Annotated in this window: 54 protein-coding genes and 3 pseudogenes (1 of these 57 running past the window's edge); 33 read left to right on the forward strand and 24 right to left on the reverse strand. The window is 65.1% G+C overall.

Annotated features, from left to right (window positions below; translation table 11 throughout):
* Both HPC46_RS09510 and HPC46_RS09515 read right to left on the reverse strand, forming a co-directional pair.
* Positions 1-274 carry the 5' end (the start) of an aromatic ring-hydroxylating oxygenase subunit alpha gene (locus HPC46_RS09510; RefSeq protein ID WP_179469112.1) on the reverse strand. The gene continues 1,082 nt to the left of window position 1, outside the view, so 274 of the gene's 1,356 nt are visible here — the first part of the coding sequence; the start codon lies at positions 272-274; the stop codon falls past the left edge of the window.
* Positions 275-286: 12 nt separating this feature from the next.
* Positions 287-1,132 carry an SDR family NAD(P)-dependent oxidoreductase gene (locus HPC46_RS09515; protein WP_179469114.1) on the reverse strand — a complete coding sequence of 282 codons (846 nt, stop codon included), beginning with the start codon at positions 1,130-1,132 and terminating at the stop codon, positions 287-289.
* A gap of 153 nt (positions 1,133-1,285) precedes the next feature.
* On the opposite strand from HPC46_RS09515, the gene HPC46_RS09520 reads away from it, so the two are divergent.
* The 7 genes from HPC46_RS09520 to HPC46_RS09550 all read left to right on the forward strand — a co-directional run bounded on the left by HPC46_RS09520 (position 1,286) and on the right by HPC46_RS09550 (position 9,255).
* Complete coding sequence (locus HPC46_RS09520) at positions 1,286-2,908, forward strand: SMP-30/gluconolactonase/LRE family protein (protein ID WP_179469116.1); 1,623 nt, start codon at positions 1,286-1,288, stop codon at positions 2,906-2,908.
* Complete coding sequence (locus HPC46_RS09525; protein WP_005148339.1) at positions 2,905-3,645, forward strand: GntR family transcriptional regulator; 741 nt, start codon at positions 2,905-2,907, stop codon at positions 3,643-3,645. Before HPC46_RS09520 ends, HPC46_RS09525 begins: the two co-directional genes overlap by 4 nt.
* 5 nt (positions 3,646-3,650) lie before the next feature.
* Entirely contained in the window at positions 3,651-5,216 is a 1,566-nt protein-coding gene (locus HPC46_RS09530; protein ID WP_179469118.1) for an AMP-binding protein, read from the forward strand.
* Complete coding sequence (locus HPC46_RS09535; protein ID WP_179469120.1) at positions 5,209-5,991, forward strand: SDR family NAD(P)-dependent oxidoreductase; 783 nt, start codon at positions 5,209-5,211, stop codon at positions 5,989-5,991. The genes HPC46_RS09530 and HPC46_RS09535 overlap by 8 nt, the downstream gene beginning before the upstream one ends.
* Positions 5,988-7,457, forward strand: coding sequence for an AMP-binding protein (locus tag HPC46_RS09540; RefSeq protein ID WP_407665487.1), 1,470 nt, complete (start codon positions 5,988-5,990; stop codon positions 7,455-7,457). The genes HPC46_RS09535 and HPC46_RS09540 overlap by 4 nt, the downstream gene beginning before the upstream one ends.
* Positions 7,458-7,486: 29 nt before the next feature.
* Positions 7,487-8,398 (forward strand): enoyl-CoA hydratase, encoded by a 912-nt coding sequence (locus tag HPC46_RS09545; protein ID WP_179469124.1) that lies wholly within the window; start codon positions 7,487-7,489, stop codon positions 8,396-8,398.
* A 323-nt stretch (positions 8,399-8,721) separates the two neighbouring features.
* Positions 8,722-9,255: a peptidoglycan endopeptidase gene (locus HPC46_RS09550; RefSeq protein ID WP_179469126.1), complete on the forward strand. Its 534-nt coding sequence runs from the start codon at positions 8,722-8,724 to the stop codon at positions 9,253-9,255.
* A 34-nt stretch (positions 9,256-9,289) separates the two neighbouring features.
* Here HPC46_RS09550 and HPC46_RS09555 read toward each other — a convergent pair whose 3' ends face one another.
* From HPC46_RS09555 to HPC46_RS09565, 3 genes are all read right to left on the reverse strand, one after another.
* Entirely contained in the window at positions 9,290-9,487 is a 198-nt protein-coding gene (locus HPC46_RS09555; protein WP_179469128.1) for a ferredoxin FdxE, read from the reverse strand.
* A gap of 22 nt (positions 9,488-9,509) precedes the next feature.
* Positions 9,510-10,709, reverse strand: a complete 1,200-nt coding sequence (locus HPC46_RS09560) for an MCE family protein (RefSeq protein WP_179469130.1) — start codon at positions 10,707-10,709, stop codon at positions 9,510-9,512.
* Between the two features lie 162 nt (positions 10,710-10,871).
* Positions 10,872-11,051 (reverse strand): hypothetical protein, encoded by a 180-nt coding sequence (locus HPC46_RS09565; protein WP_179469132.1) that lies wholly within the window; start codon positions 11,049-11,051, stop codon positions 10,872-10,874.
* A gap of 111 nt (positions 11,052-11,162) precedes the next feature.
* On the opposite strand from HPC46_RS09565, the gene aceA reads away from it, so the two are divergent.
* Positions 11,163-13,466, forward strand: a complete 2,304-nt coding sequence (gene aceA, locus HPC46_RS09570; protein WP_179469134.1) for an isocitrate lyase ICL2 — start codon at positions 11,163-11,165, stop codon at positions 13,464-13,466.
* 7 nt (positions 13,467-13,473) lie between these two features.
* Here aceA and HPC46_RS09575 read toward each other — a convergent pair whose 3' ends face one another.
* Both HPC46_RS09575 and HPC46_RS09580 read right to left on the reverse strand, forming a co-directional pair.
* Positions 13,474-14,256 carry an SDR family NAD(P)-dependent oxidoreductase gene (locus tag HPC46_RS09575; RefSeq protein ID WP_179469136.1) on the reverse strand — a complete coding sequence of 261 codons (783 nt, stop codon included), beginning with the start codon at positions 14,254-14,256 and terminating at the stop codon, positions 13,474-13,476.
* A 106-nt stretch (positions 14,257-14,362) separates the two neighbouring features.
* On the reverse strand, positions 14,363-14,977 hold the full coding sequence (locus HPC46_RS09580) for a TetR/AcrR family transcriptional regulator (protein WP_179469138.1): 615 nt from the start codon (positions 14,975-14,977) through the stop codon (positions 14,363-14,365).
* 59 nt (positions 14,978-15,036) lie between these two features.
* Between HPC46_RS09580 and HPC46_RS09585 the strand changes: the two genes are divergently transcribed.
* The 6 genes from HPC46_RS09585 (at position 15,037) to HPC46_RS09610 (ending at position 20,845) form a co-directional block, all read left to right on the forward strand.
* On the forward strand, positions 15,037-16,047 hold the full coding sequence (locus HPC46_RS09585; protein ID WP_179469140.1) for an aromatic ring-hydroxylating dioxygenase subunit alpha: 1,011 nt from the start codon (positions 15,037-15,039) through the stop codon (positions 16,045-16,047).
* The gene (locus tag HPC46_RS09590) at positions 16,034-17,119 is read left to right on the forward strand and encodes an NAD(P)H-dependent amine dehydrogenase family protein (RefSeq protein ID WP_179469142.1); all 1,086 of its coding nucleotides are present in this window, start codon (positions 16,034-16,036) and stop codon (positions 17,117-17,119) included. The genes HPC46_RS09585 and HPC46_RS09590 overlap by 14 nt, the downstream gene beginning before the upstream one ends.
* 268 nt (positions 17,120-17,387) lie before the next feature.
* A complete protein-coding gene (locus HPC46_RS09595; protein ID WP_179469144.1) occupies positions 17,388-18,056 on the forward strand; it encodes a VldE C-terminal domain-containing protein in 669 nt (222 codons plus the stop codon).
* Positions 18,049-18,543, forward strand: coding sequence for an Rv2253 family sensor-like surface protein (locus HPC46_RS09600; protein ID WP_179469146.1), 495 nt, complete (start codon positions 18,049-18,051; stop codon positions 18,541-18,543). Before HPC46_RS09595 ends, HPC46_RS09600 begins: the two co-directional genes overlap by 8 nt.
* 18 nt (positions 18,544-18,561) lie before the next feature.
* Positions 18,562-19,974, forward strand: a complete 1,413-nt coding sequence (locus HPC46_RS09605; RefSeq protein WP_179469148.1) for an NCS2 family permease — start codon at positions 18,562-18,564, stop codon at positions 19,972-19,974.
* Entirely contained in the window at positions 19,943-20,845 is a 903-nt protein-coding gene (locus HPC46_RS09610; protein ID WP_325096607.1) for a PHP domain-containing protein, read from the forward strand. Before HPC46_RS09605 ends, HPC46_RS09610 begins: the two co-directional genes overlap by 32 nt.
* 1 nt (position 20,846) lies before the next feature.
* Here HPC46_RS09610 and HPC46_RS09615 read toward each other — a convergent pair whose 3' ends face one another.
* Together HPC46_RS09615 and HPC46_RS09620 are read right to left on the reverse strand one after the other, a co-directional pair.
* A complete protein-coding gene (locus HPC46_RS09615) occupies positions 20,847-21,542 on the reverse strand; it encodes a GntR family transcriptional regulator (RefSeq protein WP_179469150.1) in 696 nt (231 codons plus the stop codon).
* On the reverse strand, positions 21,539-22,084 hold the full coding sequence (locus tag HPC46_RS09620) for an HD family phosphohydrolase (RefSeq protein ID WP_325096608.1): 546 nt from the start codon (positions 22,082-22,084) through the stop codon (positions 21,539-21,541). Before HPC46_RS09620 ends, HPC46_RS09615 begins: the two co-directional genes overlap by 4 nt.
* A 109-nt stretch (positions 22,085-22,193) precedes the next feature.
* Between HPC46_RS09620 and HPC46_RS09625 the strand changes: the two genes are divergently transcribed.
* From HPC46_RS09625 to HPC46_RS09655, 7 genes are all read left to right on the forward strand, one after another.
* Positions 22,194-23,309: a TIGR03364 family FAD-dependent oxidoreductase gene (locus tag HPC46_RS09625; protein WP_179469152.1), complete on the forward strand. Its 1,116-nt coding sequence runs from the start codon at positions 22,194-22,196 to the stop codon at positions 23,307-23,309.
* A gap of 15 nt (positions 23,310-23,324) precedes the next feature.
* Complete coding sequence (locus HPC46_RS09630; RefSeq protein ID WP_179469154.1) at positions 23,325-24,014, forward strand: phosphonatase-like hydrolase; 690 nt, start codon at positions 23,325-23,327, stop codon at positions 24,012-24,014.
* A gap of 15 nt (positions 24,015-24,029) precedes the next feature.
* Positions 24,030-25,076, forward strand: coding sequence for a 2-aminoethylphosphonate ABC transporter substrate-binding protein (locus tag HPC46_RS09635; RefSeq protein ID WP_179469156.1), 1,047 nt, complete (start codon positions 24,030-24,032; stop codon positions 25,074-25,076).
* Between the two features lie 34 nt (positions 25,077-25,110).
* A complete protein-coding gene (locus tag HPC46_RS09640) occupies positions 25,111-26,250 on the forward strand; it encodes an ABC transporter ATP-binding protein (protein ID WP_233716335.1) in 1,140 nt (379 codons plus the stop codon).
* Complete coding sequence (locus HPC46_RS09645) at positions 26,247-27,146, forward strand: 2-aminoethylphosphonate ABC transporter permease subunit (RefSeq protein WP_179469160.1); 900 nt, start codon at positions 26,247-26,249, stop codon at positions 27,144-27,146. Before HPC46_RS09640 ends, HPC46_RS09645 begins: the two co-directional genes overlap by 4 nt.
* 3 nt (positions 27,147-27,149) lie before the next feature.
* Positions 27,150-27,947 carry an ABC transporter permease gene (locus tag HPC46_RS09650; protein ID WP_179469162.1) on the forward strand — a complete coding sequence of 266 codons (798 nt, stop codon included), beginning with the start codon at positions 27,150-27,152 and terminating at the stop codon, positions 27,945-27,947.
* Between the two features lie 65 nt (positions 27,948-28,012).
* A complete protein-coding gene (locus HPC46_RS09655) occupies positions 28,013-28,702 on the forward strand; it encodes an esterase (protein ID WP_179469164.1) in 690 nt (229 codons plus the stop codon).
* 10 nt (positions 28,703-28,712) lie between these two features.
* Here HPC46_RS09655 and HPC46_RS09660 read toward each other — a convergent pair whose 3' ends face one another.
* Entirely contained in the window at positions 28,713-28,901 is a 189-nt protein-coding gene (locus HPC46_RS09660) for a hypothetical protein (protein ID WP_179469166.1), read from the reverse strand.
* Between the two features lie 568 nt (positions 28,902-29,469).
* On the opposite strand from HPC46_RS09660, the gene HPC46_RS09665 reads away from it, so the two are divergent.
* The 3 genes from HPC46_RS09665 to HPC46_RS09675 all read left to right on the forward strand — a co-directional run bounded on the left by HPC46_RS09665 (position 29,470) and on the right by HPC46_RS09675 (position 33,619).
* Complete coding sequence (locus tag HPC46_RS09665) at positions 29,470-31,194, forward strand: pentapeptide repeat-containing protein (protein WP_179469168.1); 1,725 nt, start codon at positions 29,470-29,472, stop codon at positions 31,192-31,194.
* Between the two features lie 5 nt (positions 31,195-31,199).
* The gene (locus HPC46_RS09670) at positions 31,200-32,360 is read left to right on the forward strand and encodes an App1 family protein phosphatidate phosphatase (protein ID WP_179469170.1); all 1,161 of its coding nucleotides are present in this window, start codon (positions 31,200-31,202) and stop codon (positions 32,358-32,360) included.
* 302 nt (positions 32,361-32,662) lie between these two features.
* A complete protein-coding gene (locus HPC46_RS09675; protein ID WP_179469172.1) occupies positions 32,663-33,619 on the forward strand; it encodes a hypothetical protein in 957 nt (318 codons plus the stop codon).
* A 22-nt stretch (positions 33,620-33,641) separates the two neighbouring features.
* On the opposite strand, the gene HPC46_RS09680 is transcribed toward HPC46_RS09675, so the two are convergent.
* The 4 genes from HPC46_RS09680 to HPC46_RS09695 form a co-directional block, all read right to left on the reverse strand.
* On the reverse strand, positions 33,642-34,373 hold the full coding sequence (locus HPC46_RS09680; protein WP_179469174.1) for an anti-sigma factor family protein: 732 nt from the start codon (positions 34,371-34,373) through the stop codon (positions 33,642-33,644).
* A 4-nt stretch (positions 34,374-34,377) separates the two neighbouring features.
* Positions 34,378-35,025 (reverse strand): TetR/AcrR family transcriptional regulator, encoded by a 648-nt coding sequence (locus HPC46_RS09685; protein WP_325096611.1) that lies wholly within the window; start codon positions 35,023-35,025, stop codon positions 34,378-34,380.
* 88 nt (positions 35,026-35,113) lie between these two features.
* Positions 35,114-36,019: a cytochrome c biogenesis CcdA family protein gene (locus HPC46_RS09690; protein WP_179469178.1), complete on the reverse strand. Its 906-nt coding sequence runs from the start codon at positions 36,017-36,019 to the stop codon at positions 35,114-35,116.
* 186 nt (positions 36,020-36,205) lie between these two features.
* Entirely contained in the window at positions 36,206-36,496 is a 291-nt protein-coding gene (locus HPC46_RS09695; RefSeq protein WP_179469180.1) for a hypothetical protein, read from the reverse strand.
* A 234-nt stretch (positions 36,497-36,730) separates the two neighbouring features.
* Here HPC46_RS09695 and HPC46_RS09700 point away from each other — a divergent pair, with 234 nt between their 5' ends.
* Positions 36,731-38,215: an APC family permease gene (locus HPC46_RS09700; protein ID WP_179469182.1), complete on the forward strand. Its 1,485-nt coding sequence runs from the start codon at positions 36,731-36,733 to the stop codon at positions 38,213-38,215.
* Positions 38,212-39,549: an FAD-binding oxidoreductase gene (locus HPC46_RS09705; RefSeq protein WP_179469184.1), complete on the forward strand. Its 1,338-nt coding sequence runs from the start codon at positions 38,212-38,214 to the stop codon at positions 39,547-39,549. Before HPC46_RS09700 ends, HPC46_RS09705 begins: the two co-directional genes overlap by 4 nt.
* Here the strand turns inward: HPC46_RS09705 and HPC46_RS09710 are convergent.
* The 4 genes from HPC46_RS09710 to HPC46_RS09725 form a co-directional block, all read right to left on the reverse strand.
* Positions 39,536-40,021 (reverse strand): pyridoxamine 5'-phosphate oxidase family protein, encoded by a 486-nt coding sequence (locus tag HPC46_RS09710; RefSeq protein ID WP_179469186.1) that lies wholly within the window; start codon positions 40,019-40,021, stop codon positions 39,536-39,538. The genes HPC46_RS09705 and HPC46_RS09710 overlap by 14 nt on opposite strands.
* Positions 40,018-40,521 carry a DUF4232 domain-containing protein gene (locus HPC46_RS09715; RefSeq protein WP_179469188.1) on the reverse strand — a complete coding sequence of 168 codons (504 nt, stop codon included), beginning with the start codon at positions 40,519-40,521 and terminating at the stop codon, positions 40,018-40,020. The genes HPC46_RS09710 and HPC46_RS09715 overlap by 4 nt, the downstream gene beginning before the upstream one ends.
* A gap of 79 nt (positions 40,522-40,600) precedes the next feature.
* Positions 40,601-42,091 carry a glycosyltransferase family 39 protein gene (locus HPC46_RS09720; RefSeq protein WP_179469190.1) on the reverse strand — a complete coding sequence of 497 codons (1,491 nt, stop codon included), beginning with the start codon at positions 42,089-42,091 and terminating at the stop codon, positions 40,601-40,603.
* Positions 42,049-43,050, reverse strand: coding sequence for an AraC family transcriptional regulator (locus tag HPC46_RS09725; protein WP_325096609.1), 1,002 nt, complete (start codon positions 43,048-43,050; stop codon positions 42,049-42,051). Before HPC46_RS09725 ends, HPC46_RS09720 begins: the two co-directional genes overlap by 43 nt.
* 72 nt (positions 43,051-43,122) lie before the next feature.
* On the opposite strand from HPC46_RS09725, the gene HPC46_RS09730 reads away from it, so the two are divergent.
* Positions 43,123-44,907: an N-acyl-D-amino-acid deacylase family protein gene (locus tag HPC46_RS09730; protein WP_179469194.1), complete on the forward strand. Its 1,785-nt coding sequence runs from the start codon at positions 43,123-43,125 to the stop codon at positions 44,905-44,907.
* Between the two features lie 10 nt (positions 44,908-44,917).
* On the opposite strand, the gene HPC46_RS09735 is transcribed toward HPC46_RS09730, so the two are convergent.
* Positions 44,918-45,982, reverse strand: coding sequence for a cadherin-like domain-containing protein (locus HPC46_RS09735; RefSeq protein ID WP_179469196.1), 1,065 nt, complete (start codon positions 45,980-45,982; stop codon positions 44,918-44,920).
* A 383-nt stretch (positions 45,983-46,365) separates the two neighbouring features.
* Here HPC46_RS09735 and HPC46_RS09740 point away from each other — a divergent pair, with 383 nt between their 5' ends.
* Positions 46,366-47,004 carry a TetR/AcrR family transcriptional regulator gene (locus HPC46_RS09740; protein WP_179469198.1) on the forward strand — a complete coding sequence of 213 codons (639 nt, stop codon included), beginning with the start codon at positions 46,366-46,368 and terminating at the stop codon, positions 47,002-47,004.
* 98 nt (positions 47,005-47,102) lie between these two features.
* Positions 47,103-48,191, forward strand: a complete 1,089-nt coding sequence (locus tag HPC46_RS09745; protein WP_179469200.1) for a methyltransferase — start codon at positions 47,103-47,105, stop codon at positions 48,189-48,191.
* Here HPC46_RS09745 and HPC46_RS09750 read toward each other — a convergent pair.
* The 5 genes from HPC46_RS09750 to HPC46_RS09770 are packed head-to-tail and all read right to left on the reverse strand — an operon-like array spanning position 48,188 to position 51,638.
* Positions 48,188-49,270, reverse strand: a complete 1,083-nt coding sequence (locus tag HPC46_RS09750) for an NAD(P)H-dependent amine dehydrogenase family protein (RefSeq protein ID WP_179469202.1) — start codon at positions 49,268-49,270, stop codon at positions 48,188-48,190. The two genes, HPC46_RS09745 and HPC46_RS09750, sit on opposite strands and share 4 nt — an antisense overlap.
* Before the next feature lie 9 nt (positions 49,271-49,279).
* Positions 49,280-49,558, reverse strand: a complete 279-nt coding sequence (locus tag HPC46_RS09755; protein ID WP_179469204.1) for a cytochrome C oxidase subunit IV family protein — start codon at positions 49,556-49,558, stop codon at positions 49,280-49,282.
* 3 nt (positions 49,559-49,561) lie between these two features.
* Complete coding sequence (locus tag HPC46_RS09760) at positions 49,562-50,161, reverse strand: cytochrome c oxidase subunit 3 family protein (protein ID WP_179469206.1); 600 nt, start codon at positions 50,159-50,161, stop codon at positions 49,562-49,564.
* On the reverse strand, positions 50,158-50,937 hold the full coding sequence (locus HPC46_RS09765; RefSeq protein ID WP_179469208.1) for a hypothetical protein: 780 nt from the start codon (positions 50,935-50,937) through the stop codon (positions 50,158-50,160). Before HPC46_RS09765 ends, HPC46_RS09760 begins: the two co-directional genes overlap by 4 nt.
* Positions 50,934-51,638: a hypothetical protein gene (locus tag HPC46_RS09770; RefSeq protein ID WP_179469210.1), complete on the reverse strand. Its 705-nt coding sequence runs from the start codon at positions 51,636-51,638 to the stop codon at positions 50,934-50,936. The genes HPC46_RS09765 and HPC46_RS09770 overlap by 4 nt, the downstream gene beginning before the upstream one ends.
* A 135-nt stretch (positions 51,639-51,773) precedes the next feature.
* Between HPC46_RS09770 and HPC46_RS09775 the strand changes: the two genes are divergently transcribed.
* The 4 genes and pseudogenes from HPC46_RS09775 to HPC46_RS09790 all read left to right on the forward strand — a co-directional run bounded on the left by HPC46_RS09775 (position 51,774) and on the right by HPC46_RS09790 (position 55,211).
* Positions 51,774-52,397, forward strand: coding sequence for a TetR/AcrR family transcriptional regulator (locus tag HPC46_RS09775; RefSeq protein WP_325096610.1), 624 nt, complete (start codon positions 51,774-51,776; stop codon positions 52,395-52,397).
* A gap of 114 nt (positions 52,398-52,511) precedes the next feature.
* Positions 52,512-52,982: pseudogene (locus HPC46_RS09780) on the forward strand (DUF222 domain-containing protein); the annotation flags it as partial.
* A 203-nt stretch (positions 52,983-53,185) separates the two neighbouring features.
* Positions 53,186-53,894 (forward strand): annotated as a pseudogene (locus tag HPC46_RS09785) (IS3 family transposase).
* Between the two features lie 84 nt (positions 53,895-53,978).
* A pseudogene (locus HPC46_RS09790) lies at positions 53,979-55,211 on the forward strand (amidohydrolase family protein).
* Positions 55,212-55,459: the final 248 nt, after the last annotated feature.

The raw sequence follows: 55,459 nt of genomic DNA on the forward strand, positions 1-55,459 counted from the left end.
GGGTGTCGACGAGCCGCCGGCCGCGGTGCATGCAGACGTTGTGGTGAGCCGCAAAGGTGTCCGCGCCCGTTCGTACGACGATGATCGAGTCGTCGAGGATGTCGTAGGTCAGATAGCTGCCGACCTCGGGCAGTTCCTCGACCCGGCCCACCTGCTGCCAGACCTTGCGCCACAACTTGTCGCGTTCGGCGCGCGCGTACTCCGGTGAGATGTAGGCCTCCACACCGATGGTCATCGGTTCTGCCAGTTCTTCGGTACTGTCCAGCTCGCCCATCACCAACTCCTCTCAGGGCCTTTTGATTTCGTTGCGGAAGTCATCGTCGGCGAGGAACAACGACGTGTTGTCCGCACCGACATGACTCCACCGCAGGTCCAAACCCCCGTCGACGAGCAGGGTTTGGCCGGTGATGTAGCTCGACAGGTCCGAGAGCAGGAACAGAATCGTGCCGGCCTGTTCTTCTGGACGTCCGCGGCGCCCCATGGCGATCGCGGTGCGGTCCCGCTCGGGATCAGCCTGCACATACGCACGTGACGCGGCGGTCTCGGTGACCCCCGGTGCGACGGCGTTGACCCGGATGTCGTCGAGCGCGAGTTCGAGCGCCATCGTTCTGGTTGCCGCGACGATCGCCGCCTTGGCGGTGCCGTAGGCGATATGGAACGGGGCGGTGTTCATCCCACTGATCGAGGAGACCGACACGATCGAGCCCGGGCCGCCCGCTGACCGGATCTCGGCGGCCACCGCCTGGCTCATGAAGAACATCGTTTCCAGGTTTGCCGTGAACAGCTCGCGCCAGTCGGCGCGGCTGACCCGGGTGGCCGGCATCCACGTCGAGGGCGCGGCGCCGCCGGCGATGTTGACCAGTCCGTACAGCGCTCCCTCGGTGCGGCGCACCGTATCCATGACGGTGGCGATCCCGGCATCGGTGGCGGCGTCGGCGGCGACCGGCACGATCGGCAGGCCACTGTCGACCAGTGGCCCCACCTGCTCGTCCAGGTTCTCCCGCGAGCGGCTGACGGCGACGACGGTGGCACCGGCCCGTGCCGCCATCTCGGTCACGGTCGTCCCGATGCCGCCGCCTCCGGCGCCCGACACCACCACGATGCGGCCGTCGAGCCTGAGGAGATCGCTCATAACCCCTTTTCGTTCTCAGCATTGTCCGGACAAATAGATGGACTCTGCTGGCTGGAGAACATGATTCCGCAGCAGTTATAGCACCGTCAAGGGTGCTGCCGAGATCAGTCGACTCTATTGTCTGGACTAAATTCCCTTGGTACGGTCACGCCGATGATCCAGAAGTCGCTATCGCAGCAGGATGGGCGCTTCACCCTCGCCCATCCCCCGGTGCTCGCCGAGGGGTGGAGTGTGGAACGGCGCACCTCGCCGAGTCGGTTGTTCGGCGCGAACGGTCTGCGCACCGGCCCCGACGGCCGGGTGTACATCGCCCAGGTGACCGGCAGCCAGATCAGCGCACTGGACATCGGTACCGGGTTGGTCGACACCATCAGCGCCAAGGGCGGCGACATCATCGCCCCCGACGATGTCGCGTTCGACGCCGCCGGCAACCTCTACGCCACCGAGGTGATGGACGGCCGGGTCAGCGTCCGCACCGCCGGCGGGGCCACTCGCGTACTGCGCGACGACCTGCCGTGCGCCAACGGCATCACCGTGTACCGGGACCGACTGTTCATCGGCGAGTGCCGTGAGGGCGGCCGATTGATGGAACTGGACACGGTCGGCGGTGGGCCGCCGCGCATTCTGCTGGAGAACGTGCCGTCGCCCAACGCCATGGAGGTCGGGCCCGACGGGCTGCTGTACTTCCCGGTGATGGGCGCCAACGAGATCTGGCGTATCGATCCCGAAGGCAGGGACCCGGTGGTCCCCGAAGTCGTAGCCACCGGTCTCGGTGTGCCCGACGCCGTGAAGTTCGACTCAGACGGCTATCTGGTCTCCACACAGGTGCACAGCGGTCAGGTGCTTCGGATCAATCCGCGCAACGGTGAGCAGACGGTCTTGGCGAACCTCACTCCAGGACTGGACAACTTGACGTTCGTCGGAGGGCGCCTGTTCGTCTCGAATTTCACCGGCGAGATCACCGAGATCCTCGACGGCCAGCAGACCCGAGCGGTGCTGCCGGGCGGATTGAACTGGCCGCTGGATCTGACGATCGGGCCCGACGGCGAGTTGTACGTCGCCGACGGCACCTACTTCTATCTGCTGCGCGCCGACGGCAGCCTGCACACACTCGGAATGCTGTTCAGCCCCGGCTATCCCGGCTTCGTGCGCGGACTGACCGCAGACGGACCCGGCGAATTCGTGGTGACGACCTCCGGGGGGCAGGTCGCGCGATTCCGGCCCGCCGAGGGTGAAAGTGATTTCCTGGCAGACGGATTGGACCAGCTCTACGGCGTCGCTGTCGGCCCGCGCGGCATCGTGGCCGTCGAGCAGGGTACCGGCCGGCTGCTGTCGGTGGCGAACGGCCGCACCGAGGTGCTGGCCACCGGCCTGGACACCCCGGTGGGGGTCGCCATCGGTGGCGACGGTAACCCGCTGGTCAGCGAGCGTGGCAGAGTGATCAGGGTGAACGGCACCGACAAGGAAACCGTGGTGGACGGATTGGGTTGTCCGCAGGGCATTCTGGTGACCGGTGATCTACTCTTCATCGTCGATGCGGACACCAAGTCGCTGATCGAGGTCGATCTGGCATGCGGAAGCCGCACCACCGTCGCCTCGGGTCTTCCGGTCGGCGCCCCGCCCTGCGTCACCCCCAAGCCGCTGCGCGGTATGCCGCCGTTCTCGGGCCCGCAGGGGCCGTTTGCCGGGATCGCCGCCGGCCCAGATGGCACCCTGTACGTCTCGGCGGATGCCGACGGCAGTGTGCTCGCCTTCAGCCGGATCGGGCTGAGATGACACACGCCGAGTCCGCCGACCATCGCTACATTCAGGTGGCCCGCACACTGCGCAAGGAAATCGTGGACGGGGTGTATCCCGTCGGGTCGCAACTTCCCACCGAACACGAACTGTGCCAGCGTTTTTCGGTGAGCCGATACACCGTCCGAGAGGCGCTCCGCCGGCTGCGGGAGGACAACCTGGTCTCGTCACGACCACGTGCGGGCACCATGGTGGTGCCGCGACCGTCGTCACACGCCTACGTCCAGGATGTCGTCTCCATCAACGATCTGCTGGCCTTTGCCACAGGTGCCCGCTTCGCCATCGAGTCGATCGCCATGGTCACGATCGACGATGAGCTGGCCCGGCGCACCGGGCTGATGGTTGGCGAAGAGTGGCTGGCGGTGCGCGGGTTTCGTCGCGCCGAGGCCGCCGACGCGCCCGTCTGCCGCACCGAGTACTACATCAACCGCGCGTTCGCCGCGGTCGGCCGGATGCTGCAGAACCACACCGGACCGATCTTTCCCCTGATCGAGGACCTGTTCGGGCTCAGCATCGTCGAGGTGCGCCAGGAGATCTCGGCCGTCCAGGTCGGAGCCGAGCTGGCGGACGGGCTCAAGGTCGAGCCGGGCAGCCCCGCGCTGGAGATGCAGCGCACCTATACGACGTCCGACGGCGAGATCGCTCAGGTGACGGTGAACACTCACCCCGGCGGCCGGTTCCGCCACTCGATGACGATGCGACGAGTGAAGGGTTAGCGGGCATGCGAACCGCAGCACGCAACTCCGCGTTGGCCGCACAGGCCTACGCCAGCGGGTTGTGGGTGCGCGACACGCTGGCCGATGTCTTGGCCGCGGCCGCACGGGATACCCCGACCAGAGAGATACTCGTCGACGGGCCGGTCCGCCTGGACTGCGCGACGGTGTACGACCGGGCCACCCGGATGGCCGCTGCCATGCGGGCCGCCATGCCGACCGGCAGTGTGGTGTCGTTCATGCTGCCGAACTGGCATGAGGCGGCGATCGTCTATCACGCGGCGACCGTGGCGGGCATGGTGGTCAACCCGATCCTGCCGTCGCTGCGCGACCACGAGCTGGCCTTCATCCTGGCCGACGCCGACGTCCGAATGATCGTCATCCCCGCCGAATTCGCCGGCCATGACTACGCCGCGATGCTGCAGCGGGTCACCGCGACGCTACCGTCGCCGCCGGTCGTTGTCGTGGTGCGCGGCGACGCGCAGGCCGGTCAGATCCGATTCGACGCGCTCGACGCCGAGGCGCCCGCCACAATCCCGTCGGTCGACCCGGACGCGGTCCGGATGATCATGTACACCTCGGGCACCACCGGCCGACCCAAAGGAGTTCTGCACAGCCAGAATTCGATCCATGCGCTGATCCGCCAGCTCGGGGAGCACTGGTGGGTCGACCGGGGGTCGGTGTACCTGGTGCCGTCCCCGATCGCGCACATCGGCGGTTCGATCTACGCCTTCGAATTCCCGATTCTGCTCGGCGCCGCCGCGGTGCTGATGGAGCGCTGGGATCCCGACGTGGCCGTCGGGATCATGGTCGGCGAGCGGTGTACGCACATGTCCGGGGCTACGCCGTTTCTGCAGCATCTGCTGGCCGCCGCCCAGCGTGCCGGCACCCGGTTGCCGGACCTGAGGGTGTTCATCTGCGGCGGCGCCTCGGTGCCACCCGCGCTGATCCGCAGTGCCGCAGCCTATTTCGAGAACGCCGCCGTCACCCGGGTGTACGGCTCGACCGAGGTGCCGGTCATCTCCGTCGGCGCACCCGGCGACATCGACCATGCCGCCGAAACCGATGGCCGGCCCGGTATCGCCGACGTCGTAATCGCTGAGGGTGAGATCCGTGCCCGCGGGCCGCAGATGCTCCTGGGCTACCTGCATCCCGAGGACGAGGATGCCGCTTTCGACGAGCAGGGCTACTTCCGCACCGGCGACCTCGGCCGCTGGGTCGACGACCACTACCTCGTCGTCACCGGCCGCGCCAAGGACATCGTGATCCGCAACGGCGAGAACATCGCCCCCAAGGAGATCGAGGACCTTCTGCTCGGCCACCCGGAGATCCGCGAGGTCGCGGTCGTCGGGGTGCCCGATCAGCGCACCGGGGAGCGTGCGTGCGCGGTGATCGTCACCGAGCACCAGCCGGGACTGGAGGTCGCCGAGCTCCGGAATTTCCTGCAGGCCGCCGGTGTCGCGAAGTTCAAATGGCCCGAACAGGTCGTCGTCTGGGATGCGCTGCCAAAGAACGACGCCGGCAAGGTTCTCAAACACCAGATTCGAGCGAGGTTGGTCGAGGCGGATGGGTGACATGCAAGTAGCGGTGGTGACCGGGGCGAGCAGCGGAATCGGATTCGCCTGCGCCACACAGCTCGCCGAGATGGGAATGGCGGTCGTCGGCACCGGCCGGGACACCGGGCGGCTGGCCGGGCTGGCCGATGCCATCGGCGATCCCGAGCGGATCGCCACCCTGGCGGTTGATCTCACCGACGACGACGCTCCGCAGCGGATCGTCGAGGCCGCCGTCTCCCGCTGGGGCCACATCGACTTCCTGATCAACAACGCCGGCGTCGGCAGCCCCAAACCCTTGCACGAGACCGACGACGAGACCCTGGATTACTTTCTCGGCGTCATGCTGCGCGCCCCATTCCGGTTGGCGCGCGATGTGATCGGCCACATGCCTGCAGGGTCGGCGATCATCAATATCACCTCGACGTTCGCGGTCGTCGGTGGCCTGCGTGGTGGCGCCTATTCGGCCGCCAAGGGCGGTCTGACCGCGCTGACGACGCACATCGCCTGCCAATACGGCGCGCACGGGATCCGCTGTAACGCGGTGGCTCCCGGCGTGACGGTGACCCCGATGGTCGAAAAGCGGCTCGAGGACCCGGGATTCAAGAAGATGCAGACCGAAATGACCCCGCATACCCGGCTCGGCCGAGTCGAGGACATCGCCGGCACCGTGGCGTTCCTGTGTTCGCCAGCAGGCAGTTTCATCAACGGGCAGACCATCGTCGTCGACGGCGGGTGGAGCACCACGAAATACCTGTCCGAGTTCGCGCTATCCGCGGAGTGGGTTGCGCGGTGAACCTGTTCGCCACCCTCGATCAAGCCGCCGCCCGCTTCGGCGACCGCGGGGCAGTCTTCCGTGGCGAGGAACAGCTGCACACCTGGAGCCAGCTTCGCGAGCGCGCCTTACGCCTGGCCGCCTCGCTTCGCCACACGTATGCACCGGGGCAGCGGATCGCGATCGCCAGCGAGAACCGGGCCGAGATCGTCGAACTGTTCTATGCGGTGTGGGCCGCCGAGTGCGTCGTCGTCCCGGTGAACTTCAAACTCCATTCCCGCGAGATGGTGCAGATTCTCGAAGACTGCGGTGCGGCAACGGTATTCGCGTCCCCGAAGATCGCCGCCGAGCTGACTTCGGTATCACCCGTCATGGTGGAGCTGATCGGCGGAGGGGACTACGAGCAGCTCTTCACCGCACCACCGGCGGCAGTTCCCGCCACGGATCCGTCGGCGCTGGCCTGGCTGTTCTACACCAGCGGCACGACCGGGCGTTCCAAGGGCGCGATGTTGTCGCATCGCACCCTCACCGCGATGACGGTGGCACACCTGGCCGATATCGACTCCCCCGACGAGAATTGCAGTCTGCTGCATGCCGCGCCGATGTCGCACGGGTCAGGGCTCTACATCGCGCCCTACGTTCTTCGTGGCGCCCGCCAGGTGGTGTCCGCGTCCGGCTCGTTCGACCCCGACGAATTCCTTGACCTGTGCGGACTGCATCCGGGATCGTCAGCGTTCTTGGCGCCCACCATGATTGCGCGCCTCGTCGCGACCGGTCGCCCGGCGCCGGCGGCGCTGCGCGCGATCGTCTACGGCGGCGGACCGATGTACGTCGACGGCCTCAAGAAGGCGATGGCCGCGTTCGGGCCGATCTTCGCCCAGATCTACGGCCAGGGCGAAGCGCCGATGACGATCACCGGATTGCGCCGTGCCGACCATGACTCCGACGACGACGCCGTCCTCGGCTCGGTGGGCTACCCCCGGTCCGGGGTCGAGGTGGCCGTGCTCGGCGAGGACGGTGCGCCCGCCGCGCTGGGGCAGATCGGCGAGATCGTGTGCCGAGGCGATGTGGTGATGGGCGGGTATTGGAACAACGCCGACGCCACCCGCGACGCGCTGAAGGACGGTTGGCTCTACACCGGAGACATGGGCTCGTTCGACCCATGCGGCTACCTGACCCTGCGCGATCGCTCCAAGGACGTGGTGATCAGCGGTGGAAGCAACATCTACCCACGGGAGGTCGAAGAGGCGCTGCTGGAACATCCGGGCGTGGTCGAGGCCTGCGTGGTCGGGGCACCGGATCCCGAGTGGGGCGAGGTCGTCGTGGCCTTCGTCGTCGGCAGCGCAGCCGATGGGGCGCTCGATGCGCACCTGCTGGACCGGATCGCCCGGTTCAAGCGCCCGAAACGCTACGTGTTCGTCGACGACCTGCCCAAGAACAGCTACGGCAAGGTCCTCAAACGTGAGTTGCGCGCCCGGCTCGGGTAACGACATTCTCCTCTGCATAGAATGCGGCTATGTCCCAGGATTACACGTTCCTCACCTACGAAGAGCTCGATGACGGCCGCATCGCGCGGATCATGCTCAACCGGCCCGAGGCACGCAACGCTCAGAACCGTGGCCTGCTCGTCGAGCTGAACGAGGCGTTCCTGCGGGCCGAAGCCGACGACACGGTCCGGGTGGTGATCCTGGGCGGCCACGGGCCGATGTTCTCCTCCGGCCACGACCTCGGGTCGGCGGTGTCGCGTGCCGAGTACACCCCCGGGCCCGATCAGCACCCCAGTTTCCAGGGTCTGGGCGCCAACCGGGAGGGCGCCGAGAAGCTGATGCTGCAGGAGTGGCATCACTTCTTCGCCAATACTCGCCGCTGGCGCGACCTGCGCAAGATCACCGTCGCGCAGGTACACGGCGACGTCTATGCGGCGGCACTGATGCTGATGTGGGCGTGCGACCTGATCGTGGCCGCCGAGGGCACTCGCTTCGCCGACGTGGTCGGCACCCGGTTGGGTATGTGCGGTGTCGAGTACTTCGCACACCCGTGGGAGTTCGGGCCACGCAAGACCAAGGAGCTGATGCTCACCGGTGACGCCATGGAAGTCGACGAGGCCTACCAGCTGGGCATGATCTCGAAGGTCTTCCCGCAGGACGAGCTCGCCGACAAGACGCTGGAGTTCGCCCGCCGGATCGCCCAGGTCCCGACCATGGCGGCGCTGCTGGCCAAGGAAGCGGTCAATCAGACGCAAGACAACATGGGCTTCTACAACGCGCTGAACGCCTGCTTCACCCTGCACCAGCTCAACCACTCGCACTGGGCGCAGGTGCACGAGGAAGGCTGGCCGGTCGGCCTCGAGTCGGATGGCCTGCCGAACTGGAAGACCGCCCCGCCGATCGTGCCTGCGGTCAAGGACCAGGTCCGCGCCGAGGGCTGATCCCGGCGCCTTTTTCTGCGGATGGTCGCGATCACGGCAAAGCACCGTTTTCGGCTCACCTGAATCGTTCAAGTCATTACATACTCGTCACGACCGTGCTCGGCCGATTTCGGGGTCCACGCGACGACTGCGCCTTCGTCGGCATAGTCAGGTTGCCGAAACACCCAGGTATAGGCTTTAATTCGGGTAATGCGCAAAGCCGCAAAATCGGATTTGCTTCTGATTTCTCATCGAAATTGTTGTGTGCGCCACACACTTTCACGAAACGTGTTGGAAAACACAGACTTTGGTATGCGCGCAAATTAGTTGTTAGTTTCGGCCGCATGTTTGCAATCGCGACGTTGATGACTCTGATCAGTCAGGTGTCAGGCACGCCGTACATCCCCGGTGGGGACAGTCCGGCGGGCACCGACTGCTCGGGGCTGGCCTCCTGGGTGTCCAATGCGGCCACCGGCAGGCCCGTATACGGCAGCCGGTTCCACACCGGCAATGAGGAAGCCGCCCTCCTCGCCCGCGGATTCCACTACGGAACCGCTCCCAACTCACTGGTGATCGGCTGGAACCGCTCGCACACCGCTGTCACACTCCCCGACGGCACCCCGGTCTCCAGCGGCGAGGGCGGCGGTGTGCGGGTCGGCGGCGGCGGCGCGTATCAGCCGCAGTTCACCCACCACATGTACCTGCCGATGCCCGCCGAGGAGATGGCCGATCCGCTGGCTCCGCCGCCACCGGACGCTCCCCCGCTGGATGCTCCGCCGCCCGATGCGCCGCCACCAGCAGATCAGTTGCCACCGCCGCCCCTCGCCGATGCCCAAATGGTGCCACCGCCAGGCGATCTCATTCCCCAGCCGGCCTAAATCCCCGTCAAGAGATCCAAAAGCCCTGCGTCGCTTACGCTTCCTCGTCGAGGATCAGCGCCTCTTCCGGGCAGGCGGCCACGCCGTCCCGGGTGCGTTGTTCGTCCCCGGGCGCGACCTCATGGTCTTCCAGAGTCGAATAACCCATGTCGTCGATCGGGAACAGCTCCGGCTCGACCGCATAGCACTGCGCGTGACCGACACATCTGGACCTTTCGAGGCGAACCCGCATCGACTCAGATTAGGTGCGATCGTTACGGATTGATCGTGTTTTCCCCGACCTGACGACCCCACACGTACTCGGTGAGCAACGGCTGGCCGAGTTCGAAGTGGTTGTACGGCGCAATCGACGCGCCGTCGTCGACCACCAGGTACGGCGCCGGCCAGAAGTTGCGGTCGATCGACTGCCAGCATCCCGGCGCTCCACCCGGGCCGCCCTGGCCGTTGGTCCGTGGCAGGTTGTCGGGATAGACGTAGGGATTCGGCGCGCCGAGAATCTCGGTCACCGTATCCAGTGAGTATCCGTTGCCGCCGAAGGCGGCCAATGCCGCCGGTGACGCCTGGGCGATATTGCGCAGCCCGCAGAAGAGTTCGGGGCTGTACTTGTCGAGCAGGCGGGTGCTGGTCACCAGATCCGCCATCGCGCGGACGAAGTAGGGTTCGCCCCGTTCGAAGATGTCGGCGCCGGTGTTGCCGAAACCGATGGAGGCCAGCAATGCGGCGTCGATGTCCTTCTGCTGGCCGTTCAGCGAGTGCGCGGTGACCGTGAGGTTGTCGAGCGCGCTCCAGAGGTCCGGGCTCGCCTTGGTGTAGACGTCGGCGAGATCGGACAGCCGCTGGATGTTGCGCCGGATCTGCGGCATCTGCGGGTTGACGTCGTCGAGCACCGCGTTGCCGTTGACCAGCGACTGACCGAACCTGGATCCCAGCCCGTTCAGCGCCTCGGCGGTGGCCGACAGCGTCACGTTGAGCTTTACCGGGTCCACCTTCTCCGCGATCGAGGTGACCGTTTCGAAGAGCGTGTTGAACTCTGTGGTGACCGTCGACGCGTTGATGACGTCGGAACCGGACAGCCGGGTTGCGGCCGGGTTCTTCGGCGACGTCAGGGCGACGTACTTGTTGCCGAACACCGTGCTGGCCTTGATATCGGCGTTCACGTTGGACGGCATGCTGGCCAGAAAGCGGGGATCGACCTCCAGCGTCACCTTCGCGATCGTCTTTCCGTCACGCTCGGCCGAGACGACCTTCGTGACGCGGCCGATGATCACGCCGTTGTAAGTGACCTTTGAGCCCGAATCCATCACCAGCCCGGCGCGACTCGACTCCATGGTCAGCGCCGTCCGCGGCGACAGGTCTCCGCGGAATTGCAGATAGATCAGAGCGCAGACCGCAGCGATGACGACGAGGAACACCACGCCGGCGGTTTTCAGCGGGGGATGGTCGCGCCAACTCACCGCAGCGACTCCTTACCCCGACCCCGAGCGAAAGGGAGCCCGTCACACTGACCCCTGGTCGGTGCGGCGGACCACAGGAATGTACCCGATTTTGTATCCCACGCGAACGGCATCGGCGCAATTCGCCGCACGGAATATCCGCGGAATATTCTTTCACACCCGTCAATAGTTCACCACGCGAATACGAGAATGGAAAGTGCTGGTGCACAGCCAGTTACGTGGACGTCGGCGAATATCGTCGTCGGCCGCCGCAAAGGCGCCGCGGGTCGCTTTATCGAATTTGCTGAACTCCAGACACCCCGCGCTGGGGCCGCACGCCGGGGGCCGGTCGATCTCGATCACGGGGTGGGGTCGGTCAAACCCACTCCGGCCGGAGGAGGAGTCGGGATAATCGAACTCGCCGCCCGGGGGTTGCCGTCGGCGGGAACCGGCTCAGCGAGGAGCGTGAGATCCATGTCCATCATCGAAGCGGACGCTGCCACCCAGTCACCGTTCGAACGCGAGGTCGCCGAGACACAGCAGTACTTCGACAGTCCACGGTTCGAGGGAATCACTCGGCTCTACACCGCGCGGCAGGTCGTCGAACAGCGCGGCACGATCCCGGTCGACCAGACCGTCGCGCGCGAGGCGTCCACCGCGTTCTACAAGCGCCTGCGTGAACTCTTCGCCGCCAAGAAGAGCATCACCACCTTCGGCCCGTATTCGCCGGGCCAGGCGGTGACCATGAAGCGGATGGGTATCGAGGGCATTTATCTCGGCGGCTGGGCCACCTCGGCGAAGGGCTCGACCACCGAGGACCCCGGCCCGGACCTCGCCAGCTATCCGTTGAGCCAGGTGCCCGATGAGGCCGCCGGACTGGTGCGCGCACTGCTGACCGCCGACCGCAACCAGCAGTATCTGCGCCTGCAGATGACCCCCGAACAGCGCGCGGCACAGCCGGCCGTCGACTACCGCCCGTTCATCATCGCCGATGCCGACACCGGACACGGCGGAGATCCGCACGTGCGCAACCTGATTCGGCGTTTTGTCGAGGCAGGAGTGGCCGGCTACCACATCGAGGACCAGCGCCCCGGCACCAAGAAGTGCGGCCATCAGGGCGGCAAGGTGCTGGTGCCGTCCGATGAACAGCTCAAGCGGCTCAACACCGCTCGCTTCCAGCTCGACATCATGAATGTGCCCGGCATCATCGTCGCCCGCACCGACGCCGAGGCGGCCAACCTCATCGACAGCCGCGCCGACGAGCGCGACCAGCCGTTCCTGCTCGGTGCGACCAACCTCAAGGTGCCCCCGTACAAGTCGTGCTTCTTGGCCATGGTCCGCGGGTTCTACGAGGCCGGGGTCACCGAACTCAACGGGCACCTGCTCTACGCGCTGCCCGAGGGCGAGTACGCGGTGGCCGATGCATGGTTGCGACGCCAGGGCATCGTCGACCTCATCGCCGCGCAGGCCGCCGCCTGGCGCGACGGCCAGGAGCATTCGCTGGACGCGCTGTTCGACAAGGTCGAGTCGAAGTTCGTCGACGCCTGGCAGGACGACGCCGGACTGGACACCTACGGCGGCGCGGTGGCCGAACTCCTCAAGTTCCGCGAGGGCGAGGGCGAGCCGCATGAGATGAGCGCCGCGGACTGGCTCGCCTTCGCCAAGACCGCATCGCTGTACGTCGCCCGGGAGAAGGCCCGCGAGCTGGGCGTGGACGCACCCTGGGATCCCGAGCGGGCCAAGACGCCCGAGGGCTACTACCAGGTGCGCGGCGGTATCCCGTATGCGATCGCGAAATCCCTTGCCGCAGCGCCGTTTGCGGATCTGCTCTGGATGGAGACCAAGACCGCTGACCTGGCCGACGCCCGCGAGTTCGCCGACGCCGTGCACGCGGTGTATCCGGACAAGATGCTGGCCTACAACCTGTCCCCCTCGTTCAACTGGGATACCACCGGGATGAGCGACGAGGAGATGCGGGCATTCCCCGAAGATCTGGCGAAGATGGGCTTCGTCTTCAATTTCATGACCTACGGCGGTCATCAGATCGACGGTGTCGCCGCCGAGGAGTTCGCCACCGCCCTTCGCCAGGACGGCATGCTCGCGCTGGCCCGCCTGCAGCGCAAGATGCGCCTGGTCGAATCGCCCTACCGCACACCGCAAACCCTGGTCGGCGGTCCGCGCAGCGATGCCGCGCTGGCCGCGTCGTCGGGCCGGACCGCCACCACGAAGTCGATGGGCAAGGGCTCCACCCAGCACCAGCACCTGGTGCAGACCGAGGTGCCCAAGAAGCTCCTCGAAGAGTGGCTGGCCCTGTGGAGCGAGCACTACCAGCTCGGCGAGAAGCTGCGGGTGAGTCTGCGACCACGGCGGGCCGGCGGCGAGGTGCTCGAACTGGGCATCTACGGCGCCCGGGACGACGGAGGCGAGGAGGAGCTGCTGGCCAACGTGCTCGTCGACCCGATCAAGGACCGGCACGGCCGCAGCATCCTGACGGTGCGCGACCAGAACACCTTCGCCGAGAAGCTACGCCAGAAGCGCCTGATGACGCTGATCCACCTGTGGATGGTGCACCGGTTCAAGGCCGACGCGGTCTATTACGTGACGCCGACCGAGGACAACATCTATCAGGCCGACAAGATGAAGGCGCACGGCATCTTCAGCAATGTGCACAAGGATGTCGGCGAGATCATCGTGGCCGACGTGAACCATGACCGGATCGCCGAGCTGCTCGAGCCCGACCAGGCGGCGCTCAAGCGGCTGATCGCCAAAGAGGACTGAATCCGGCTTACTTGCGCATGCCGCCGCTGACGGTGAGATCGTCGCCGGTGACGAACGACGACGCCGCACTGGCGAGATACAGCGCCGGGCCGACGATCTCACTGACATCGGCTATCCGGTTCTGCGAATTGAGGCTGGCCAGCCATTCCAGGGACCCGGGCTGGAATTCTTCGGCCCGTTCCAGGATGTCGGTCATGAATGAGCCGGGACTGAGGATGTTCGCGCGAATTTTCCAGGGAGACCAGACTTTTGACATCATGACGGTCAGGTGCCGCAGCGCGGCCTTCGACGCTCCGTATGCGACGGCCTCCGGGCTGCCTTCGTAGCCCTGGGTGCTGCCGATATTGATGATGCTGCCACCGCCGCCGTCACGCATGACCGGTGCGACACACTGGCTCATCCTCAGGACACCGTCGAGGTTGACGCTGAACACCTTGCGCCACAACTCCAGCGACACGTCGTCGAGGAACTGCATCCCCGGGTTGATGCCGGCATTGTTGACGAGCACGTCGATCCGGCCGAAGTGATCGACCACCCGCTCGACGCAGGCGGTGATCGCGTCCCAGTCCCCCATATGGCAGCCGATGCCGATGACGTCGCGGCCGGTGGCGGCCCGAATCTCGTCGGCCGCAACGCTGGAACGCTCCTGATCGCGCCCGGTCACCACGACCGACGCGCCCGCACGGGCGAATCCTTGCGCCATCGCCCGCCCGAGGCCGCGCGTCGAACCCGTCACGATGGCGACCCGTCCGGTCAGCGAGAACAGTTCGCGCGGATCCTGATTGTCCATACCCTGCACCATACTGGAAGTATTACGGTAAGTCCCTACGGCGAAACCGACATTTGGCAGGGGAAGGTCGAGAGAACCCCGACATTTCGTCGATCTCGGCGTGGATCTACTGCAGGTAGGCCACGATCGCGTTCGTCAGCCCGCGGCGGGCCGCGTCGAGGTCGCCGTAGCTGCCGAGCTGCTTCTCCGAGGCGATACCGCGCATGGCGCCGGGAATCAGCCAGGCCATCTCGCGGACGCGCTGCGGGTCCACATGCAGATCAGCGAACGCCTTTTGGCAGGTCTCCTGCCACCCCTGGCCCCACGAGAACAATTCGGCGGCGGTCTGCGGATACTGCCGCTCGAGGTCGGCATGCTCCCGCGGCAGCGCGGCACGCAGGTTTTCGATCGCGCGGGAGTCCCGATTGGTCAGGCCGTCGTAGAGCGTGTCGATGATGCCCGCCACGCGGTCACGCAGAGTCGCCGACGTGTCCGGCGGAGTGAAGATATTGGCCCGGCGCTGCGCGGTGTAGCGCAGCACGGCCGCCCAAAACCCGTCGGTATCACCGAATTGGTATTGCACGGTGCCCCAGGTCGCGCCGGCCTCCTTGGCGATGCGGTTGGCCGACACCGCGCCGGGCTGACCGGACGCCAGCGCGGTCAAAGCGGCTTCGAGCAGGCTCTCACGCGTAGCCGAACCTCGCTTGTTCGGCCGTCGTCGCGCACTGTCCGCTTCCGCCACACTGGAATGCTATCTCAGATTCATTGACACTTCTATGATCTGTTTCTAGACTCGCCAGCGTGGCAAAACCGTCCCTGTCGATGAAACCCACCGGCTGGTTCCAGGTGGCGTGGTCCGACGAGATCGCGGTGGGCGACGTCAGGAGAATGAAGTACTTCGGCACCGACATGGTCGCCTGGCGCGCGCAGTCCGGCGCTCTCACCGTGATGGACGCCTACTGCGAACATCTGGGCGCCCATCTCGGCTACGGCGGCCAGGTGGTCGGTGAGGTCATCCAGTGCCCATTCCACGGCTGGCAGTGGAACCACGAGGGTCGCAACGTCTGTATTCCGTACCAGGACAGGCCAAATCGCGGTCGTCGCATTCCGACCTACCCTGTGGTCGAGCGCAATTCGTCGGTGTACATCTGGCACGACATCGGAGGTCGGCCGCCGTTCTTCGAGGCGCCGGACATCTTCGCCGATTTCGGTGACGACAGCACCGCCGCGGACTACTACCCCCAGGCTCGCCTGTACCGCCCCGAGCTGGAGCTGCATCCGCAGTACGTGCTCGAGAACGGGGTCGACTTCGCGCATTTCAAATTCGTGCACCAGACCCCGATCGTGCCGCTGTTCACTCGCCACGACTTCGACGAACCGGTGTCCTACGTCGACTTCACCATCACCTTCGAAGGTGACGAGGGCCAGATCATCGACGACATCAACAGCGGCGTCGAGGCGATCAACGGCGGACTCGGCGTCGCCGTCACCAAAAGCTGGGGCATGATCGACAACCGGACCATCTCCGCGGTCACCCCGGTCGACGAGAACACCTCCGATGTCCGGTTCATGGTCTACATCGGCCGAAAGCCCGGCGACGACAGCCCCAAGGCCGAAGCCAAGGCGCGCGCCTTCGCCCAGGACGTGATCGACCAGTTTGCCGCCGATATCGAGATCTGGCAGCACCAGCGCTACACGCACCGGCCCGCGTTGGCCGCAGACGAATTCGACGGCTTCACGGCAATTCGCAAGTGGGCCAGCCAGTTCTATGAATCCGACCATCAAGGAGAACCTGCTCATGTCAGCCAATAGACCGATCCGGGTTTTCCAGGTGGCGACGGGAAACGTCGGCACCGAGATGATCAAGAGAATCCGCGAGCACCGCGGCCTGGAACTCGTCGGCCTGCACTGCTACACGCCCGAGAAGGTCGGTCGCGACGCCGGCGAGATCGCCGGGCTGGCCCCGATCGGTGTCACCGCAACGGGTTCCATCGACGAGATCATCGCCGCCAAACCGGATGTGCTGACCTTCCACGGGGTGTTCCCCGACGAAGACCTCTACGTCAAAGTGCTCGAGGCGGGCATCAACATCGTCACCACCGCCGACTGGATCACCGGCTGGCACCGCGACACCAATCACCCGCACCACTCCGGCAAAAAGGTGTCCCAACTTCTCCAAGAGGCTTGCGAGAGAGGCGGTTCCACGTTCTATGGCACCGGCATGAACCCGGGGGTCAACCAGATTCTCGGCGTGGTCTGCTCAGCCGATGTCGCCGAGATCGAGAACATCACCACCATCGAGTCCGTCGACGTGTCCTGCCACCATTCGCAGGAGACCTGGAAAGAGGTCGGCTACGGCCTGCCCGTCGACGATCCGTCATTGCCGGGCAAGCTCGAGAAGTACACCCGGGTTTTCGCCGACAGCGTGCTCATGATGGCCGACTGTTTCGACCTCGAACTCGACGAGGTCAAGTTCAGCTACGAGCTCGGTGCCTGCACCAAGGACGTCGACCTCGGATGGATACAGATGCCCAAGGGCTCGCTGGGCGGCAACTATCTCAAGTATCAGGGCATGGTCGACGGCGTGCCGCGAGTGGAGACTCACCTCGAGTGGCAGATGACGCCGCACACCGATCCGAGCTGGAACATCCGGGGCTGCTACATCACCCAGATCACCGGCGACCCGCACATCTACAACAAGCACATGATCTTCCCGAAGCCCGGCGTCGACCTGTCCGACGTGGCGTCGTTCGCCTCCATCGGGATGACCGTCACGGGCTTGCCGGCCCTCAACGCGATCCCCGCCGTAGTTGCCGCTCCGCCGGGTTTGATCACGAGTGCGGACCTTCCCCTGCGCGGATTTGCGGGGCGATTCAAAAAATGAGGACCCGCCGAACGGCAGTTCGCTGACGCGTCCGGAGCGAACTGAAGACACGACGGTATCGCTCCGGATTCGTTTTGGTGAACAAAAGATGAACACGCTGTTCAGCTAGCGAATCTACAGCGGATTCCGGCCGGCGTGCCGGGTCGGAACACGAGTTCGACAGCAACATCCGATGCGATAAACGAAGGGCGTCTGGACCGCTCCGGCATCGGACGGAAGATAGCGAACGGTGTTCAACTGCCGGAATAGTCCAGGTAGAGTGCCGTCCGTGGGCAGACACCGGTTAGCCAGGCCGCGGCGGCGCTGGTCGGTCGCGGTGGTAGCGCTCGCCGCACTCCCGGTGGCCGGCATTCTCACCGCGAGCGCCGGCGGGATACCCACCAACGCGGTCTCGGGCACCCTCGAATGCTGCGCCGAACTCGTCGCCGCCGGACCCCAGGACCCCACCACCGCACCGGCCGGTACGCACTACATCGCCTTGACCCAGGCCGAACTGGTGGCCAGCCGAAGCGCCGTGAACCGCACGCCCCTGCGCGCGCTGCCCGCGGGTGTCGGGATCGAACGGGGCTTGCAGATCAAGACGATCCTGGCCGAGCGCCTCATCAGCGCCTACTTCCCCGAGATCCACAGCATCGGCGGCGTCCGGCCGGACTACTTGAAGTGGCATCCCAATGGGCAGGCCATCGACGTGATGATCCCGAATTATCAGAGCCCCGAAGGTAAGGAGCTGGGCGACCGCATCGCGGCCTTCGCTCTGGCCAACGCCGACCGGTTGTCGCTGAATCACGTGATCTGGCGGCGCATCATGTACGACAAGAACGGGAAGCCCTTCCTGATGGGCAATCTCGGATCCGATGACGCCAACCACTACACTCACGTACACATCGCTACCGACGGTGGCGGCTATCCCACCGGTGGCGAGAGTTATTTTGGCTGATTCCAAGAACTTCTGGGCGTTCGCCCTTCTGCTGAGCGGTGCGCTGGCGGCTGCGCCGGTCGCGCAGGCCGACGAAGCATTCTGGGGTGGTTGGTACAAGATCACCTTCCACACCGACCAGAAGTCCGGCACCAGTGTTGCGGCCACGCAGCAGGAGACGCCGTACACCGCCTCCTACAAGATCACCACGAACTGTGCGTCCGACATCTGCACCGCTTCTGTGCTGGACGGGCCGACGCCCAAGGAGAACGCAACGCAGTCAACCACTTTCGTGTGGTCTGATTCGCAATGGTCGCGCTCGAACAGCTGGCGATGGGATTGCACACTGCCGGACGGCACGATCACCTACGATCCGGCGCACTCGGTGACGACCTACAAGCCGCAGTCCGACGGCTCGTTGTCGGGAACGTTCCAGACCACGATCGAGAGCGGTGCCTGTCAGGGCACGGTCATCATCCCGGTAACGGCGGTTCCCACCTCGTCCTGACCCTCTAGGGTGCCAAGCATGAATCGTCTCGATCGCTTCTTCGAGATCAGCGCCCGCGGGTCGACGATCGGTGCCGAGGTTCGCGGCGGCCTGGTCACGTTCATCGCCATGGCCTACATCATTGTGTTAAACCCGATCATCTTGTCAGGGGCCGCCGACGTGACCGGCAACAGGCTGGGGTTCGCGCAGGTTTCGGCGACCACCTCGTTGGCGGCCGGCGTGATGACGATCCTGTTCGGCATCTTCGCCCGGATGCCGTTCGCGTTCGCCGCCGGTCTCGGCATCAACTCGTTTCTCGCGACAACGGTGGTCGGCACGGTCAGCTGGCCCGAGGCGATGGGCCTGGTGGTGATCAACGGGCTCATCATCGTCGCTCTGGCCGTCACCGGGCTGCGCAGGCTGGTCTTCGATGCCGTACCCATCCAGCTCAAACTCGCGATCACCGCGGGCATCGGGTTGTTCATCATGTTCATCGGCCTGGTCGACGCCGGTTTCATCTCGTCGACCGGATTACCTTCTCCCCCGGTCGGATTGGGCGGCGGCGGGCACGGTTCGATCAGCGCGGTGCCCACCGTGGTGTTCGTGTTCACCCTCTTGGTCACCGCCGTCCTCGTGGTGCGCAAGGTTCGAGGCGGCATTCTGATCGGGCTGGTGGCGGGCACCGTCGTCGCGGTCATCATCGAGGCGATCTGGCATCTGGGATCCGCGACGCAGAAGCCGGGCGGCTGGACGTTGTCGGTGCCGGCGCTGTCGGGGTCGCCCTTCGCGTTTCCCGACCTGTCGCTGGTGGGCGCCTTCAGTTTCGACAGTTTCGGACGGATCGGCGTCCTGGCCGCCACGATGCTGGTGTTCACGTTGGTGTTCGCCAACTTCTTCGACGCGATGGGAACGTTCACCGGGCTGTCGCGCGAGGCCGGCCTGGCCGACGAGAGCGGGAACTTTGCGCGCTTGCGCTCGGCGCTCGTCGTGGAGGGTGCCGGCGCGGTGGTCGGCGGCGCAGGCTCCGCGTCGTCGAACACCGTGTTCATCGAGTCCGGCGCCGGTATCGAGGAAGGTGCCCGCACCGGGCTGGCCAACCTCGTCACCGGCGCGCTGTTCCTGGCCGCCATGTTCATCGGGCCGCTGGCCCAGATCGTGCCGACCGAAGTCGCCGCGGCCGCGCTGGTGATCGTCGGAACCATGATGTTCTCTGCGCTTCGGCACGTGGACGTCTCGGAATTCTCGGTCGCCCTGCCCGTCGTGCTGACTGTCGCCGTGATGCCGTTCAGCTACTCGATCGCCAACGGCATCGGCGTCGGCTTCATCACCTGGGTCGTGGTGCGATCGGCGGCGGGCAAGGCGCGCGAGATCAGTCCCCTGCTGTGGATCGTCGCGGCAGGGTTCGTGCTGTACTTCACCCGTGCCGGGATCGAGTCACTGCTCGGGGCGTGAGCAGGGGCTCGACGAGATTCCCCAGGTGCATGGCACGATGGCGCTGATGCTGCCTACCGACAACCACGTGCACTCACGATGGTCCTGGGACACTGCGGGTTCGTCCTCGATGGAGCTGGCGTGCGCTCGGGCTGTCGAATTGGGCATCCCGGGTTTGGCGTTCACCGAGCACGTCGACTTCACGGCCTGGCATTCCGGCGACGTCGGCAGTCGCTGCGGCCACACCGTCGGGCCGCGGCCGCATGTCCAGCCGTTCGATGTCGAGGGCTACTCGGCCGATCTTGCGCGATGCCGAGAATCGTTCCCGCAGCTGCACATTCTGTCCGGAATCGAGGCCGGCGAGCCGCATCTGTTCTCCAGCGGCGTGGCCGCCGTCCTCGCTTCCGGCGACTTCGACCGGGTGCTTGGCAGCCTTCACGCGATCGAGTGCGAGGGCGAGTTGCAATTCGTCGACCATGCGCTGTTCGCCCGGCTCGATGCCGGCGCGCTCATGTGCCGGTATTTCGAGGAATTGCTCGTGCTTGTGGAGAGCTCGGCTGTGTTCGGTGTGCTCGCGCACTGCGACTACCCCCGCCGATACTGGCCTGCGTCGTCGGGTGGATACCACGAGGACGAATTCGAGGAGCGCTACCGGGCGGTGTTTCGTGCTCTGGCCGCCTCGGGTCGGGCCTTGGAGATCAACACCCGAAGTCCGCTGGCATCAGTGGACTTGGTGAGTTGGTGGTGGCAGTCCGGCGGGGATGCGGTGTCCTTCGGCAGCGACGCGCACGCTCCCTATTCGGTGGGCAACCACTTCGCGGTTGCCGTCGACATTGTGGAGGCTGCCGGATTCCGGCCCGGCCGTGACCGTTTCGACTTCTGGCGTCGCTGACTCACGCGTCGTCGACGAGTGTGGTCTGGAACGCGACACGGTCGCCGCGGTACAGCGCACGCACCATCTCGATCGGCCTGCCGCGCGAATCCAGCGAGCGCCTGCGCAGATGCAGCATCGGCATCGCGGTCGTGGTCAGCAGCAGACCGGCCTCACGGGGAGTCGGCAGGATCGTCTCGATGAGCTCCTCGGCCGAGGCGAAGTGCACGCCCGTCGTCCGGATCGCGGCGTAGAGCGAGGTTTCCGGATCGAAGCTGTCGTAGAGTCCGCCGAACCGAGCGGTCGGCAGATAAGTGCTCTCGAGTCCGATGCGCTCGTTGTCGGCCAGCAAAACACGCTCCAGATGCATCACCGGTTCGCCCACTTGGACGTCGAGTCCGCCCGACAGATCCGGGGTGGCCTCGATATCCGCCCAGGTCACCAGGATGCGGCCCGGCTTTCGGCCCATCCGCTCGGCGCCCTCGGTGTACGACCGAAGCGAAAGCGGTTGTGTCAGTTTCGGTTTGGCCACCACCGTGCCGCGGCCACGGCGTTGGATGCGGCCCTCCAGCAACAACTCGTGCAATGCTTGCCGAACCGTGTCGCGAGCGACACCGAAGCGCACGGCCAAGTCCCGCTCGGCGGGTACCGGATCTCCCTCCGTCAGGCCGGCCAAGAGTTCGTCGAGTCCGTTGCGAACGAGGTGCACCTTGCTCATGCCGCGCCGCGCCGTCCGAGCACCCGCCGGGCGACGCGGAGTACGTCCTCGATGGTGGCCGCGGACGCGCCGGGGACTTTCGCGGCATCATCGTAGGACCGGAGCCGCAGCGCATCGGACCACCATGGGTGACAGATCATTTCGCCATCCACCGCCGCACCGCCCTGCGCCTGCAGGGACAGCACCGAAGTGGCCGACAGGGTTGCGAAGTAGCCGGGATCGGTCGCTGCCAGATAGCGCTTGGCCGCGACATGCGCTCCGGCAAGCCATCCCACGCGGGCACCGTATCGGGGTGTGAGCCAGTCTCGTGCGGCCGCATCGTGACAACGCCGGTTCGGCAAATCGCACAGCGGACTGTGCGCAAGGTCGTGCAGCGCGGCAGCAAGCACCAGCTCGTCGTCCGCGCCGTCGTCAACGGCTCGGGCGGCCGCCTGCAGCGCGTGGTCGAGGTCATCGACCGCGTCTTCGTCCCACACTCCGCGCAGGGAACCCAATAACGCGGCAGTCTCGGCCAACACGATCGATTCCTCGGTCTGAGTCACCGCCACAGATTACCTCGAATTGGTCTATACCAATCGTTAATGTTCTGTTCAGGCGGGCAGAACCGCACCGTAGGTCCACCGACGCTCGGGGTGTAGAACCTCGATACCCATGCGGGTGACGATTGTCGGTGGCGGCGTGCTCGGCACGGCGCATGCCTGGGAAGCCGTCGAGCGCGGACACAGCGTCCTCCATCTCGAACGGGAGATCGAGGCCCGCGGCGCCACGGTTCGCAACTTCGGACTGGTGTGGGTGTCCGGGCGAGCAGATCACGAACTCGGTGCCGCGCTCCGAGCCCGCGAGTTATGGGAGAAGATCGGTGAGCGTGTTGCCGGCGTCGGCTTTCGGCCCGTCGGATCGGTGACCGTGCTTCGCACCGACCGTGAGCTGGCCGTCGCAGACGAAGTCTCCCGGCGCCCGGACGCAGCCCGGCGCGGCTTCCGCGTGCTGGGCGCGAACGAGGTTCGCGCCCTCAATCCCGCTCTGCGCGGTACGTTCACCGCCGGACTTCACTGCTCACGCGATGCCGCGGTGGAGTCCCGTCACGCGCTGCCGGCCATCCGGGCCCACCTGGAGAGCACCGGTCGCTACACCTTCCTGGCCGGCACCGAAGCCCGCTCCGTCGACGGCGGCATCGTGCGCGACGATCGGGGTGGCAGGCACGAGAGCGATGTGGTGCTGCTGTGCCCGGGCGCGGCACATGGCGGGCTGACTCGGGAAGTCGCCGGCGACCTCCCGGTGCGACGTGTCCGGCTGCAGATGATGCAGACGGAGCCGCTGGGTGAACGCCTCACCACCGCCATCGCCGACGGCGACAGCTTCCGGTACTACCCCGGTTACGCCGGATCGGCGCTGAACGAACTGCGGGACAACGAACCTCAACACACAGTTGCCGATACGAACCAGATGCAGCTTCTGTGTGTCCAGCGCCTACACGGCGGGCTCACCATCGGCGACACCCACGAGTACACCGAACCGTTCGGGTTCGACGTCCACGAGCCACCGTACGAGTACCTGACCGACCTGGTCTCCGAACTCCTCGGCCGGCCGCTGCCCCCCGTTCGGCAGCGCTGGGCAGGCGTCTACAGCCAGTGCACCGACCCCGGCGAACTGGTGTGCCGACGGGCGATCGGGCACGACCTGTGGGTGATCACCGGACCCGGCGGTCGTGGAATGACACTGGCTCCGGCGATCGCGGAACACACCGCCGAACTCATCGGCATCTGAGCACAACGAAGGAATATGGTGGCGGACAACACTATTCAGCTGACGGTAATCGACATGGCCGGTACCACGGTGGCCGATGACGGTTTGGTGGTCGAGGCGTTCGAGGCAGCGGCAACCGCCGCGGGTCTGCCATCAAGCGGCGCCGAACGCGACCACGCCCGCCAGTTCGTGCTCGACACCATGGGGCAGTCGAAGATCTCCGTGTTCCGGTCCTTGTTTGTGCGCGAAGAGCTTGCGCAGCAAGCTAATCGGGCATTCGAGGCCGCCTATGAAGGGCTCATCCACGAGGGCAGGGCCCGCCCACTCCCCGGTGCTGCCGAGGCCCTCACCACGCTACGTGGCGCCGGGGTGAAGGTCGCGTTGACGACGGGTTTCAGCGCCACCACCCAGGAGAAACTCTTGGCCGCCCTGGGCTGGGAGTCGCTGGCCGATCTCGTGCTGGCACCTGGGCATGGTGTGCGAGGCAGGCCGTACCCGGACCTGATCCTGACCGCCCTGATGCGTCTGCAGGCCGACGGTGTTGGCAACGTCGCCGCACTCGGCGATACCAGCAGTGACATCGACAGCGCACACCGAGCGGGCTGCGCTATCGCGGCCGGAACGCTGACCGGGGCCCACAACCGCCAGCAGCTCCACGATGCGGGTGCGACACACATCGTGCCGACCGTCACCGAGTTCGCTGATCTTGTCCTGCAATTCCGCTGAAAACGAGAGGTGCTCATGAAGATTCGCAAGTGGGCGATGGCGGCCACCGTGGCTGTCGTCGCAATGTCGGTAGGAGCCTGTGGCGGCACCGGCACGTCGGGTTCCGGTGGGGGCACGACGTTGACTGTCTACAGCGCCGACGGCCTTGGGACCTGGTACAAGAGCCAGTTCGCCAAATTCACCAAGGACACCGGCATCAACGTCAACGTGGTCGAGGCCGGGTCCGGCGAGGTGGTGTCGCGTGTAGAGAAGGAGCAGGCCAACCCGCAGGCAGACTTGTTGGTGACGCTGCCGCCGTTCATTCAGAAGGCGGACAAGTCCGGCCTGCTGCAACCCAGCGGTGCTGACACCACAGGCATGTCGGCCGACCTGGTCGGCCCCGACGGCAAATACGTCGCGATCGTGAACAACGCGCTGAGTTTCATCGCCAACCCCGGTGCCAATCCGGCGCCGGCCAGCTGGGACGATCTGCTGAGGCCCGAATTCAAGGGCAAGCTGCAGTATTCGACACCGGGTCAGGCAGGTGACGGCACCGCGGTGCTGGTTCTCTTGCAGCACTTGATGGGAAAGCCGGGCGCACTGGAATATCTGGGCAAACTGCAGGCCAACAACGTCGGGCCGTCGTCATCCACCGGCAAGCTCCAGCCGAAGGTGAGCAACGGCGAGCTATTGGTCGCCAACGGCGATGTGCAGATGAATCTGGGTTCGATCAAGGACGACGGCTCGAAGTTCACCATCTTCTTCCCGGCGATGGCCGACCACACCCGAACCACAGTGGCGCTGCCCTATGTTGCGGGCGTCACCAAGGGTGCCCCGCACGCCGACGGCGCCAAGAAGCTGCTGACGTTCCTGCTCTCCGATGACACCCAAAAGACCGTCGCGCAAGATGCATTGGGCATCCCGGTGAAGGATGCGATCGTCAAGGCGTCGGCAGGCTCGTCGGACAACATGACGCCGACCGGTCTGCTCAACGGTGTGCAGATCTGGACGCCGGACTGGGACGCGGTGCTCGCCGACCTCGACGCCGACGTCGCCGCCTACCAGAAGGCCACCGGGAGCTGACATGACCGAGATCGACGTCGGCTCCTCCCCTACCATGCCGGCTGCGCAACCGACGTCGACCCTGTCAGAGGCCACCCCGGCGATCACATTTGACCGGGTCGGGGTGGCCTACGGGCGTGGTAAGAAGGCGACCAACGCGCTGGTCGACTTCAACCTCAAGGTTGCCGCCGGTGAGACGGTGGCGTTGCTGGGGCCCAGCGGTTCGGGCAAGTCGACCGCCCTGGGCGCGCTTGCCGGCTTTGTGCGGCCGACCTCGGGTAGCGTGCGCCTGGGCGGACGCGACGTCACCGATCTGCCGCCGGCCAAACGTGGCATCGGGGTGGTGGTGCAGTCCTACGCGCTGTTCCCGCACATGAGGGTGGCCGACAATGTGTCCTTCGGGCTGAAGTCACACCGGGTTCCACGCGGCGAGATCGGCCCGCGGGTCGCCGAGGCTCTCGACATGGTCGGAATGTCTGCATTCGGAAAGCGTTTGCCGCGTGAGCTTTCCGGTGGGCAGCAGCAGCGGGTAGCGATCGCGCGGGCGCTGGCCATCCGACCCAAGGTGCTGCTGCTCGATGAGCCGCTTGCGGCTCTCGACGCCCAGCTGCGCCAGTCGATGCTCACCGAATTGCAGCAACTCAAGGAAGCCCTACCCGAGACCGCGATGCTGTATGTGACGCACGACCAGGCCGAGGCACTGGCCTTGGCAGACCGGATCGTGGTGATGAACGACGCTCGGTTGATGGATGTCGACACCGCCGAGAACCTGTGGAAGCGGCCACCGACCAGTTTCACGGCGGCGTTCCTCGGCGGCGCCAACCTGATCCCGTGCACTGTCGGCCGGGTCATCGGAACCTCGGCGCTGGTCACCATCGCGCACAAGACGGTCAGCGCGGAGGCGCCACAGCCCAGCGTCGGTCGCTCCGAGTGGGCACCGGGTTCGCAAGCCTTGTTGTGCATTCGGCCGCACGCGCTGCAGATCGTCGGACTCGGGCACCCGGAAGCATTGCGCGCGAACATCAATGCCTCGGTATGGCGGGGGGCAACCACGAGGGTGGTGTTGTCGGTCAACGGATTGTCCGACCGGCTCATCGAGGTCGACGCTCCCGGCCACGCCGACTACCCGATCGGGACAGAAGTGGGGCTGCGCTTCCCGCAGCCGGCCGGAGTGCTCGTCGAGGCCGGCCGATGACAGCGCTCCTCGAGCGATCGGCATCGGCCGGCGACGCCGCCCCGCGAGAGCCGGCCGGCCGGATCCGCCCGCTGCTGTGGACGCTGCCGCCGCTGTGCATTGTGCTGATCGCGGCGGTCTATCCGCTGGCGCGGGTGTGCCTGGAGTCGGTGAAACTCCGGGACGGCGGAACGGGCCTGGGCACCTGGACCTCAGTCCTGGGGTCCCAGGCGTTCCGGTCGGCGCTGTGGCGCACCATCGCCATCGCCGTGACCTCGACCGCCGGTTGCCTGATCCTGGGCACCTTTCTGGCGATTGTGTTGGCGTTCGTGCCTTTTCCCGGCTCGTCGCTGATCGGTCGACTCATCGACACGATATTGGCGTTGCCTTCTTTCCTCATCACACTGGCGTTCACATTTCTCTACGGCAGTGCGGGCGCGATGAACGCGCTGATCGCGAACATCACCGGTACCAGTTCGCCGACGCTGAACTTCCTCTATACCCCGGCCGGAGTGATCGCCGCCGAGATCACCTTCTTCACACCGTTCGTCATCCGCCCGCTGCTGGCAGCCTTCGCGCTATTGCCCCGCCAACAGCTCGATGTGGCCGCGAGTCTGGGCGCCTCCCCCCTGCGCGTGCTGCGGGCGGTGATCATGCCCGAAGCCTGGCCGGCCTTGATGGCCGGCGGCAGCCTGGTCCTGCTGCTGACACTCAACGAGTTCGGCATCGTCCTGTTCACCGGCGCCAAAGGCGTGATCACTCTGCCGGTATTGATCTACACCCGCGGCATCGTGACATTCGACCTAGCCGGTGCGGCGGTGATCGCCACCGCGCAAATCGTCCTGTCCCTGGCACTGTATGTCGGTTACCGATTGATCTTCGCCCGGGTCATGGCCGGTCCAGGGCGAAAGGACTAGCCGATGTTGTTGTGGAGCAAGCACAGTCGGGCGGCAGTACTCTCCGTCTTTGCACTGGTGGTGCTGGTGGTCTTCGTCGCGCCGTTGGCTACGGTGGTGCTGGCGGGCTTGGCCGGATCGTGGAACGGTCCGCTGCCATCCGGTCTTGGTTTCACCCGGTTCGGCGCGGCGTTGTCCGGCGAGGATCTCGCCAGCCTGTCGGTTAGCGTGCAGACCGCCTTCCTGGCCGGCGGCTTCGCGTTGCTCCTGGGTACGTGGGCCGCGATCGCGGCACGCGGTGCACCCCGATGGCTGAGCCGGTTGACCGACGCCGTGTTTCATCTCCCGATCGCGGTGCCGTCGGTCGCCATCGGGCTGGGTTTGCTGATCGCATTCAACGACCGACCGCTTCTGCTCGGTGGCACTCGATGGATCGTCATCCTGGCTCACTTCGTGCTGGTGTTGGCGTTCGCGTTCAGCGCCGTGTCAGCGGCACTGGACCGACTGAACCCGGCATTCGGACAGGCCGCCGAATCGCTGGGCGCCGGGCCTGCACGGGTGCTCTTCCAGGTCACACTGCCGTTGTTGTTGCCTGCGTTGGGGGCGGCCGCAGGCTTGGCGGTGGCGCTGTCAATGGGTGAACTGGGAGCCACCGTGATGGTGTATCCAGCAACCTGGAAGACCTTACCGGTGACAATCTTCGGGCTCACCGATCGCGGTCAGGCGTTCCAGGCCGCGGCCAGTACCTCGGTGCTGCTCCTGGTGACACTGCTGGTGCTGATCATCCTCGGGCGGATCCGCGGTCGCGCCGCCCTGCGCTAGCTCGGTGATGACTTACCCTGTGTCGTCGGCGGTGAACAGCCACCGGCACGGAGGAGGCTCGGGACATGCAGATGCTCAAGCTGGCGACGGTGCTCGCGGCGATCACCGTCGCGAGCGCGCCCGGTATCGCCGGGGCGGCACCGACGAACGTGTGCACCGACCTCACGGGCGTCGACAACGGTCAGACGTGCCAGATTCAGCAGTCCGATCCCGCCTACCAGGTCAACATCAGCTTCCCCAGCGGCTACCCGGACCTGAAGCCGATCGCCGACTACGTCGGCCAGGCCCGAGACGGCTTCCTCAACGTGGCCAAGAGCTCCAACCCGATGAACATGCCTTACGAGTTGGACATCACCGCGACCAGCTACGACTCGACGAGCGCTGCGCGCGCAACCCAATCTGTCGTTCTGCAGAACTACGAGAACATCGGCGGCGCGCACCCGGTGACGTCATTCAAGGCGTTCAACTGGGATCAGACCGCCCGCAAGCCGATCACCTACGACACCCTGTGGCGGCCGGGCGCCGACCCGCTGAAGGTGGTCTTCCCGATCGCGGTCGCAGAACTGCAGAAGCAAACCGGCCAGCCGATCTTCGTCGACCCGACGCTGGGTATGGACCCGGCGAGCTACCAGGATTTCGCGATCACCGACGACGGGGTGATCTTCTTCTTCAGCCAGGGCCAACTGCTCCCCGAGGCAGCCGGCGCCACCCAGGTGACGGTTCCTCGTTCGGCGATCGACCCGCTGCTGGCCTGAGCGGGAACGCTCAGAAAACCGGCAGGTGCGCTGCGGCCAGCAGCGGCAGACGGCCGGCGCTCCTGCTGCGGCCGTCGTCCATGGCGGGCACGCGACTCGACCATCCGACACCGTAGGACGCATCGATCGGGGCCAGCGGTGTCGCGCCGCTGAGGCTGCTGCCGGCCCGCTCGAGCCAACGTGTGATCCGACCCTTCATGGCTGTCCTCCTCGATCGGTGTCCTTGTCACTGCTCCTGACTCTCGTTGATCAGCGGCCCGAGCATCATCGGGTGACCGGAGGATGTGTGAGATGAATCGGGTGTCCGCCGATCGGCGGACACGGAGACGATCCCCGATAGAGTCACTCAGCAAAGGGTCGTGCGGGTCGGTGACGTGATCGGGGGTCTGATGGTGTTTGTCAGGACGGGTGTGCGCGTCGGCGCCGCGGTGTTCGCGGCCGGTCTGTCGTTGTCGGCTCCGCACGCAGTAGGAATCGCGGTGGCGGATTCACCGGATACCGGGGCGGTCTCGGCCGGGCCGGTTTCGAAGAGCTCCGTCGCACGCTCGGCACGCAAGGCGAAACTGCCCCGTTCGTCGTCAGCGGCGCGACCTCCCGCGAGTCGGCCGCGGCTGGCGACAAGGTCGGCTCCCCCCGCTGCGAAGTCAGTGCCGCCGCAGACCACACGGTCCATGACCGCCGTGACGGTGACTCCGCCACACGGCGCAGCGGCGTGCGGGAGTTGTGGGGCGGTAACGGCTTTCCCAGGCGAGCACACGATCGTCGCCATGCTCCGGCGGGCGTTCAATTCTGCCGCCAACTTCTTGTCCCGGCTGCCCGCCAGTCCGGTCACCGACTTTCTCGAAGGCGGGCTGTTGTTGGTGCGCCGCACCTTCTTTCCATTCCTGACCCAGGGTCCGGAATGCGTGGCCGACAAGAGTTGCTTCGGCGCGAACCTGACCGCAGCCGACTTGTCGGGCAAGGACCTGACCGGGGTGAATTTCACCCGCGCCGCGTTGACCGGTGCCGACCTGTCGGGCGCGAACCTGACCGACGCGCTTCTGAGCTACGCCGACTTGGCCGGGGCGAACCTGCAGAACGCGACCCTCACCGGCGTCACGTGGCGCAGGACAACCTGCCCCGATGGCAATAAATCCAGCAGCGGATGCTCGGCCACCGCGGCAACGCCGTCGATCACGATCCACAACAGCTCGGGCCAGACGATCTGGGTGTACAACCTGACGACCTCCGACAACTACAGCATCCCGGCCGGCTTCCAGCCGGTGGCGGTGCAGGCCGGAGACACCACGACGGTCACTCTCGCGCTCGGGACCGCCCCGGCCGGGTCTCCGGAAAACCGGATCTACATCGTGCAGGGGACGTCCGGATTCACCCTGCCCGTGAGCTCACCGGGCGGCGTCGACGCGTTCAACCCGACCGCACCCTCGGCAGGCAACTCCTTCGCGAACTACAGCTTCCTCGAATACAACTACTACGCCGCCAACGGCGGCTACCAATACACCATCGACACGTCATACATCGATGAGTGGTCGCTGCCGATCCAGCTCCAGTTCCACCTCAACGGCGCGAGCTGGTCGGGCGCACAAGACGGAAAGACCTACGGGTTCAACGATTTCGATACCGTCGTCAGCCAATTGACGGCGGCAGGCGGGCCCTACGCGGATCTGGTGTGGAGCGGCACCACACCGTGGTCGCCGTATCCGCCGTCGACCGTGAGCCGGATCATCGGACCCGACAAGGTGTGGGCCCAACAGTCGACCGAGCCCGCAGACAACATCAACATGAACAACTCGGGCTGGGTGCCGGTGTCGTACCAGGACTTCGTCCAGTTCGGATCGTCGACGACCAGTTATCCCTACGCCTACAACGGAACCCAGTACTCGGCTTCAGGCAACTTCGCCTTCTGGACGGATTCGGTGACCGGTCCCGCGTCCACGCCGTACCCCATCGCCTTGCGTACCGCCGCGGTGCTCGACGGCTATCCCGCCGACGCGAACGGGGTCTACGGGTTCTTCACCTATCCCAATGACGAGACCGCCGGCCAGTTCACCAACATCCCCGACGCGGTGTCGCTGGACGTTTACGTCTTCGGCGCCTCGGATGGGGTCAGCGACAGCGTGATCAGCGGCGGCAAGTGGGTGTACTCCGGTACCTCGCCGCTGCAGGGCACTGACGCGACCGACACCTACATCCTCGACCACGCCTTCACGAAAGACGATGTACCGCTGGCCGATGCCCAGAACACCGACCACGACATCGTTGTGATCGACAAGGCAGCACTGGCCGGGGCGACAAGCTCGTCGGTCGACATCGTCGACAGCGTCCAATTCGCCGGCGATTCAGCTGCCAACTACACCAGCCAGTTCGTCTACGAACGCTCCACCGGATATCTGTACTACGACAGTGATCCGAGCCTGCCCGGCTACACCGCGGTACTCGCCAATCTTTCGGGTAGTTCCATCGATCCGTCCTCGGCGGTGTTCGTACTGTAGACGTCATGCCCCGACTCCCCCGCCGGATCGCGTCGGATCTGACCGCGAGGCTGCGCAGCCCCGAGACCGCGGCGGTGGTGGCGGGTCTGGAGAGCAAGCTCACCGAGCGGCGCCGCGACGTGAAGATGCAGACAGGGGCGTTTCGCGGGGTTCAGGTGGTCATCTATCACGGGTTCGTCGCCGACGACCTGGCCAAAGTCCGGGTGCGGGTGATGGAGACTCCGGAGCTACCCGGTGACAGCCGCATCCCGTACTGGGAGGTGGCGCAGAGCAACGTGCGACGACATGCGGCATTGTCGATCGTCGGCGCCGAGGTGGAATTGCGCATCGGCAGGCACACGGCCACCGAGGTGACCGACAGCCACGGTTTCGCCAACTTCTCGCTGCCGGTGCCGAAGCTTCGAGTTGGCTGGCATGAGGCCGAGGCGGTCGCCGCGGGAACCGGTGACGACGAGCCCGCCGTCGGCGCCGGATGGGTGGTCAAACCGGCGCTGACTGCGCCGTTTCTGGTGATCTCCGATATCGACGACACGATTCTGCTCACCGGCCTGACCGAGGGACTGACGATGGTGGCCAGAACGCTGCTGCGGGATGTGGAGCAGCGCAGCGCGATTCCCGGCATGTCGGCCCTGTATCGCGGATTGGCCCGCGGCGTTCCCGGCCGTACCGGCAAACCCCGCCCGGAGTCGGCGTTCTTCTATGTGTCGACGGGCAGCTGGGCGTTCTATCCGATGCTGGAACAGTTCATCGGGCTGCGCGGCTTCCCGGAGGGGCCGATGTTCCTCACCGATTGGGGCCCGACCGAGCGATATCTGAGGCGCAGCGGGGCCGAGCACAAACGTGCCGCCGTCCGGCGGCTGTTCGCCGCGTATCCCGGAATGCGTTTCGTGCTGATCGGCGACAGCGGGCAGCGCGATCCGCTGATCTACGAGGAGATGGCCCGGGAATTCCCTGGCCGGGTCCTGCTGGCCATGATCAGGCAGGTAGGCGCTGAGTCCGAGGAGCGGAACACACTGTTACGGGAGCACTCCGATGCACTTCGCGCCGAAGGCATTCCATTACATCTGGTGCCCGACGCGGCCCATGCCGCGGAACTGGCGCGTGATCTCGAGCTGTGCGACGAAGCGACGGTCGCGGAGGTGCGCGCCGAAATGCACAATTCCTGAGCTCAAACTTTGCTGAACTGTTAGTCTGCGCAGGCAGCAGTAAAGACCATCATTGCCAGGAGGCCGGGGTGCGGGCATCGAGCTACATCGGAGGCGCCGCGATCGCGCTCGGGATCGGTGCCGCGTTCCTCGTCGGACATGGCACCGCTTCGGCCGCGCCCGACTCGGCGCCGGGCACCGCGAAATCCACCGCCGGACCTGCGCGGGAGGCCCAATCAACCACGAAGCCGCGCAATCAGATTCACCGACACGTCGTCCCGTCCGCATCTACTCGTCGCGAGTTATCCAGGACTATAAAGAGTTTGACTTCCTCGGTGGCGGTGAACCTACCGCCGATGCCGGTGCGCAGTGGTATGTCGTTCACGGTGTCGCCCGATTTCATGAACGGCTTCGCCACCGACTACGTCGCCACGGGAGGCGATCCCGCCGACAATGCCCGGTTCTTTTTCGGCGATCTCGCGGTGAAGAGCCTCGACTCGCTGGCCGAGGAGGATGCGCCAGCGCAACGGGTCCGCCTGCTACTCGGCAACCTGGCCGCGTCGGGCTACTTCGGCGGAATCTGGCTGCGCGACAACCTCAGTGACACCGCCAGCACCCCGGCCACGATGCCATCGCTGCCCATCCCCGCCGACCTGTCCCCGGCCGCGATCGGCATCCGCCTGTTCGACGGCTTGTCGGCGGGGCTGGCAGGGGCGGCCGCCGTCGCACCGGACTGGCTCGTCTCGACAGTCGCGCACGCCTCGGTGCCCGTACTGCTGGCGCTCTACGGGTACAACCGCGGCTATCTTCAGGTGGTGCTGGCACATCCGCCCGCCGGCATTCCCTCGATGCAGGACACGCTGACGTGTGACGGTTTCCTGGACTGCAATTCGACTGCCTTCCCGCTGGAATTGGCCACCCGCTACGACGGAGCGCTGGGCGAACTCGACGATTCGACCAATCTCGGCTGGGTGGAGATGTCGATGTGGTCCACGATGCTGGAGGGCGCGACGGGCACGGGCCGGTTGGTGTGGGAAGGGCTGGCCCGCAGCGGCTTCTCTCCGGCGTCGTACACGGCACTCGTCGAGTTGAGTTCGGCCTACCTGATGATCAGCAAGGCAGCGGTGCTGAGTGCCATGACCGCGTACGCCGACGGCGACGCGGCCGTGGGCCGCAGCTCGCTACGGCTGCAAGCCGGACTGTGGATGTGGTCGGGCGCGTACTTCGCCGGTCTGGCCTCGGGTGCCGGCCGCGGCACGATGCCGACGATCACGGTCTAGATGTACTGCCTGGAGCAGCGAGTCAGAGGTCGCGCTGCAGGAGCACCGCTCCCGCATCGGCTGTGACGACCTGGACCGACGCGATCTGGTCGATCGGCATCGAGGTGCTGCCCCCCGGTGACGCCGGGGTGCCGGTGTGCGCGGTCCAGGTCGCCAGCTGGACGTGGCTTCCGTCGCGCCCGACCGCCACCATCGCCAGTTTTCCGTCGGCCCTGCCGGCGTCGTACTCGACATCCACGGGTCCCGCCGCGTACGTGCAGTTCATGTCGATACGGGTGCCCCACGGTCGGCGGCTGAGAGTGACTGTGGCAGAAAGCGATACAGGCTTCACGGGCGTCATCGCGAGCGCCGGAGCGTGCTCGTTCACCGGTGCCGGCACCATCGGGTTGGATTCGGTGCCGACGAATACCCCGGTCGCCACGACGGCGGCGGCCAACGTCCAGGTCATCGCGCGGGAGCGACGGCGGTGCGAATTCACGGTGGCCAGCATCTGATCGCGCAGGGGCGGCAGCGCCGCGTACGCATGGGTGCCGTACTCGTCGATCGTGTCGACATAGGCGCGGTCGATCTGTGACAGCAGCGCCGGGACACCGCTGAGTTCACCGACTGCCTCGGCACACTCCGGGCAGGAACGGAGGTGCGCCTCGAATTCGCGGCGCTGCGAACACGACAGGGAACCCAGCACGTACGCCGCATCCCAGAGTGCGTACTCGTGGGTGCCGCCGGGCGACGGCGAACCGTCGAACGTCGTCATCAGGTCACCTCGACGCCATTCCCTCGATCATCCGGGTGATCAACATCAGGACGAATCTGTCGAAGTCACCGCGAAAGCGCGCCGGGTCGGTCACGAACGGGCGCTGCATCGACATACCGAGAAGCACGATCTCCATCAGTCGCACCGACTCGTCGATCAGGTCGTCCGGCACTTCGGCTCCGGTGATCGATCTGAGCAAGCCGGCGAACTGCTGGCGTTGCCTGTCCCGAAAGTCGAGATAGGCGGCCCGAAGAAACTCGTTGTGGTTGGCCGCGGCGCCGAATTCGACGACAAAGGTGACGGTGTCGAGGTTGTCGATGAACAGGGTGTAGAGCAACCCGGCCGCGTCGGCCAACCCGTCGGGCACGGTCGCGGCCCGGGTCAGCTGAGTCTCCGCCTCGGCGAACAGTTTTGTGGCCACATCGTTGATGGCCGCGTCGAACAGCTTCTCTTTGGTCTCGAAGTGATAGTGCAGCAGCGTCTGGGACACCTTGGCCGTGTTCGCGATCAGCCGCATCGACGATTTCTCGTATCCGTGGGCGCGGAAGCACTCGACCGTGGCGGTCAGGATGCGTTGCCGCGCGTCGCCGGGCGTGACGTCGGGCAGCCCGAGGCGGTCGTCCGCCGAAACCGATGGTGTCAACGTCAACACTCCTTGCCCCACAATGGCTGTTCTCCCTGATCAATGAGTCAGTGTTCCCTACAGAGGCACGACTGACGGCAGGAATCGGTTCAGTTGCCTACGGGGACGACGCGCTCAGCTCACCGGCATGCAGTTTGAGCACCCTGCGGACCTTCGCCGTGCGGCGCAAAGTCCTGACCCAGGCCACCGCGAACGCGCTCAGCACAAACACTGACAATGCCACGAGCCACGGGTAGCCACCGTGCTGGTGCACCCACGTCACCAGGGCACTCTGGATGCGCCCGGCCGCCGAGATCACCGGATCATCGGGGGACGCGGCACCGTTGAAGATGCGGATCTCGTAGACACCGTAGTAGCCGACATACAGTCCGACGACGAGTACCAAAGCACCGCCAATCCTGTTCGTATACGGCAGAATTCGGCGCATCCGATACATCCCGACCGGGTTGGCGAATGCGGCGGCGATGGCCAGCACACCCACGATCAGCGACATTCCCGCCGCGTAGACGAGATAGGTCAGCAGGCCGTCGACGATCAGGCCGCTGCGGAAGCTGGCGGCGGTCACGGCAAGGAACGGCCCGATGGTGCAGGACAGCGACGCGATCGCGTAGCCGATTCCGTAGCCGAACATCGAGCCGCCGCGCACCGTGGGCGCCCAACGCCCACTCTGGACTGGATTGAGTCCAGGAAGGTGCCGACCGGCCAGGGACCAGATGCCCAGGCCGACAAGGACGATGCCGATCACCACGGTGACGTACGGAAGGTACTGCTGGACAGCAGAGGCAGCAGAGACGGTGAGCAACCCGAACGCGCCGAACACGGTCATGAAGCCCAACACCATCTCGATGGTGGCGACGAAGGCGCGGCGTACTGCTCCGAGCTCGCCGGTAGCGTCGCCCCGCACCACCAGAGTCATGTAGACAGGCAGCATCGCGAAGCCGCACGGATTGAGGACTGCCACCAATCCGGCGCCGAAGGCAAGTCCGATCAGACTCTGTTCCACGATGCTGGGCGTTCTACTTCATTCGGGTCACTCTGTCGGCCTCCGCATCGCATGCCCCTATCTCTTCGCGCCCGGAACCTCGTCTCGCTAGGACACGAGCCACAGCGCTGCCGGGTTCAAAGGGCTCGTGCAAAGGCCACGACCAGGACGAATCCACTATGGCCGGGTCCGCCCCAGTGCGTCGCGCTACTCAGTCTCGAGGTACCGGCTCACGCGAGCGAGCGCTTCGTCGAACGCCTCGACCTTTTCACCGCGCTTTTCGTTGGCCGGCTGGGCACTTCCGCGTGCCCCTTCGGCCTCCACCCGGGCCGCACCTTGGCGGCGCAGCAGGCTGAAGTTCTTCTCACGTGCTTGCCGCAGGCGGCTCTGTAGTTCCTTGAGCTGCTTTTGGTCCATGCGCGCCAGAACGTCGGGATCGCTCTCGGCGATCAACGAGTCTTCCTGCGGGGTCAGATTCACGTGGTGGTTGCTCACCATTGATTAGTAGCCTGCGCCCGCCCTCTGCGGCAAGGAATCGCCGGACGCCTCGACGAACCCTCACGCCGGGGGCCATGGGCCGACCTCCCGGCTACACAATTTGGCCCATGGGGCGCGGCGAGAACACATACTTCACCCGAAGTCCCGGGCTTCACCTGCGCCATACCTTTGCCGCATGAACACGACGACACGTCGCGGCCAGTGACTACTCACAACGAAGCGAAGGCGAGCCCCATGACACAAGCTCTCGAGGCCAATCTGGCCGCCGATGAATTCTGCGAAGACTGCGGCTACGAGCCGCAACTGAAGCGAACACTGAATGGGTTTCAGGTGTTCGCCATTTCGTTCGCTTCGCTTTCGGTGGCAGTCGGCATCTTCGCCACCTACGACGACGTCCTGCGGGATTCCGGCCCGGTCGGGATCTGGCTGTTCCCCATCGTCGCGATCGGCCAGATCCTGGTCGCGTTGGTCTACGCGCAGTTCGCGGCGCGCATACCGCTGAGCGGTTCGTCGTATGCGTGGGCGTCGAGACTGGCCAGCCCCAAGATCGGTTGGGCATTCGGCTGGCTCGCCGTGATCAGCGCGCTGGCCGGCCCGGTCACGATCGACAACGCGCTGGCGAGCCAATGCCTGATGCCACTACTCAACATGGAGCCGAACGAGACGACCGCGCGGATCATCACCGTGATCATCTTGGCAATCCAGGCAGTGCTGGCCATCGCGGCCACACGCATCGTCGGGTGGGTGAACTCGCTGTCGGTGGGCGTCGAGTTGGGCATCCTGCTGGTGATCGGCATCGCATTGACCGTGGCGATCCTGGTGACCGGCACCGGTACACCGGCCAACCTGTTTTCGCGGGGCATCACCGAGGGCGACCCCAACTTCTTCGTCATCGGCGGCGGCCTGATGGCCGCGTCGATCATGGGCCTGTCCACGCTCGTCGGATTCGAGACAGCGTCCAATATGGCCGAGGAGGCCAAGAATCCGACCCGGAGCGTGCCCCGCGCGATCATCGGATCGGTCACGGCGGCATCGGTGTTGGGCATGCTGTTCGTGATCGTGCTGACCATCTCGATCACCGACATGGCCAAGGTGTCCAAGACCGAGTCGCCGGTCGCCGAAATCATGAACGAACGGTTCGGGCCCGCGTTCGAGCGACCGTTGCTCGCTGCGATCACGCTTGCCTTCTTCGGTGCAGCTCTGGTCAGCATGGTCTCGGGCGCCCGCTACATCTACGCGATGTCGCGTGACGGGCGCTTCCCGGCCTACAAGGTGATGCGCCGGGTGAACCCGAAGACCCACACCCCGATCCCTGCCACGCTGCTGGTGCTCGTGGTCGGCGTGATCCTGATGGCTCTGATGCCGGGTGATGCGCTGCTGCAACTGATTCTGGCCGGCGCGATCGTCACGATCCTCCCCTACCTGATGACGATCATCCTGTACCTGGCGACACGTCACAAACTAGACCGCAAGCCGGGCGGCTTCGACCTCGGGCGCTGGGAGTGGCCCGTCGCGATCGGAGCCCTTGTCTGGGTGGTCATTTCACTCTTCGTCGTGATCGCATCGTCCACGACACCGGCCCCGATCGTGATCGCCTTCGGTCTGTCCGCGGCGGGCGTGCTGTACTTCGCCTATATGTGGAAGTTCGACCGCGAGGTGCTGGAGCACGAACCAGGCGATCCCAACATGTTCGACGAAGAAGTGGTGGAGCAGCCATGAGCGCGTTACTGACCGGTCGGGTGGTTTATCCCGGCGATGCCGGCTACGCCGACGCGAGCCGTGGCTGGAATCACCTTTTCACGCACAAGCCCGCGGCCGTCGTCTTCGCCCGGAACACCGATGATGTCGTCAACGCCATGACGTGGGCGCGGCAACGCGGAGTCCCGTTTCGGGCCCGAAGCGGCGGTCACGCGCTGGAGGGCTGGTCGGGTGTCGACGACGGAGTCGTGATCGATGTCAGTGGGTTGAAGTCGGTGGCGCTCGACGCGCAAGCGCGGACCGCCACCGTCGGCGCCGGACTCAAGCAGTTGGAGGCGGTCACCGCGCTGGGCGAAGCCGGCTTCGCGGCACCAACCGGGACCGAAGGGACTGTCGGGCTCACCGGCGCGACGCTGGGCGGTGGTTTTGGCCTGCTCACCCGTCTGTACGGCATGGCGTCGGACAATCTGCTCGCAGCCGAGGTCGTCCTCGCATCAGGCGAGGTGGTCGTCGCCGACGAGCGGAACCACCCGGATCTGTTGTGGGCGTTGCGCGGTGCGGGCAACGGCAACTTCGGCATCGTTACCTCGCTGACCTACCGGATTCATCCACTCACACAGGCGATCTTCGTCGTCGCGACGTGGACCGGACTCGAGGACCTCGAGGCGGTCTTCGAGCTGTGGCAGCACTCCGCCCCCTATGCCGACCATCGGCTCACCAGCCAGCTCGAGATCGAGCGGGACAGGTTTGCGATGCACGCTGTCCTTGCCTCCGGGTCGGAAGCCGAAGCATTGCAGCTTCTTTCACCAATGCTGTCCGTCGGCCATCCTGAGGTTGTGGTGCAAGACGGGACGTGGCCGCAGATCTACGCGGGCTTCCAGATCCCGATCGACCACGAGCCGGCGAACTGGAAGTTCACCTCGCAGTTCATGACCGAGCAGCTGCCACCTGAAGCGATACGTGCCATCGCCTCGTTCGTGGCGAAGGCACCGCCGGGGTGCAACTACTTCACCAACGCCCTTGCCGGGGCGGTGCTCACCAGCGAGCCAGCCGGCGGATCGGCCTATGCGCACCGAAAGGCGCTGTACTACGCCGAACCCGGCGCCGGCTGGGGTGTCCGGGGCGGGCAGCCCGCGTCGCACGAGGAGACGGCAACGTATCTGACGTGGGTCGCTGAGTTCACCGAAGCGATGCAGCCCTACGCCAACGGCGCCTATGTCAACGTGCCCAATGCCGGTGTGCCGGAATGGGAACGCGACTACTGGGGTGCCAACGTGGAACGGCTGCGCGAGATAAAGGCCGCCTACGACCCGGAGAATGTGTTGTCGTTCGAGCAGAGCATCAGGCCCCGTTGACGAGCTCCGCCAGGAATGCAGGCAGCCGCCCTGCGCCGAAGTCGTAGAACCGCGCCCACACCGGCTCGATCGAGATGCGAACCATCTGCGGATAGGTCGCCTGAACGTTGCGTTCGAACTCCGCGAGTTCGTCGCCGTCCATCGAGCTCCGCGCCGATGCGAGGTACTCCTCGGTGACGCCGTCGACGGTCTCCAGCGTGGCGAGGCCCCGTATCAAGAGCGCCTTGGCCTCCTCCGGGCTAGAGCCACCGTCGATGGTCAAGGCCACCTGCGGACGCGACGCCAGCGCGCGGGCTTTCGGGGACGTCGGCGCGGTGGAGACGACAATGCGCTCACCGGTCCAGTGGAACCCGACCGGGATCACCCGCGGAAAGCCGTCATGCCCGTTGTAAGCCAGCCGGGCCATCGCGCCGGACAGCAGTTCCGCAGCGCCCGGTTCGCCAAGCTCGCGAGCCAGTTCCTCCGCATTCATTCGGCCGCAGCCTGAAAGGGTCCGATATACGTGCCGGGGTGGGTCGCCCCGTCCTGCCGAGCGACCGGAACGCCGCCGGCGATCCACGGAGTCTCGAGCCGGCCTGGCGCATTGGGCAGGCTCACCGCGATCGTGCTGGGCACCCAGCCGGTTGGGTCCGCCAGGAAGGTCAGCCGGCTGGTCGCCAAGCCGCCGGGCCCGAGAGCGACCGGCTGAGGATCGCCGGCCTGCTGCGGGAGCTGATAGTCCGGACCCCACATGGGGTCGTCGGGACCGATCAGATCGACATCGGGATAGCCGAGCAATTCGCATGACCGGGTCGAGGTATTCGTGACGATCACGTCGAAGTGAATCTGCGTCGCGTCGCCAGGAGAAGCGGGCGCACTGGTGTTCAGGCTCACCGAATCGGTTGTACACGATGGCAATGCCGCTGCTGTCGGACTGGCGACTACTGGAGTGATCACAGCGGCGACCGCGGCCACAGAGAACTTGACTAACATTGTTTCGGCCTTTCCGCGTTCGAAGTCCTTCGACGCCGGCGAATGAACCTTAGCCCGTGCCCGGTCCGCAGGGTAAGGATCAGTCGCGCGCAATCCGGAAGAGTCGCATCTTGTTTGGATCGTTGCCCGGCACGTCAACGGGTGTCAGTCGAGTGTCTTCGCCGATCTCCTCGAAGTTCGGCCAGGCCTGGTCGACCAGGATCCAGGTGTCCCGCCCGCCACTGGAGACGTCGCGGTCCATGAAGTGGACGTCACTGCGTTTGACCTTCTGGTACTCGATGGCACTGCGCGAGTAGTAGCGCATCAGCGTGCTGATGTACCCGGGCGCCACGAGGACTTGGCCGGGTGTCTCGCCGTCGGCATGGCGGACGTGGGTCATCAGAAACGCGACGATCGGCCTCGGATCGACGTCCTTGATGGGTGCGCGGTAATAGGCGCTCAGCGAGGGCAACAGGCCGAGGCTGCCGATGCCGACGATCGCGGTGACCGTTCGCGGCGTGAGTTGTGTGCGACTCCAGCCCAGCCCGGCCGCGGCGACCATCAATGGCGTCGCATAGGGCAGATATCGGGCCAGCGTGATGTCGCCTGCCACCGGGACCAGCAGCAGACCGACTAGCACGGGACCATACGCCACGCACGCGAAAAACACGTCACGCTCGTCGCACCTCTGCGCGATCGCGGCGAGCAGCAATACACCGCCGCCTCCGAGCACACCCAAAGTCACCACGTACGACCATGATTGCCACCCCGCCACCTCGTAATAGCCGAATGTCATCCAGCGAAGCTGCGTGGCAGCGTAGCCCGGCAGCTCTGCGATGCGCACCGGAGCGAACCACGCGTTCCACGTGCTGAACCTGACGGCCGCGATCACCCAGGGTGCATAGGCAACCGCCACAACCGCATTCGCGACGAACCATGCCCTCCACGTTCGGCGCGGGACCGCCCGTCGACCACCACCGAACACGAAGTGCAACCAGAGCGCCGCGACCACGAGGGCCGCAAAGTAGTGCAACGACAGTGCTATCGCTGTCGCGATCGCGTAGAGAGCCAGTGGCGAACGCCCTTCTCCCCCCGACTCGATCCAGCGCCGGTACGCCAGGCAGAGGCCCAAAGTCGCTGCCGTCAGCAGTGCATACGCGCGAATTTCCTGGGCGTAGTGCACCTCATGAGGCGATACGACACACCACAGGACGACGGCGTAGCACACCCCCGTCGGCATCGCGCCGTCGACCAGACGGAACAGAAGGTACAGCGCGACCACACTCGCTAGCGCCGAGAGACTTCGCATAGCCGACAGCGAATCGCCCCACATCCAGATCCACGGCTTGAGCAACAAGTAGTAGAGCGGAGGATGGATATCGGTGACGCTGTTCCACATGAGTTGCCGCACTGAGGCTGTTGCGTTCTCCCACGACACAGACTCGTCGAGCCAGATGTTCTTGTCGCCGATCTTCCACACCCGAAGCGCGGCCGCCAGGGCGAGCAGCAGCCACAGCCCCACTCGGCCGCGATGCGGTACACGCGCCATCAGCGAGCTCGAATTGTCTTGCGGTAAGCCGTCGCGCTGCATCCGAACCATCGTCGGCACGATCGGCTCAGCACGCTCTGTTCGGCATAGCCCAGCTCTCGCGCGAGATGCGACAGGCTGATGTCGGTGTCGCGCAGGTAGTGCTCCGCAGTTTCGCGCCGCACGGTGTCGATGAGTTCGGCGAACGTGGTTTTCTCGGCGGACAGGCGGCGATGCAACGCCCGGGGATGCAGATCGAATTGGTCGGCGATCAACTCGATACTGGCCGTGCCGGTGGGCAGCAGTTGGCGGACCATCCGCCGCACCGATTGGGTCATGCCGGGCTCACGGGCAGTGATCCCGGTCAGGTACTGAACGACCGCGTGATGAGCCAGGGCGTCCTGATTCAGGGAACGCTCGAGAGCCGCTGTGCGGAAGGTGAAGCCCGCCAAGGGTTCGGTGAACCTCGGGCGGCAACCGAAGTACGTCAGATAGTCGGCGCGCGCGGTGAGCGGTTCGTGCGGGAGGTGCACCGACAGCGGTGTGTACTGACCGCCGAGCAGGAACCGCAAAATCTGCAACGACACCCCCAGCGATAACTCGGTGGTCTGCGGGTGCGGCGGCGGCCGCTCGATCAGGATCTCGAACGCATAGAACGTCTGTCCGGTTGCAGCGCCCGCCGTCAGGTGCGCCGAGATGGCCGGGCTGTAGGCCGCCAGGAAGGTTTCGACGATCGCGAACGCATCGCCTACGGTGGCCGCGGTACGTGCCGCCACCCCCAGCGGTCCGAGGATCTCGATGCCCTGCCGCAGCGCCAGCCGACGTCCGAAGTCCGGTGTCCGCGTCGCCGTCGCGGCAAGCTCAACGGCGACGATCAGGCTCCGGTAGGGCAGAAAGATCTCATGTTCGCCGATGTCCTGCGGCCGGATGCCGGCGGCACGCAGCAACCCGACCGGATCGCCGCCCAGCTCTTCGACCAGGCGCGAATAGCCCGACAAGGCCGTTCCACGCACTACCGACACGTCATCAAATGTCAAATATTCGTCCGCAACTGTCAAGACTTGGGCATTCTTCCTGACGCATTGTCTAGAACCATGAACTTTGACACCGTGATCCGCAACGGCCGCTGGTTCGATGGCAGCGGCGCCCCCTCCGCGATCCGCAACATCGGAATCCGCAACGGCCACGTCGCCGCGATCAGCGCGCAGCCGCTCGACGAGTCGGGTTGCCCCGAGGTGATCGACGCCGACGACAAGTGGGTGCTGCCCGGCCTGGTCGACATCCACACCCACTACGACATCGAGGTGCTCGGCGCCCCCTCCCTGTCGGAGTCGCTCCGCCACGGGGTGACGACAGTACTGGTCGGTTCGTGCTCACTGTCGACGGTCCACGTCGACGGCGACGACGCCGGTGATCTGTTCGGGAGGGTGGAAGCGATCCCCCGCGACAACGTCATCGACGCGATCGACCGGCACAAGACCTGGAGCACCTGCGAGCAGTACATCGCCGCGCTCGAAGCGCGGCCTTTGGGGCCCAATATCGCCGCGTTCATCGGCCATTCGGATATGCGCGCCGCCACCATGGGACTGGACCGCTCGACCCGCAAAGAGGTGCGGCCCACCACGGCCGAGCAGGCCCGAATGGAGCAGATGCTCACCGAGGCGCTTGACGCCGGATTCGTCGGAATGTCCTCGCAACAATTGCTATTCGACAAACTCGACGGCGAGATCTGCCGCTCGCGCACCCTGCCGTCGACGTATGCCAAGCCACGAGAACTGCGCCGGCTGAAGTCGATACTTCGCCGCAGCGAACGAGTTCTGCAGGCCGGCCCCGACATACAGAATCCGCTGGACGTCGCCTCCCAGGTGGCCCAGTCGCTCGGCATCTTCCGCAAGCGGCTCAAAACCAGCCTGCTCGCGGCGGCCGACGTGAAGGCGAACCCCCTGCTGATCGCGACGATGGGCCCGGGAGCGCGCCTGGTCAACATGCTCGGCGGCGACTTCCGCTGGCAGCATCTGCCGGTGCCGTTCGAGGTGTACGCCGACGGCATCGACCTGGTGATCTTCGAGGAGTTCGGCTCCGGAGCAGCCGCCATGCATCTGAAAGAGCAAGTGGCCCAGCGTAATGACATGTTGCGGGACGAGGAATACCGGCGGTGGTTCCGCAAGGACTACGACAACACGTTCGGGCTCCGGGTGTGGCATCGGGACTTCTTCGATGCCGAAATCGTCGAGTGCCCTGACGTATCGGTGATCGGACAGTCATTCGGCCAGGTCGGAATCGACCGCGGCGGGCTGCATCCCGTCGACGCGTTCCTCGATCTGGTCGTCGAACACGGGACGGCACTGCGGTGGCGCACCACCGTGTCCAATCACCGCCCGGAGGTACTCAAGAAGATGGCCCGTCAGCCGGGTATTCAGATGGGCTTCTCGGATGCCGGCGCGCACCTGCGCAACATGGCCTTCTATAACTTCGGGCTGCGATTGCTCCGGCACGTACACGACGCGCAGAAGGCCGGCACCCCGTTCATGACCACCGAGGAGGCGGTGCACCGGCTGACCGGCGAACTAGCTGACTGGTATCAGATCGATGCCGGCCATCTTCGCATCGGCGACCGAGCCGACTTGCTGATCGTCGACCCGCAACGCCTCGACGCGTCACTCGACAGCTATCACGAGGAGAAGGTCGACCAGTACGGTGGGCTGTCGCGGATGGTCAACCGCAACGCGGACACCGTCAGCGCCGTATTCGTCGCCGGCCGTGCGGTGTTCGTCGATGGTCAACCCACCGAAGTCGTTGGCACGCAGCGCACCGGGAGCTTCCTGCGGGCGAAGACGACGACTCCCGCGCCGAGCCGACGCGCCACACTTGGGGTGTGAGCGAGGTCCGTCAGCCCGCGGCGACACCGGTCGGGGGCTCATCCACCTCCGGCGGGACCGGAACGACAATGGTGACGGTCGTGTTGCCGCCATGACCGTCCCAGACGGAGATGGTGAAGCTGTCATGCGTGACGGCAAAGGGCGCGCCCAACGCTGCCGCACGGTGACGTTGGTCGGTCGTCGGGTTGTAGGTGAACGAGCCGTCGCTGTACACATCGACGGCGCCGCCGCCCGTGCTCATCGGGCTCGAGCTGTAGGTCAACGTGTCCAGATCGGGATCGCTGACGCCGGTGACGGATCCGGTGACCACTCCGATGACGTCGTCGACTTGCAGACCGGTTATCGCACCGCCGGTGGGATTGCCGTTGATCGGACTGACGGGCACGCTGATCGTGGCGGTGGCGATGCCACCGTAGCCGTCGCTGGCGCTGACCGTGAAGGTGTCGGTCGTTACGGTGTCAGGCGCATTGACAGCCGCTGCTGCATGCCGGATATCAGCGGTGGGCGTGTACGTGAACGAGCCGTCGGCGTTGACCGAGACCAAGCCCCCCAGTGAACTCGTGCTGGCCCCAACGAAATTCAGACTGTCATGGTTGGGGTCGGTGGCGTGGATCTGACCACTCAGTGATCCGTCGGCCGCGACCGTGCCGGCGGTGGACCCGACGACGGTCGGTGGCTGATTGGTCGCCACGACATCGACGCTCACAACCGTGGTGGTCGTGTCCGCTCCACTGATCCCGAAACGCCTTGCCAGAGTGTGAATTACGGACTGGAGGTTACCCAGCAGGCCGGGGAGCCGGTAGGCGCTACCGTTATCGGCGGTGACGGTGAAGTTCACCGTTCCACCCAGGTGGCTTGTGCTCGCGTCGGGAGTGACGACGAAGGTGCCGTCGGCGTTCACCTCAACCAGCCCGTTTCCGGGTTGGCTGACCGTGTATGTCAGCCTGCCACCGGAGCCGTGAAGGTCGCCGGTGATGACGCCGGTCAGGGGATCTTGGGACGTCTGAACCGGCGTGACGGTGGGAGGCTTGTTGAACAGGGTGTAGCCCACCTCGCGGCGGACCCAGCGCAGCACCGAGTTGAGGGACGTGTGTGGAGTGCTCCTCGGGCCTGTCATCGCGGGCGGGCGAATTGGATTGACTCGTGTGGTCGCCGCCGATGCTGTCGTATGACGGCCGGGCACCGCGGGTCCCGACTTGGTACCGGAAGTGTGGCCTTCTCTACCACTGTGCCCCGTATCTGCGTGAGCTACCGGCGACCCGCTGGCCAGAGCCGCGCCGATGCCGATCGTGATGACACCGGCCCCCAGCCAAACCGCCGGCTTTCCGACCTGCCGAGCCCGTTGCTGTCGAGCGCAGGGGCGTTCCGCGCTTTTTTCAATGGCCGATGAAATCATAGCGGCAGCGTAAGCGACCCGGAAGGATATTTCAATAGCCGTTTAAATGATATCGTCGACACATGCCCTCACGTGCAGCGATGGACAAGCGGCGCGGCCGACGCCAAGGCGAGCCGGTCTCGCGGGACGTGGTCCTACGCGCGGCGAAGCGGGAGTTCGCCAAGCAGGGATACGAGAAGACGACGTTGCGCGCGATCGCCGACGAGGCTCGCGTCGATCCGTCGATGGTGCTCTATCTGTTCGGCTCGAAGGCCGAGTTGTTTCGCGAATCCATGAAGCTGGTTCTCAACCCCGAGCTCTTCACGGCCCAATTGGCGGCAGGTCCCGACGGTGAGCTGGGGTGCCGCATTGTTCGGGCGTACCTCACCATCTGGGAACAGCCCGACACTGCGGCGAGCATGGTGTCGATGCTGCAATCCGCAACATCGAACAGCGACGCGCACGACGCGTTTCGGGAGTTTCTCCACAGCTACGTCATGACTGCGGTCAGCGATGCGCTGGGGGGTTCGGACGATGCACGATTGCGCGCAATGCTTGCGGCGACCAGCCTGGTCGGAACGGCGATGCTCCGCTACGTCATGCAGGTGCCGCCGCTTTCCACATTGGACGTCGACCAAGTGGTCACGCTCGTCGGCCCGTCGGTGCACCGATATCTCAGCGCCCCCGCTGAAGAGTTGGGCATGGAGGCACCGTCGCGCTGAGTTACGCGGCGCCCCTTCCGTTTTGCCCAAATCGGAGCACCAGATTTATTGCAAGCATACACTTGCATTCACGCTCGCGCAGCATTACGGTCGGTCACGTGACGTCCACACGAGTACCACCGGCGAAAGTCTCCCGAGTGATCGAACGGGTGCGCCATCGCCTGTTCCGGCTCAACCAGTGCGCGGTACCGCCGCCCGCCGCGATGATGGAACTGATCATGGGCGGCTGGGTTGCCCAGACCATCACCGCCGCAGCCGATCTGGGCATTGCCGACGCACTTGCCGCCGGTCCCGCTTCGAGCGAGCAGCTTGCCCGCCAGCTCAACGTTGATGCAGATGCGTTGCGGCGGATGCTTCGTGCCCTGATCGGAATCGGAGTCTTTCGGCAGCGTCGCGACGGGCGCTACGACCTCACCGCGCTCGCGGACACGTTGCGGACCGACTCCCCCGTCTCCATGGCCGGCCTGGCCCGATGGGTGGGCTCACCACAGCATCGCGAACACTGGAGCCACCTCAGCGACGCGGTGCGATCGGGAACGGCGACGGTTCCCCAACTGCGCGGAAAACCGGTGTTCGAATATCTGGCGGACGAACCAGAGCTCGCTGAAATCTTCAACGCTGCGATGACCGGTGTGTCCGACTTCGCGATCGCCCCTGTGGTAGGCGCCTACGACTTCCGCCGTTTCGGCACGATCGCCGACATCGGCGGAGGCCATGGCCGGCTGCTCGCCGCGATTCTCGAATCCGCGCCGCAGGCACAAGGACTGCTCTTCGACCTGCCCCACGTCGTCGCCAAAGCACCCGCCCTCCTTCGGAAGAACGGGGTTGAAAAGCGCACTCAGATCGTCGGCGGGTCGTTCTTCGATTCCGTGCCCGCAGGGGCTGACGCCTATGTGCTCAAGAACGTGATCCACGATTGGCCCGACGAGGACGCCGTGCGCATTCTGCGATCAGTCCGCGCAGCGACCCACCCGGGAGCGCGAATTTTGCTGATCGAGTTCGTGATCCCCGACCATGACAGGAATTTCCACGGGAAGTGGGTCGACCTCGAGATGCTCGTCGTAGCAGACGCGCGCGAGCGCACTGCCGCTGAGTACCGTCGCCTGCTCAATCAAGCCGACCTGCGGCTTGATCGAATCGTGGATACGGCCGGGCCGATCAGCATCATCGACGCAATCGCGAGCTAGCCGTGCCGGGTCAGCCCCGGTAGCAGTTGCACCCCCAGCTCGAGGTGCGTCTTGAGTCCCGGCGGTGCCGCGCACACCGCGGGGATCACGTTCACGGCGGACATGGCGGTCCACGTGTAGCCGGGGTGCGCGATATCGCCGTTCTCGTCGGGCTCGCCCTGCAGGGTGATCTCGGTGGCCGGGTCGCCCTTGATGACCACCCGATACTTGTTGGTGCCCCAGGCCCATCGAGGTTCGATGACGTCGTCACCCATGGTGTAGAGCGCATGGAACTGCACCAGTGGCCTGCCACTGCACCAGGCTGTCCACGTGTGATGTTGCGCGCCAACCGTTCCCGCCGGGATCACACCGCGGAGATCCGGGACATCGCTGTCGGGCGTTCCGGCGTAGGCGATGTCGGTCGTGGCGACCGCGATCTCAACCTCGGATGTCATATCGTCGATGGATTCGCCCAATCCCCGCGCGACCATCGCCATGGACTGCGCGAAGTACGGTAATGACGAGCCCAAAAGGCTTGGCTGGGAACATAATACCTCGGGCTCGAGGCCGAAGCCCATCAGCTGGATGTACTTGGAGGGATAGTCGCTGAAGTTGACGACCTCAGACACCTGGACCTGATCGACGCGGCTGACCAGCCGGGAGGTGATCAAGGGCAGCAGGTCGCCGGCGAAACCCGGATGAATCCCGCCCGCGTGATAGGACACACCACCCTCGGCACAAGCCTGCTCGATCCGCTCGGCATCGGCGGCCGTCACATCCGTCGGGTAATACACCCCTGCCGTGGCGACGACGTTCTTGCCCGATCGCAGCAGCCGGCACACGACGTCGGTGTCCGGCCAGATCGGGGTGTAGAACACGCAATCCGCGTCCATCGCGACGATCGCCTCGACGTCATCGGTCGCAACCACGCCCGAGGGGCCACCACCGGCGATGTCACCGGCGTCCCGACCCACCTTGTCCGGGTCGTAGACCAGCACGCCGACCAACTCATACGCCGGACTCTGCACGAAATGCCGCAGAGCGGCCTTGCCCACACTGCCGGTTGCCCACTGAATTACCCGGTACCGTCGTTCACCCACGCTTGTCCCCTACAGATAGACGAAGTAGAACCCCAGCAGAAGCACGAACAGTCCGAGCAGCCAACTCATCGTGGTCACCTTCAGCCATACCGGTGCGCGGCGAACCTCCATGAAATGCCAGATCACCAATTGCGCTTTTGCCGCGGCAATCACCAACACGACGACGGTCACCGTCGGGTTGAGCACATGTGTTGCGCCGCCGTTGCGCGCGGTCAGCCATGACACCGCGGTTACCAGCGTGAGCACCGCCCACACGACGGTCAGCGGATTACGGACAGCGGACGTCACGGGTCACCTCATCAGGTAGAGCAGCGCGAACAGGACAAGCCACAGAACGTCGACCATGTGCCAGTAGGTGGCGCCCGTCTCCACGAAGGAAATCCGGGGTGCCGCCGGTCCCCTGAGGTTCCGGATGACAAAGCTGAGGATGACAAGGCCGAGGAGAACGTGACACAGGTGCATGCCCGTCATCACGAAGTAGTACATGAAGAACAGGTTGGTGCCCGGCGTGGACCCCGCGATGATCTCGGGAACGTATTCGAACACCTTGAACAGCGGGAAGGTGGCGCCAACGCCCAGCGCAATCCAGAAGAGCCGCAGCGCTTCCGGGGTTCGGCCGGCCCGAGCTGCCGATGTACCGAGCGCAACGAACAGCGAACTGGTGAGCAGCACGATCGTGTTGATTGCGCCGATGTCCAGGTTCAGCTTCGCCTGCCCCTGCAGAAACATCGCGTGGTCCTGACCGCGGTAGTACATGTAGGCGACGAAGTAGACGCCGAAGATCAGCAGGTCACCGATGACGAAGAACCACATGCTGGACTCACCGGGAATGTGATTGCGCACCTTGCTGTCTGGATGCGGGGTTCCGATGCTCTCGGCGAGTTCGGTCATGCGGTGGCCTTCAGCCGCGGATTGGATATCGCCGGATCGCTTTCAAGCCAAGCGTTCTCGAGTTCGCCGTCGGGCTGGTTCTTGATAGCGCGATAGATGCAGACGTACACGATGAATTGCCACGAGACATAGAGGACCATCGCAAACCAGAAGGTCATCAGACCGTTCCACGCGAAGGGACCTGACTTGGAGATCCATACCGGCGCCGCCATGAGCTCGGTGACGTACTGCCATACGGTGTAGTAGCCCAGCCATTTCGGCAGGATGGTGTTCTGGTCGAGAATGATCGCCATCCCGAATGCCATCCACATGACGCAGAAGCACCCCAGTGACCCGATGTACGCCAGATAGCCGAAGTCATAGAGCATTTCCAGCGTCGATGCCGAGTACCCGGGCCGGAAGGCGCCGAGGCCGAAACAGAACATCGGGAAGAGCATGCCGACGATCGCACCGGTCATGGAGCCGACCATCATCGAGTACCGGAACACCGGACTGACCGACATGCGTTTGACCTGGCTCAGATACACGGCATTCGAGACCGGCGCCAGGCCGAACGACAGCGTGAGGATCGCGCAGGCGATGAGCAGATTGTGCGACTGCATGAACTCGACGATCTGAGGCGTGGAGGCGCTTGGCGATCGCGGTGGCATCATCCAGCTCAGCGGCACGAAGACGATGCCGAACAGGTTGAAGAAGAACGGGACGCTCCAAAACGCAATCCACTGATCGAGTTTCCGGTTCGTGCGGCGCGGTGCCGTCACGATCCCGTCGGTCACGCGAGAACTTCCCGTTCGGCGCCTTGACGATTGACGACACGAAGAAGAACCACGAATGTCACCGCGATGAAGGTGGCGAGCACGATCAGGCGCAGTGTGTACGACACTGCGCCGTTCCACGCGAGGGGGCCCGACTTGTACAGAACCGAGAACGCGCTGGGAATCAACAGGACAGCGATGGCAATGCTGAAATGCGCCATCCAGCGCGGAAAGATCGGGTCCGGTCGGGCATCGAGATAGATGCTCACTGCAAGACAGAGGTTCTGCACGATGATCGTGCCGACCGGTGCGATGAAGAAGAACCACGCCATGTCGTTCAGCAGACTGATCAGTTCGGGGTCACGGTCCGGCCGAAACGCCGCCACCCCCCAGCAATAGTCGGCGAGGATGAACGCCGTGGTGCCTATTCCCACACAGATGATGTAGGCGTAGGTGAAGACGCTGCTCGACGTGGCGATGCGAGAGATCTGCACAGCGGTGACGGCGAACAGGGGAACCAGTGACCCGGCGATCAGGTTGCACAAAATCACGACGCCGAGGATGCCGGTGTTGTTGTCCCTGAAGAAGGTCGCGACCTCCTCCGGGGTCAGCGTCGGCGACAGCGGCGGCGAGAAGATCGGGAACAACAGGTAGGCCAGCACCAGCAGAACCGCCGCGGGCGGTGTCGTCCACAACAGGATTCGTTGGCCTCGGGTGTTCATCGACACCGTCTAGGTCTAACACGTTCACTGTCAGATGACAACGAAATTCACAAAGAACACAGTTGGCGGGCGCACGGGGGAAGATTTTTCGCTGACGCTCTTCAGCGAATGCGAAGATTACGGCACAATGGGCGGGTGCAGGAAAGCCCCACCGGCCGCGAGGCCCAGCGACGGAGAACACGTGCCCGCGTCCTCGGCGCCGCCATCGAGGAGTTCCAGCGCGCCGGCGCCAATGGCGCGGACATCAACGCCATCGCCGAGGCGGCGGGCGTCTCGCGGAGCACGTTCTACTTTCACTTCCCGACCAAGGAACATGTGCTGATCGAACTGATTCGCGGCGAAGAGGATCGCCTGGCCGAGGAGCTCAGCCGGTTCCTCGACGCCCCCCACGACCTGTCGGCGGTGTTGTACGAGATCGTCAGGCTTGTGCTGGCACTCGAAGAGCGTTGGGGCTTGACCCTTTTCCGCGATACCACCAGCCTCTATTTCTCACCGACACTGCCGCAGGAAGAAAACTGGATACAGCACCCCAGCTTCGTACTGCTGGCTGCCGAGATCGAGCGGGCGCGACATCGCGGCGAACTCTACGACGATGTCGACGCCTACCACAGCGCGGCCTTCTTCCTCGTCGGCCTCTACGCCCTGCTGACCACGAACCGAGAATCGAATGCCGAACGCCGCGAGGTCTTAAGGAAATTCGTGCGGAGCAGCCTCCGGAGCATGCAACGGGTACCGATGCCGGCCGACGAGGTGACGTAGGCGAGAAAAGAACCAAGGCCTCCGCCGCAGGGAAGGCCTGACGCTCGTTCCCACATTGCAGGCGTAGAACGCGCGCGGCCGAAACTTGTCGTACCTCACTGTCATGATGTCGTTATGTCCTCGACTGCGGTGCTCAGTTCCAAGGAGCGTCTTGAGGGGTTGTTCGAGGAGTTGGCGGAGTTGGCCGGTCAGCGCAACGCGATCGATGGGCGCATCGTGGACATCGTGGCCGAGATCGATCGTGACGGGATCTGGGGCAATACCGGTGTCCGCTCGATTCCGGCGTTGGTGGCCTGGAAGCTGGGCACCTCCGCGGCGAATGCCAAAGCGATTTCGGCTGTCGCGCACCGGGTTGCGGAGTTCCCCCGCTGCGTGGCGGCCTTGCGGGAGGGTCAGCTGTCGGTGGATCAGGTCAGCGTCATCGCCGAACGCGCCGCCGAGGGTTCTGATGAGCACTACGCCCAGCTGGCGTCGGTGGCCTCGGTCAGCCAACTGCGCACCGCGGTTAAGTTGGAGCCGCGACCCACACCGAAATCAGGTCCGCCACCGGATCCGCCACGCTCGATCCACAAAACCCTGGGCGAGTGTAGGTTCTCGCGCTGAGTGGCGGACAGCGCCAGTCGTGCCTGCGGCGTTGTGAGCTTCTCACCGATTTGGCGTAGCCGGCATTCTCATGATGATGGCGGATCCTAGAACCACACGGTTTTCCACGAACTACGCCGGGACTGCCCCCAGTTTGGTTGACTCCTGACCTGTGAGGATTCGTCCTTGCTGGCAGGATCAACCTTGTGCCGACACCGTTTCCCGCCGAGTTCCGTGCCGACGTCATCGCCGTGGCCCGCAAGGGCGAGGCGCCGCTGCGCCAGATCGCGAAGGACTTCGGCATCTCGGAGGCCCAGGAACGCATCTGGTCGATCTTCGCCAAGAAACGAGGACTGAACCGCCGATCAGGGCCTCCCGTGCATGACGACCTCGTGCAACGTCAGTTCAGCGCCCACGCTCCCACCAGGTCTGGCTGGCCGACATCTCCGAGCACCGCACCGATGAAGGCAAGCTCTACCTCTGCGCCATCAAAGACGTCTACTCCAACCGGATTGTCGGCTACTCGATCGACTCCCGAATGAAGTCTTCGTTGGCCGTGGCGGCGCTGGAGCACGCAGTGGCGCTGCGCTCACCGGTTGCGACGATCGTCCATTCCGACAGAGGCAGCCAGTTCCGATCGCGAAAGTTGTCCACGCACTGTCACACAACGGATTACACGGATCAATGGGCCGCGTCGGAGCATGCGGGGACAACGCGGCGATGGAGTCATTCTTCGTCCTGCTGCAACGCAACGTCCTCGACCGACGACGCTGGGCAACCCGCGCCGAACTCCGACTGGCGATCGTCACGTGGATCGAGCGGACCTACCACCGCCGCCGGCGCCAACGCGCCCTCGGCAGACTCACCCCGATAGAGTTCGAACTGCTCCACACACCGGCCGCAACCGCGGCCTGAAATTCACACCCCGCGAGTCAACTGAACCCGGGGCAGTCCCTGATCTTGATTTCGGTGGACGATCACATCATCGAACCACCGAGCATGTTCAACAACCACTTGCCAGAGAAGTACAAGAACGAGGCTCCCGGGCTCGTGCACAATCCGGATGGCTCCCACACATGGCAGTTCCGCGACATCGTCATCCCGAACGTCGCGCTCAACGCAGTGGCCGGCAGACCGAAGGAAGAGTACGGACTCGAACCCCAGGGCCTGGACGAGATCCGCAAGGGCTGCTACGACGCCGGCGAGCGCGTCAAGGACATGAATGCCGGTGGGTCCTCGCGACCATGAACTTTCCGTCGTTCCCGGGTTTCGCCGCCCGCCTCTTCGCTACCGAGGACGCGGACTTCTCGCTCGCTTTGGTGCGGACCTACAACGACTGGCACATCGACGAATGGTGCGGTAGCCACCCCGGCCGGTTCATCCCGATGGCGATTCCGGCGATCTGGGACCCTGTCCTGTGTGCACAGGAGGTCCGGCGGGTGTCGGAGAAGGGCGTGCACTCGCTGACGTTTACCGAGAACCCGTCCACGCTCGGCTAACCTTCATTTCACGACCTGGAGTACTGGAAGCCGTTGTGGGACACACTTTGTGACACCGAGACGGTGATGAACGTGCACATCGGCTCGTCGGGCCGTCTGGCGATAACCGCACCGGACGCACCGATGGACGTGATGATCACGCTGCAACCGATGAGCATCGTGCAAGCCGCCGCGGACCTCTTGTGGTCGCGCCGATCAAGGCCTACCCCGCACTGAAGATCGCGCTGTCCGAGGGCGGCACCGGATGGATCCCCTATTTCCTGGACCGCGTAGACCGCACCTTCGAGATGCACGCCACATGGACGCACCAGGACTTCAACGGCAAGAAACCGTCGGAGGTTTTCCGCGAACACTTCATGACGTGTTTCATCTCCGATCCCATCGGCATCAAGAACCGTCACGAGATCGGGGTCGACAACATCTGTTGGGAAATGGACTACCCGCACAGCGACTCGATGTGGCCCAGGGCCCCCGAAGAACTATCCGCCGTGTTCGACAAGTACGACGTCCCCGATGACGAGATCAATAAGATCACCTACGAGAACGCCATGCGCCTATACCATTTCGAACCGTTCCAGCATATCCCCAAAGAACAGGCCACTGTCGGCGCCTTGCGCCAGGAGGCCCAGGGCCACGACGTGTCAGTGCGGGCGCTCAGCACCCGCGAGAAGACTGAGACCAGCTTCGCTGATTTCGCCTCAACGCCAAGGCAGTTTCGGGCGCGCGGGACTGAGCCGGCGACCATCGCCTCCACTCCTGGCCGTCTGTTCAGGACGGGCGGGGCGGGTCATCTCAGTTATGGCCGCGCTTCCAGTGTGCGGACTTAGTCGGCTCCTCGAGTTTGGTGAGGTTGTCCCGGTCTTCGTGGAATTTGAGGTGGCGGTCCCTCACCTGATGCCCGCCAGATGGTAGGTCTTCGGGTGAACGACCAAGTACACCTCGAAGAAGGAGTAAGGGACCGCCATGAAGACCGTACCTACT

Source organism: Mycolicibacterium vinylchloridicum (genome assembly GCF_013404075.1).
Lineage (GTDB): Bacteria > Actinomycetota > Actinomycetes > Mycobacteriales > Mycobacteriaceae > Mycobacterium > Mycobacterium vinylchloridicum.

Coding starts and splice junctions, on each gene's coding strand:
- HPC46_RS09515 (WP_179469114.1), bottom strand. CDS start 1,132: ATGAGCGATCTCCTCAGGCTCGACGGCCGCATCGTGGTGGTGTCGGGC.
- HPC46_RS09520 (WP_179469116.1), top strand. CDS start 1,286: ATGATCCAGAAGTCGCTATCGCAGCAGGATGGGCGCTTCACCCTCGCC.
- HPC46_RS09525 (WP_005148339.1), top strand. CDS start 2,905: ATGACACACGCCGAGTCCGCCGACCATCGCTACATTCAGGTGGCCCGC.
- HPC46_RS09530 (WP_179469118.1), top strand. CDS start 3,651: ATGCGAACCGCAGCACGCAACTCCGCGTTGGCCGCACAGGCCTACGCC.
- HPC46_RS09535 (WP_179469120.1), top strand. CDS start 5,209: ATGGGTGACATGCAAGTAGCGGTGGTGACCGGGGCGAGCAGCGGAATC.
- HPC46_RS09545 (WP_179469124.1), top strand. CDS start 7,487: ATGTCCCAGGATTACACGTTCCTCACCTACGAAGAGCTCGATGACGGC.
- HPC46_RS09550 (WP_179469126.1), top strand. CDS start 8,722: ATGTTTGCAATCGCGACGTTGATGACTCTGATCAGTCAGGTGTCAGGC.
- HPC46_RS09555 (WP_179469128.1), bottom strand. CDS start 9,487: ATGCGGGTTCGCCTCGAAAGGTCCAGATGTGTCGGTCACGCGCAGTGC.
- aceA (WP_179469134.1), top strand. CDS start 11,163: ATGTCCATCATCGAAGCGGACGCTGCCACCCAGTCACCGTTCGAACGC.
- HPC46_RS09575 (WP_179469136.1), bottom strand. CDS start 14,256: ATGGACAATCAGGATCCGCGCGAACTGTTCTCGCTGACCGGACGGGTC.
- HPC46_RS09590 (WP_179469142.1), top strand. CDS start 16,034: ATGTCAGCCAATAGACCGATCCGGGTTTTCCAGGTGGCGACGGGAAAC.
- HPC46_RS09605 (WP_179469148.1), top strand. CDS start 18,562: ATGAATCGTCTCGATCGCTTCTTCGAGATCAGCGCCCGCGGGTCGACG.
- HPC46_RS09615 (WP_179469150.1), bottom strand. CDS start 21,542: ATGAGCAAGGTGCACCTCGTTCGCAACGGACTCGACGAACTCTTGGCC.
- HPC46_RS09625 (WP_179469152.1), top strand. CDS start 22,194: ATGCGGGTGACGATTGTCGGTGGCGGCGTGCTCGGCACGGCGCATGCC.
- HPC46_RS09630 (WP_179469154.1), top strand. CDS start 23,325: ATGGTGGCGGACAACACTATTCAGCTGACGGTAATCGACATGGCCGGT.
- HPC46_RS09635 (WP_179469156.1), top strand. CDS start 24,030: ATGAAGATTCGCAAGTGGGCGATGGCGGCCACCGTGGCTGTCGTCGCA.
- HPC46_RS09640 (WP_233716335.1), top strand. CDS start 25,111: ATGCCGGCTGCGCAACCGACGTCGACCCTGTCAGAGGCCACCCCGGCG.
- HPC46_RS09645 (WP_179469160.1), top strand. CDS start 26,247: ATGACAGCGCTCCTCGAGCGATCGGCATCGGCCGGCGACGCCGCCCCG.
- HPC46_RS09650 (WP_179469162.1), top strand. CDS start 27,150: ATGTTGTTGTGGAGCAAGCACAGTCGGGCGGCAGTACTCTCCGTCTTT.
- HPC46_RS09655 (WP_179469164.1), top strand. CDS start 28,013: ATGCAGATGCTCAAGCTGGCGACGGTGCTCGCGGCGATCACCGTCGCG.
- HPC46_RS09660 (WP_179469166.1), bottom strand. CDS start 28,901: ATGAAGGGTCGGATCACACGTTGGCTCGAGCGGGCCGGCAGCAGCCTC.
- HPC46_RS09665 (WP_179469168.1), top strand. CDS start 29,470: ATGCTCCGGCGGGCGTTCAATTCTGCCGCCAACTTCTTGTCCCGGCTG.
- HPC46_RS09670 (WP_179469170.1), top strand. CDS start 31,200: ATGCCCCGACTCCCCCGCCGGATCGCGTCGGATCTGACCGCGAGGCTG.
- HPC46_RS09680 (WP_179469174.1), bottom strand. CDS start 34,373: ATGACGACGTTCGACGGTTCGCCGTCGCCCGGCGGCACCCACGAGTAC.
- HPC46_RS09695 (WP_179469180.1), bottom strand. CDS start 36,496: ATGGTGAGCAACCACCACGTGAATCTGACCCCGCAGGAAGACTCGTTG.
- HPC46_RS09700 (WP_179469182.1), top strand. CDS start 36,731: ATGACACAAGCTCTCGAGGCCAATCTGGCCGCCGATGAATTCTGCGAA.
- HPC46_RS09705 (WP_179469184.1), top strand. CDS start 38,212: ATGAGCGCGTTACTGACCGGTCGGGTGGTTTATCCCGGCGATGCCGGC.
- HPC46_RS09710 (WP_179469186.1), bottom strand. CDS start 40,021: ATGAATGCGGAGGAACTGGCTCGCGAGCTTGGCGAACCGGGCGCTGCG.
- HPC46_RS09715 (WP_179469188.1), bottom strand. CDS start 40,521: ATGTTAGTCAAGTTCTCTGTGGCCGCGGTCGCCGCTGTGATCACTCCA.
- HPC46_RS09720 (WP_179469190.1), bottom strand. CDS start 42,091: ATGCAGCGCGACGGCTTACCGCAAGACAATTCGAGCTCGCTGATGGCG.
- HPC46_RS09730 (WP_179469194.1), top strand. CDS start 43,123: ATGAACTTTGACACCGTGATCCGCAACGGCCGCTGGTTCGATGGCAGC.
- HPC46_RS09740 (WP_179469198.1), top strand. CDS start 46,366: ATGCCCTCACGTGCAGCGATGGACAAGCGGCGCGGCCGACGCCAAGGC.
- HPC46_RS09760 (WP_179469206.1), bottom strand. CDS start 50,161: ATGACCGAACTCGCCGAGAGCATCGGAACCCCGCATCCAGACAGCAAG.
- HPC46_RS09770 (WP_179469210.1), bottom strand. CDS start 51,638: ATGAACACCCGAGGCCAACGAATCCTGTTGTGGACGACACCGCCCGCG.